The organism is Flavobacterium arsenatis (genome assembly GCF_031456785.1).
Taxonomy (GTDB): Bacteria; Bacteroidota; Bacteroidia; order Flavobacteriales; family Flavobacteriaceae; genus Flavobacterium; species Flavobacterium arsenatis.
Genome location: NZ_JAVDVI010000013.1, coordinates 57,672 through 114,363, shown reverse-complemented (window position 1 = coordinate 114,363; position 56,692 = coordinate 57,672). Strand labels below are relative to the sequence as shown.

At 36.0% G+C, this 56,692-nt stretch carries 61 protein-coding genes (2 of these 61 only partly in view); 18 read left to right on the top strand and 43 right to left on the bottom strand.

Features of this window, described 5'->3' with window-relative positions:
• On the bottom strand, window positions 1-97 hold the start of the coding sequence (gene pyrF / locus J2X31_RS14210) for an orotidine-5'-phosphate decarboxylase (RefSeq protein WP_310027528.1). The gene continues 722 nt to the left of window position 1, outside the view; the window shows 97 of its 819 coding nt (coding positions 1-97); its start codon is at window positions 95-97; its stop codon lies off the left edge, out of view.
• Window positions 98-262: 165 nt separating this feature from the next.
• Window positions 263-1,339, bottom strand: a complete 1,077-nt coding sequence (gene prfA, locus J2X31_RS14205; protein WP_310027527.1) for a peptide chain release factor 1 — start codon at window positions 1,337-1,339, stop codon at window positions 263-265.
• A 514-nt stretch (window positions 1,340-1,853) separates the two neighbouring features.
• Between prfA and J2X31_RS14200 the strand changes: the two genes are divergently transcribed.
• The 3 genes from J2X31_RS14200 (at window position 1,854) to J2X31_RS14190 (ending at window position 4,055) form a co-directional block, all read left to right on the top strand.
• Entirely contained in the window at window positions 1,854-2,393 is a 540-nt protein-coding gene (locus tag J2X31_RS14200) for an IS1096 element passenger TnpR family protein (protein ID WP_310027526.1), read from the top strand.
• A gap of 118 nt (window positions 2,394-2,511) precedes the next feature.
• The gene (locus J2X31_RS14195; protein ID WP_310027524.1) at window positions 2,512-3,570 is read left to right on the top strand and encodes a nucleoid-associated protein; all 1,059 of its coding nucleotides are present in this window, start codon (window positions 2,512-2,514) and stop codon (window positions 3,568-3,570) included.
• Between the two features lie 5 nt (window positions 3,571-3,575).
• Window positions 3,576-4,055, top strand: a complete 480-nt coding sequence (locus tag J2X31_RS14190) for a hypothetical protein (RefSeq protein WP_310027523.1) — start codon at window positions 3,576-3,578, stop codon at window positions 4,053-4,055.
• A 75-nt stretch (window positions 4,056-4,130) separates the two neighbouring features.
• Here the strand turns inward: J2X31_RS14190 and J2X31_RS14185 are convergent, their stop codons facing one another.
• The 8 genes from J2X31_RS14185 to recF form a co-directional block, all read right to left on the bottom strand.
• Complete coding sequence (locus J2X31_RS14185) at window positions 4,131-4,976, bottom strand: energy transducer TonB (RefSeq protein WP_310027521.1); 846 nt, start codon at window positions 4,974-4,976, stop codon at window positions 4,131-4,133.
• Window positions 4,977-5,377: 401 nt separating this feature from the next.
• Window positions 5,378-5,929 (bottom strand): RNA polymerase sigma factor, encoded by a 552-nt coding sequence (locus tag J2X31_RS14180; protein WP_310027519.1) that lies wholly within the window; start codon window positions 5,927-5,929, stop codon window positions 5,378-5,380.
• Window positions 5,920-7,026 carry a glycosyltransferase gene (locus J2X31_RS14175; protein WP_310027553.1) on the bottom strand — a complete coding sequence of 369 codons (1,107 nt, stop codon included), beginning with the start codon at window positions 7,024-7,026 and terminating at the stop codon, window positions 5,920-5,922. The genes J2X31_RS14180 and J2X31_RS14175 overlap by 10 nt, the downstream gene beginning before the upstream one ends.
• An 88-nt stretch (window positions 7,027-7,114) precedes the next feature.
• Window positions 7,115-7,729 carry an FMN-binding negative transcriptional regulator gene (locus J2X31_RS14170; protein ID WP_310027517.1) on the bottom strand — a complete coding sequence of 205 codons (615 nt, stop codon included), beginning with the start codon at window positions 7,727-7,729 and terminating at the stop codon, window positions 7,115-7,117.
• Between the two features lie 53 nt (window positions 7,730-7,782).
• Entirely contained in the window at window positions 7,783-8,796 is a 1,014-nt protein-coding gene (gene murB, locus J2X31_RS14165) for a UDP-N-acetylmuramate dehydrogenase (RefSeq protein ID WP_310027515.1), read from the bottom strand.
• A 62-nt stretch (window positions 8,797-8,858) separates the two neighbouring features.
• The gene (locus tag J2X31_RS14160; RefSeq protein WP_310027513.1) at window positions 8,859-9,530 is read right to left on the bottom strand and encodes a DUF2461 domain-containing protein; all 672 of its coding nucleotides are present in this window, start codon (window positions 9,528-9,530) and stop codon (window positions 8,859-8,861) included.
• 2 nt (window positions 9,531-9,532) lie between these two features.
• Window positions 9,533-10,225 carry a thioredoxin domain-containing protein gene (locus J2X31_RS14155; protein WP_310027511.1) on the bottom strand — a complete coding sequence of 231 codons (693 nt, stop codon included), beginning with the start codon at window positions 10,223-10,225 and terminating at the stop codon, window positions 9,533-9,535.
• Between the two features lie 176 nt (window positions 10,226-10,401).
• A complete protein-coding gene (recF, locus tag J2X31_RS14150; protein WP_310027510.1) occupies window positions 10,402-11,481 on the bottom strand; it encodes a DNA replication/repair protein RecF in 1,080 nt (359 codons plus the stop codon).
• Window positions 11,482-11,636: 155 nt separating this feature from the next.
• Here recF and J2X31_RS14145 point away from each other — a divergent pair, with 155 nt between their 5' ends.
• The 6 genes from J2X31_RS14145 (at window position 11,637) to J2X31_RS14120 (ending at window position 17,896) form a co-directional block, all read left to right on the top strand.
• Window positions 11,637-12,419, top strand: a complete 783-nt coding sequence (locus J2X31_RS14145) for a tetratricopeptide repeat protein (RefSeq protein ID WP_310027509.1) — start codon at window positions 11,637-11,639, stop codon at window positions 12,417-12,419.
• Between the two features lie 73 nt (window positions 12,420-12,492).
• On the top strand, window positions 12,493-13,065 hold the full coding sequence (gene ribH / locus J2X31_RS14140; protein ID WP_310027507.1) for a 6,7-dimethyl-8-ribityllumazine synthase: 573 nt from the start codon (window positions 12,493-12,495) through the stop codon (window positions 13,063-13,065).
• A gap of 157 nt (window positions 13,066-13,222) precedes the next feature.
• Window positions 13,223-15,088 (top strand): DNA mismatch repair endonuclease MutL, encoded by a 1,866-nt coding sequence (gene mutL, locus J2X31_RS14135; RefSeq protein ID WP_310027506.1) that lies wholly within the window; start codon window positions 13,223-13,225, stop codon window positions 15,086-15,088.
• A complete protein-coding gene (locus J2X31_RS14130) occupies window positions 15,085-15,903 on the top strand; it encodes a rhomboid family intramembrane serine protease (protein WP_310027505.1) in 819 nt (272 codons plus the stop codon). The genes mutL and J2X31_RS14130 overlap by 4 nt, the downstream gene beginning before the upstream one ends.
• Window positions 15,904-15,915: 12 nt before the next feature.
• Window positions 15,916-16,800, top strand: a complete 885-nt coding sequence (locus tag J2X31_RS14125; protein WP_310027503.1) for a rhomboid family intramembrane serine protease — start codon at window positions 15,916-15,918, stop codon at window positions 16,798-16,800.
• A gap of 34 nt (window positions 16,801-16,834) precedes the next feature.
• Entirely contained in the window at window positions 16,835-17,896 is a 1,062-nt protein-coding gene (locus J2X31_RS14120) for an endonuclease/exonuclease/phosphatase family protein (RefSeq protein WP_310027501.1), read from the top strand.
• Here the strand turns inward: J2X31_RS14120 and J2X31_RS14115 are convergent.
• From J2X31_RS14115 to J2X31_RS14080, 8 genes are all read right to left on the bottom strand, one after another.
• Window positions 17,891-18,502 (bottom strand): WbqC family protein, encoded by a 612-nt coding sequence (locus tag J2X31_RS14115; protein WP_310027499.1) that lies wholly within the window; start codon window positions 18,500-18,502, stop codon window positions 17,891-17,893. The genes J2X31_RS14120 and J2X31_RS14115 overlap by 6 nt on opposite strands.
• Window positions 18,503-18,578: 76 nt before the next feature.
• Window positions 18,579-20,165, bottom strand: a complete 1,587-nt coding sequence (gene lepB / locus J2X31_RS14110; protein ID WP_310027497.1) for a signal peptidase I — start codon at window positions 20,163-20,165, stop codon at window positions 18,579-18,581.
• A gap of 93 nt (window positions 20,166-20,258) precedes the next feature.
• The gene (gene dapB, locus J2X31_RS14105; RefSeq protein ID WP_310027496.1) at window positions 20,259-20,960 is read right to left on the bottom strand and encodes a 4-hydroxy-tetrahydrodipicolinate reductase; all 702 of its coding nucleotides are present in this window, start codon (window positions 20,958-20,960) and stop codon (window positions 20,259-20,261) included.
• A gap of 10 nt (window positions 20,961-20,970) precedes the next feature.
• On the bottom strand, window positions 20,971-21,531 hold the full coding sequence (locus J2X31_RS14100; protein WP_310027495.1) for a DUF5683 domain-containing protein: 561 nt from the start codon (window positions 21,529-21,531) through the stop codon (window positions 20,971-20,973).
• Window positions 21,531-22,430, bottom strand: coding sequence for a ParB/RepB/Spo0J family partition protein (locus J2X31_RS14095; protein WP_310027493.1), 900 nt, complete (start codon window positions 22,428-22,430; stop codon window positions 21,531-21,533). Before J2X31_RS14095 ends, J2X31_RS14100 begins: the two co-directional genes overlap by 1 nt.
• Window positions 22,431-22,436: 6 nt before the next feature.
• Entirely contained in the window at window positions 22,437-23,201 is a 765-nt protein-coding gene (locus J2X31_RS14090) for a ParA family protein (RefSeq protein ID WP_310027492.1), read from the bottom strand.
• Window positions 23,202-23,573: 372 nt separating this feature from the next.
• The gene (locus J2X31_RS14085) at window positions 23,574-24,383 is read right to left on the bottom strand and encodes a hypothetical protein (RefSeq protein ID WP_310027490.1); all 810 of its coding nucleotides are present in this window, start codon (window positions 24,381-24,383) and stop codon (window positions 23,574-23,576) included.
• A 75-nt stretch (window positions 24,384-24,458) separates the two neighbouring features.
• Window positions 24,459-25,340 (bottom strand): SDR family oxidoreductase, encoded by an 882-nt coding sequence (locus J2X31_RS14080; protein WP_310027489.1) that lies wholly within the window; start codon window positions 25,338-25,340, stop codon window positions 24,459-24,461.
• Between the two features lie 206 nt (window positions 25,341-25,546).
• Here J2X31_RS14080 and J2X31_RS14075 point away from each other — a divergent pair, with 206 nt between their 5' ends.
• Together J2X31_RS14075 and J2X31_RS14070 are read left to right on the top strand one after the other, a co-directional pair.
• Complete coding sequence (locus J2X31_RS14075; RefSeq protein ID WP_310027487.1) at window positions 25,547-27,646, top strand: ATP-binding protein; 2,100 nt, start codon at window positions 25,547-25,549, stop codon at window positions 27,644-27,646.
• Between the two features lie 101 nt (window positions 27,647-27,747).
• Window positions 27,748-29,793, top strand: coding sequence for a tetratricopeptide repeat-containing sensor histidine kinase (locus J2X31_RS14070; RefSeq protein ID WP_310027486.1), 2,046 nt, complete (start codon window positions 27,748-27,750; stop codon window positions 29,791-29,793).
• Between the two features lie 20 nt (window positions 29,794-29,813).
• On the opposite strand, the gene J2X31_RS14065 is transcribed toward J2X31_RS14070, so the two are convergent.
• From J2X31_RS14065 to J2X31_RS14030, 8 genes are all read right to left on the bottom strand, one after another.
• Complete coding sequence (locus tag J2X31_RS14065; protein ID WP_310027484.1) at window positions 29,814-30,203, bottom strand: DUF1801 domain-containing protein; 390 nt, start codon at window positions 30,201-30,203, stop codon at window positions 29,814-29,816.
• A gap of 53 nt (window positions 30,204-30,256) precedes the next feature.
• Complete coding sequence (locus tag J2X31_RS14060) at window positions 30,257-30,817, bottom strand: DinB family protein (RefSeq protein ID WP_310027483.1); 561 nt, start codon at window positions 30,815-30,817, stop codon at window positions 30,257-30,259.
• Between the two features lie 56 nt (window positions 30,818-30,873).
• Window positions 30,874-31,380, bottom strand: a complete 507-nt coding sequence (locus tag J2X31_RS14055) for a Crp/Fnr family transcriptional regulator (RefSeq protein WP_310027481.1) — start codon at window positions 31,378-31,380, stop codon at window positions 30,874-30,876.
• 20 nt (window positions 31,381-31,400) lie between these two features.
• Complete coding sequence (locus J2X31_RS14050) at window positions 31,401-31,967, bottom strand: DUF4256 domain-containing protein (protein ID WP_310027479.1); 567 nt, start codon at window positions 31,965-31,967, stop codon at window positions 31,401-31,403.
• A 141-nt stretch (window positions 31,968-32,108) separates the two neighbouring features.
• Window positions 32,109-32,486 carry a hypothetical protein gene (locus J2X31_RS14045; protein ID WP_310027477.1) on the bottom strand — a complete coding sequence of 126 codons (378 nt, stop codon included), beginning with the start codon at window positions 32,484-32,486 and terminating at the stop codon, window positions 32,109-32,111.
• Window positions 32,487-32,666: 180 nt separating this feature from the next.
• Window positions 32,667-32,888, bottom strand: a complete 222-nt coding sequence (locus tag J2X31_RS14040) for a hypothetical protein (RefSeq protein ID WP_310027476.1) — start codon at window positions 32,886-32,888, stop codon at window positions 32,667-32,669.
• A 158-nt stretch (window positions 32,889-33,046) separates the two neighbouring features.
• Entirely contained in the window at window positions 33,047-33,982 is a 936-nt protein-coding gene (locus J2X31_RS14035; protein WP_310027475.1) for a hypothetical protein, read from the bottom strand.
• 2 nt (window positions 33,983-33,984) lie between these two features.
• Window positions 33,985-34,485: an RNA polymerase sigma factor gene (locus tag J2X31_RS14030; RefSeq protein ID WP_310027551.1), complete on the bottom strand. Its 501-nt coding sequence runs from the start codon at window positions 34,483-34,485 to the stop codon at window positions 33,985-33,987.
• Between the two features lie 239 nt (window positions 34,486-34,724).
• Between J2X31_RS14030 and J2X31_RS14025 the strand changes: the two genes are divergently transcribed.
• On the top strand, window positions 34,725-36,440 hold the full coding sequence (locus tag J2X31_RS14025; protein WP_310027473.1) for a T9SS type A sorting domain-containing protein: 1,716 nt from the start codon (window positions 34,725-34,727) through the stop codon (window positions 36,438-36,440).
• Between the two features lie 78 nt (window positions 36,441-36,518).
• Here the strand turns inward: J2X31_RS14025 and J2X31_RS14020 are convergent, their stop codons facing one another.
• The 4 genes from J2X31_RS14020 to J2X31_RS14005 form a co-directional block, all read right to left on the bottom strand.
• The gene (locus J2X31_RS14020) at window positions 36,519-37,106 is read right to left on the bottom strand and encodes an LURP-one-related family protein (protein WP_310027471.1); all 588 of its coding nucleotides are present in this window, start codon (window positions 37,104-37,106) and stop codon (window positions 36,519-36,521) included.
• A 113-nt stretch (window positions 37,107-37,219) separates the two neighbouring features.
• A complete protein-coding gene (locus tag J2X31_RS14015) occupies window positions 37,220-37,963 on the bottom strand; it encodes an XAC2610-related protein (RefSeq protein ID WP_310027470.1) in 744 nt (247 codons plus the stop codon).
• Window positions 37,944-38,285, bottom strand: a complete 342-nt coding sequence (locus tag J2X31_RS14010) for a hypothetical protein (protein ID WP_310027469.1) — start codon at window positions 38,283-38,285, stop codon at window positions 37,944-37,946. The genes J2X31_RS14015 and J2X31_RS14010 overlap by 20 nt, the downstream gene beginning before the upstream one ends.
• Before the next feature lie 222 nt (window positions 38,286-38,507).
• The gene (locus J2X31_RS14005; RefSeq protein ID WP_310027468.1) at window positions 38,508-39,350 is read right to left on the bottom strand and encodes a DUF6929 family protein; all 843 of its coding nucleotides are present in this window, start codon (window positions 39,348-39,350) and stop codon (window positions 38,508-38,510) included.
• A 158-nt stretch (window positions 39,351-39,508) separates the two neighbouring features.
• Between J2X31_RS14005 and J2X31_RS14000 the strand changes: the two genes are divergently transcribed.
• Window positions 39,509-40,381, top strand: a complete 873-nt coding sequence (locus tag J2X31_RS14000; protein WP_310027467.1) for a PPK2 family polyphosphate kinase — start codon at window positions 39,509-39,511, stop codon at window positions 40,379-40,381.
• A 111-nt stretch (window positions 40,382-40,492) separates the two neighbouring features.
• On the opposite strand, the gene J2X31_RS13995 is transcribed toward J2X31_RS14000, so the two are convergent.
• Window positions 40,493-41,017 (bottom strand): hypothetical protein, encoded by a 525-nt coding sequence (locus J2X31_RS13995; RefSeq protein WP_374725227.1) that lies wholly within the window; start codon window positions 41,015-41,017, stop codon window positions 40,493-40,495.
• A 263-nt stretch (window positions 41,018-41,280) separates the two neighbouring features.
• Between J2X31_RS13995 and J2X31_RS13990 the strand changes: the two genes are divergently transcribed.
• Together J2X31_RS13990 and J2X31_RS13985 are read left to right on the top strand one after the other, a co-directional pair.
• Window positions 41,281-41,724, top strand: coding sequence for a GNAT family N-acetyltransferase (locus J2X31_RS13990; RefSeq protein WP_310027466.1), 444 nt, complete (start codon window positions 41,281-41,283; stop codon window positions 41,722-41,724).
• 2 nt (window positions 41,725-41,726) lie between these two features.
• Complete coding sequence (locus J2X31_RS13985; RefSeq protein ID WP_310027465.1) at window positions 41,727-42,800, top strand: alanine racemase; 1,074 nt, start codon at window positions 41,727-41,729, stop codon at window positions 42,798-42,800.
• A 322-nt stretch (window positions 42,801-43,122) separates the two neighbouring features.
• Here the strand turns inward: J2X31_RS13985 and J2X31_RS13980 are convergent, their stop codons facing one another.
• From J2X31_RS13980 to J2X31_RS13970, 3 genes are all read right to left on the bottom strand, one after another.
• Window positions 43,123-43,677, bottom strand: coding sequence for an REP-associated tyrosine transposase (locus J2X31_RS13980; RefSeq protein ID WP_310027464.1), 555 nt, complete (start codon window positions 43,675-43,677; stop codon window positions 43,123-43,125).
• A 429-nt stretch (window positions 43,678-44,106) separates the two neighbouring features.
• A complete protein-coding gene (locus J2X31_RS13975) occupies window positions 44,107-45,822 on the bottom strand; it encodes a DUF262 domain-containing protein (protein ID WP_310027462.1) in 1,716 nt (571 codons plus the stop codon).
• A 73-nt stretch (window positions 45,823-45,895) separates the two neighbouring features.
• Window positions 45,896-46,300, bottom strand: coding sequence for a hypothetical protein (locus tag J2X31_RS13970; protein ID WP_310027460.1), 405 nt, complete (start codon window positions 46,298-46,300; stop codon window positions 45,896-45,898).
• Between the two features lie 269 nt (window positions 46,301-46,569).
• Here J2X31_RS13970 and J2X31_RS13965 point away from each other — a divergent pair, with 269 nt between their 5' ends.
• Window positions 46,570-47,607: an endonuclease gene (locus tag J2X31_RS13965; protein WP_310027458.1), complete on the top strand. Its 1,038-nt coding sequence runs from the start codon at window positions 46,570-46,572 to the stop codon at window positions 47,605-47,607.
• 176 nt (window positions 47,608-47,783) lie between these two features.
• Here the strand turns inward: J2X31_RS13965 and J2X31_RS13960 are convergent, their stop codons facing one another.
• Window positions 47,784-50,321 (bottom strand): T9SS type A sorting domain-containing protein, encoded by a 2,538-nt coding sequence (locus J2X31_RS13960; protein ID WP_310027457.1) that lies wholly within the window; start codon window positions 50,319-50,321, stop codon window positions 47,784-47,786.
• Between the two features lie 201 nt (window positions 50,322-50,522).
• Here J2X31_RS13960 and J2X31_RS13955 point away from each other — a divergent pair, with 201 nt between their 5' ends.
• Window positions 50,523-50,912: a hypothetical protein gene (locus J2X31_RS13955; protein WP_310027456.1), complete on the top strand. Its 390-nt coding sequence runs from the start codon at window positions 50,523-50,525 to the stop codon at window positions 50,910-50,912.
• A 188-nt stretch (window positions 50,913-51,100) separates the two neighbouring features.
• Here the strand turns inward: J2X31_RS13955 and J2X31_RS13950 are convergent, their stop codons facing one another.
• The 4 genes from J2X31_RS13950 to J2X31_RS13935 form a co-directional block, all read right to left on the bottom strand.
• Window positions 51,101-51,775: a hypothetical protein gene (locus J2X31_RS13950; protein WP_310027455.1), complete on the bottom strand. Its 675-nt coding sequence runs from the start codon at window positions 51,773-51,775 to the stop codon at window positions 51,101-51,103.
• A gap of 69 nt (window positions 51,776-51,844) precedes the next feature.
• Window positions 51,845-52,051, bottom strand: a complete 207-nt coding sequence (locus J2X31_RS13945; protein WP_310027453.1) for a helix-turn-helix domain-containing protein — start codon at window positions 52,049-52,051, stop codon at window positions 51,845-51,847.
• 3 nt (window positions 52,052-52,054) lie between these two features.
• Window positions 52,055-52,591, bottom strand: a complete 537-nt coding sequence (locus tag J2X31_RS13940; protein ID WP_310027452.1) for a DUF2975 domain-containing protein — start codon at window positions 52,589-52,591, stop codon at window positions 52,055-52,057.
• An 83-nt stretch (window positions 52,592-52,674) separates the two neighbouring features.
• Window positions 52,675-53,583: an NAD(P)/FAD-dependent oxidoreductase gene (locus J2X31_RS13935; protein WP_310027547.1), complete on the bottom strand. Its 909-nt coding sequence runs from the start codon at window positions 53,581-53,583 to the stop codon at window positions 52,675-52,677.
• A 180-nt stretch (window positions 53,584-53,763) separates the two neighbouring features.
• On the opposite strand from J2X31_RS13935, the gene J2X31_RS13930 reads away from it, so the two are divergent.
• The gene (locus J2X31_RS13930) at window positions 53,764-54,141 is read left to right on the top strand and encodes a Fur family transcriptional regulator (RefSeq protein ID WP_310027450.1); all 378 of its coding nucleotides are present in this window, start codon (window positions 53,764-53,766) and stop codon (window positions 54,139-54,141) included.
• A gap of 1 nt (window position 54,142) precedes the next feature.
• On the opposite strand, the gene J2X31_RS13925 is transcribed toward J2X31_RS13930, so the two are convergent.
• From J2X31_RS13925 to J2X31_RS13910, 4 genes are all read right to left on the bottom strand, one after another.
• Window positions 54,143-54,592, bottom strand: coding sequence for a YciI family protein (locus J2X31_RS13925; protein WP_310027449.1), 450 nt, complete (start codon window positions 54,590-54,592; stop codon window positions 54,143-54,145).
• A gap of 64 nt (window positions 54,593-54,656) precedes the next feature.
• Complete coding sequence (locus tag J2X31_RS13920; protein WP_310027448.1) at window positions 54,657-55,421, bottom strand: helix-turn-helix domain-containing protein; 765 nt, start codon at window positions 55,419-55,421, stop codon at window positions 54,657-54,659.
• Between the two features lie 177 nt (window positions 55,422-55,598).
• A complete protein-coding gene (locus tag J2X31_RS13915) occupies window positions 55,599-56,384 on the bottom strand; it encodes an SDR family NAD(P)-dependent oxidoreductase (protein WP_310027446.1) in 786 nt (261 codons plus the stop codon).
• Window positions 56,385-56,460: 76 nt separating this feature from the next.
• Window positions 56,461-56,692 carry the 3' portion of a Crp/Fnr family transcriptional regulator gene (locus J2X31_RS13910; RefSeq protein WP_310027445.1) on the bottom strand. Its footprint extends 338 nt past the window's final position, so the window shows 232 of its 570 coding nt (coding positions 339-570); its start codon lies beyond the right edge, outside the window; the stop codon is at window positions 56,461-56,463.

The following is a 56,692-nucleotide window of genomic DNA, read 5'->3' as shown; positions in this document are numbered from 1 at the left end:
AAAGATGTTGTGGAATCTTGTTTAAATCTACATCGAGGCCGACGCTTAGGAATGATTTTTTTAGTTGGATTTGTTCTGTTAGTTGTTGAGTTGTCATTTGTTGTTGTGTTTGGGGCAAAGTTCGTAAAAAAATAAACCATTAAGAAATTAAGAGGTCTTAAGCATAAATAAAAAATGCCAAACTATTTTGTCTGGCATCTTTCACTTTAATTTAAATACTTTTATTTTCGTCTTAATACTTGATACTCAAATCTTAATACATTTAGAAAACTTCGCTTGCTTCTTTAAGTTTCTCCATATTGTTAACGAGTTGCAACTCATCAATCAATTTTTGGATTTTACCGTTCATGACACCATCCATATCGAAAATATCCATTCCGATTCTATGGTCGGTTACACGACCTTGAGAATAATTGTAGGTACGGATTTTTGCAGAACGGTCTCCAGAACTTACTTGGGATGTACGTTTTGTAGCATCTTCGGCTTGTTTTTTCGCCAATTCTTGTTCGTATAGACGAGAACGTAAAACGCCCAAAGCTTTGTCTTTATTTTTATGTTGCGATTTCTGGTCCTGACATTGAGCGACCAATCCTGTTGGAATGTGTGTTAAACGAACGGCAGATTTCGTAGTATTTACCGATTGTCCTCCAGGTCCTGATGAACAGAAAAAGTCAACACGAACGTCGTTCATGTCAATCTGAACGTCAAATTCTTCGGCTTCTGGTAAAACCATAACGGTTGCTGCAGAGGTGTGAACACGACCTTGCGTTTCGGTTTGTGGAACACGTTGAACACGGTGAACTCCGGCTTCAAACTTCAAAGTTCCGTAAACGTCTTCTCCAGTTACTTCAAAGATAACCTCTTTGAAACCTCCAGAAGTTCCTTCGTTCATATCTACAACAGAAGTTTTCCAGCCTTTGCTTTCGCAATATTTGGTGTACATCCTGAACAAATCACCTGCAAAGATACTGGCTTCGTCGCCACCGGTTCCGGCACGAACTTCGACCATCACGTTCTTGGCATCTTCGGCATCTTTTGGAATTAGCATGAATTTGATTTCTTCTTCCAATTCTGGCAAACGCTCTTTGGCTTCTTCCAATTGCATTTTGGCCATTTCGGTCATTTCTGGGTCGCTACCGTCGGCAATAATTTCGTTTGCTTCGTCAATGTTACCCATAATGGTAACGTATTCATCGCGCTTTTCAGCCAATGCTTTCAAGTCTTTGTATTCTTTATTTAGCTGAACATAACGCTTTTGGTCGGCAATGATATCAGGCTGGATAATCAAGTCTGAAATCTCGTCGAAACGCTGTTTTACTATTTGCAATCTATCTAACATCTTTTTCTTTCCTTTATTTGGAGTGCAAATTTACGAAAAATAGTTGTAAGTTAAAAGAGGTTGGTTGAAGGTTGTAGGTTCTGGGTTTTAGGTTGATGTGGATTGTGTTTTTGGAGGGTTTATTTTGGAGACCTGACAGTTTTTTTCCCGTTCCTAAATTTAGAGTTCGGTACTTTAAGATCTTGTAATCTTTGAATTTATTATACCTACAAGGTTTTGAAAACCTTGCAGGATGAAAACCGACAAATTATTAGGTCTTGGTTTGACGCAAACTTTGTCCCGAAAGTTTAAAAGAAGCCTAAAGTTATTAGTCTAGCCCCGATGGTGCCATTGTTTGAGCTCTTGCAACTGCCGTAAGAGCTGTTGCAAAGCGAGTGGCTCCAGCGGGAACATGGATTGATAAAATGCCAAAAGTGATGCTTCTGAAAATGCATACGCAAATTTTGTTGATTACTTTTTAGGGTAAAACAGAATATAAATTTTACCTTTGGCGTCTCAATATTATTTACAGATTATGGTTTATAAATTCAGAGTTATTCTTGATGCCGAGGAGGATGTTTTTCGGGATATTGCAATACTTGAAGACGATACGTTGGAGGATTTGCACAATGCAATTTTTAATGCTTTTGGTTTTGACGGGATGGAAGTGGCGTCGTTTTATACGTGTGACGAAACGTGGAACCAGGAGGATGAGATTTCGCTTTTTGACACGGGAGATGTTCCTGGTGAACAGCGAATCATGAGCGATTATGTGCTTTCGGATATTTTGGATGCCGAGAATACGAAGATTATCTATGTGTATGATTTTATCAATATGTGGACGTTCTTGGTAGAATTGGCTGCGATTGAGGACCAAGAAATTGGCTTGATTTATCCGAACTTGTTGTTTTCGCATGGAGAAATGCCGGATGAGGCGATGGAGAAAAGCTTTGAAGCCGATATGAATGATGATATCTATGGCGACTATGAAGATGATTTTGATGAGGATGACTTGGATAATCTTGATGGAGGCGATAACTTTGAGGATTATGGGTTTGAGGAGAATTGGAACTAGGGTCAGAAAATAGAATAAGAAGCAAGAAAAAAGACTTGCATAAACAATATATAATGAACCAAGAGGTTAAGGTTTTTGGATCTTTCTTCTTGGTTCTTTTATCTAATACAATCAAAAAATGATCAATTTATTCAACACTCATATTGAGTCGCTTTCTATCCACAGGGTAGGGAACAAGAGCCGTAACGAGGCTATTTTTTTATCGGAACAACCGTTTTCCTTGGGAGATGAGATTGTGCCTTTGATTAAGGAATACTTTTTTAAGCCATTCAGGGAAAAAGAGGAAAACTATTTCCAGTTTGCCCATGAGGTGGATTTGGATTATAATGATATGTTTAAATTGGCTTCTGAGATTTTTGCTGATCCTTCGAGTGTTCATGAAGTTTCAAAGAAAATTACGAAACATTTGTTTGAGCAATCGAATCATCCTCATATTAAGAACGGAGAAGTTTATGTAACGTATTTGACGAATGTGAGTATTGATAACAATGTTGTGGATGCCATCGGAATTTTTAAAAGTGAGTTGCAGGCTGATTTCTTGCAGTTTGAAGAAAAAGACACGCACTTGGAAATGATTCTGCAACAAGGAATCAATTTGAACAAGTTGGACAAAGGTTGCTTGATTTTTAATTACAAAAAAGAGGAAGGTTATAAGATTTTGACAGTTGACAGTAACCGTTATGATGCGAGATATTGGTTGGAGCATTTCCTTTCGGTTGATGCTTTTCAGGATGAAAATTTCATGACCAAAAAATACTTGAAGTTTGTTCAGGATTTTGCAAAAGATGTAGTGCTTCCAGCTGAAGACAAGAAAGAGGAAGTAATGTTCATGAACCGTTCAGTGAATTATTTTGCAAAGAACGACCAGTTTGAGGAAACAAATTTCTTGAACGAGGTTTTGGACAATCCAGATTTGATTCCAGAATTTAAAAATTACAAGGTTGATAAAGGAGAAAAATACAGCATCGAGGACATTACGAATTTCCCGATTGCAAACGCTGCCGTTTCGGACGCCAGAAAAAAGATGAAGAACGTGATTAATTTGGATACTAATATTCAAATTAAATTAGATTTCATCAATCCTGAAAGTGCTGAAAAATATGTAGAAAAAGGTTGGGACGAGGAGAAACAGATGTATTATTATTTGGTTTACTTTAATAAGGAGCAAAAATCGTAAAATATATGAGAAAGATTAGATTAGTTGCAAGTTTACTGTTTGGATTGGTATTGTTTAATTCATGTTCGAACGATGACGATACTGCCGATGTAGTTGCTGAAGTTCAACTTGAAGATGTAATGGTGCAAAATAGTCCTTGGACATTCAGTCATTATGAATTGATTAATGTTGTAAATGCAGGAACATCTGCCATGACACCAGCAGAAATTGAAAGTGATATGAATCTTCAATTAGCAGGATTTACTTTGATATTTAACCAAGACGGAACAGGAGAAACCGCTATTGAAGGTGAAGAAAGCGAAAGTTGGACTTGGGTGATTGAAAATGAGGATAATTTGAGGATTGTTTATGCAGGTAATTTTTCTGATGAATATTTTAACCTAAGCCTTTTGAATTCGCAACTTAAGATGGAAGCAGAATCTGTTACACATGACAGTGCCGCTAATTTAGAAGTGTTGCATTATGGAAGTCTTGTTTTTGAATAAAGATTAATAGTAAGAATCAAAAAAACCGCAAAGGAGTTCTCTTTTGCGGTTTTTTTGATTTAGGTGTTTTGCGGTTTATCTCAACTGGATGTTTATTGGAAGATTATAAGCTGTTCTTACAGGTTTACCTGCAATCATTCCTGGTTCCCATTTTACTTTCAGGGATTTTAAAACCCTGATGGCTTCCTTGTCCAATCCGTAGCCAGGATTTCTTGGCACTCGGATGTCGGTCATGGTGCCGTCTTTTTCAATAACAAAGGAAACATATACTTTTATTGCCTTTTCATTATCCATTTCGGGTGCCTTGAAATTTTTGGCGACATATTTATAGAAATTTTCAATCCCGCCAGGATAGGCTGGCATTTTGTCGAGGTGGGCGGTTCCGTAGGGACCTCGTGGACCTTCGCCACCACCACCACCATCATCTGGTTTGCCTTCGCCACCGATGATGCCACCTTCAACTCCTCCCGTAGATGGCGTGGTTCCAGTTCCTTCAGTAGAACCTTCGTTTGGATTGGTTTCAGCTTCCTCGTTTGTTGCGATATCGGTTTTGGCTTTTTCCTTTTCGACCACTGTTGGATCCACAAGATTTTCTTTGGTGATTTCTTTTTTAGGTTCTTCTTTTCTCGCTGGAGGTAGAGCTTTTGCTTTTTCAGGTTCTTTTTTTGGAGGGAAAACCACATCTGTGATGGTCAATATATCACCTATGATAGGTTCTGAACTTGCAATTGGTTTTTGACCAAATTGGTTGAGGATCATTGGGATTGTAATGAGCAAGCAAAACAATGTGGTTGCTACTAACAATGCCTTTACAGTTGTTTTTGGATTTTCCTGACGCAGTTGATATGCACCATATTCCTTGTTTTTGCCTTCAAAAACAAGGTCAATCCATCGGGTTTCGAAAATACTTACATTAGACATAATTTATGATTTTTGTTAAGGTTAAGTATTACTGATGCATAGGCGAAGTATTTTTTATTTCTATTCTCTATTTTTTATTGTTGGATGATTTATCTCTTATTCTAAAGAGCTATATTTTCTTTAAACGTAAGTATTAAGAAAAATAGTATAGGATTGTTAATAATTTTAGAAAATATTTTGAATAAGGAGGGAAGTTGTATGTTTTAAGCAGGAAGATGTATGGTAAATAGTAAGCGTGTTTGGAAGGTTTTTGATTGGCCTTTTAGCCCTGACTGGAGGGGAAATCCTTTTGTTTTTTTTCTTTAAAAAAAATAAAAGACCTGTCTGCCGACAGGCAGGTTTGGAAGGAAAGGCAGGAATATGGTTTTATTGTTTGCCGAACGTTTCGCTCCTAAAAAAATTTAGCGTTTGTTTTGGATGATTTCGGCCAGCAGTTTCTTGGCACGAAGAATCTTGATTTTTACATTGTTAAGCGGTTCTTCAATCTTGTCGGCGATTTCCTGATAGCTTAATTCTTGGAAATAGCGAAGTTGGATGACTTCTTGATAGTGCGGTTTCAATTCCTTGATGTATTGAAGAAGCTGTGAAAGGTTTTGTTCGGTGATAAGCTCGTCTTCGGCAGATGGTGTTGTATCGGCGACATTGTAAGCCTGTTGGTCTTCCTCATCTGTGATTTCGATGAAAAGGGAAGATTTTTTCTTGCGTAAAAGGTCGATGTGGACGTTTTTTGCAATGGCAATCAGCCAGGTGTTGAATTGAAATTCGGGGTTGTAAGTGGCGATTTTGTCGAATGCTTTTGCAAAAGTTTCGATGGTGATGTCCTCGGCATCGGTTTCATTTTCAGTACGTTTGAGCATAAAGCCATAGACTTCATTCCAATAAAAATCCAATAGGGAAGTGAAGGCGATTTGGTCGCCAGCTTTCGCTTTTTCTATCAGTGGTTTTATTTCCAATGTACGGGTTTTGAGAAAATATTGGTGATGAACACGTTTAATTGCGTGAATATAAGGATTATTTCGATGATTGGAAACCAATATATGGCATCTTTTTCTTTTAATTTTCCTGCTGAAAGACCCATAATGATCCAGGCAAAAAGGTAACGGAAACCGATTAGGGAAAGAACGATTATCCATTGGAATTGAAACGCTAGCAAGACAATTGGCAACAAAACAAACAGCAATTGCGAGCTGTAGAAAAGTGCGAGTTGCATTCTGTCAAAAGGTTTGTAGAAGGTTGCCGTTGCAATGTGACGTCTTTTTTGGGTGAACCAATCCGTGAATGAGGTTTTTGGTTTTGAATAGGTAAAGCTTTCGGGCGAAAAGCAAATGGTCGTGTTTTTCTTTGTGGAGGCTTGGTTAACGAACAAATCGTCGTCGCCTGAACGGATTTTCATATGATCGATAAAACCGTTTACGTTGAAGAATTCTTCCTTTTTGTAGGCCATATTTCGACCTACACCCATATAAGGCATTCCCATTTTTGCCCAAGAAAAATATTGAACAGCAGTGAGTAATGTTTCGAAACGGATGATTTTATTCAGGAACGAATTCGGAATTTTTTCATAAGCTCCATAACCCAGAATAATGGTTTTTTGGAGGGTGAAATTGGAGGTCATTTCGGCAATCCAGTTTTCAGATGTTGGATAGCAATCGGCATCGGTAAACAACAAATATTCTTTCGAAGCAGCTTTAATACCAAGGGTTAAGGCAAATTTTTTGTTTCCCCAAAAGGCCTCATTGTTTGCCACTTTTACTAATCGGATATTGGAATATTCCTTTTCAAAAGCTTCGAAAATATCGAGTGTGGCATCGCTTGAAGCGTCATCGATTAGGATGATTTCGAAATCAGGATAGTTTTGAGTGGCAAGAATCGGGATGAACTTTGCCACGTTTTCTGCTTCGTTTTTAGCACAAACGATTACTGAAACAGGAATGCGTTTCAGGTTGTTTTTTTTAGGTTTTGCAAAAGCAAATTTTCCAAAAACCACGATATAGTAGAGGAATTGGATGAAAACAATGCCAATAAAAACGTAAAAAAGTAATGGTAGCAACATGATTTCGTTTTCTTTTTAAAATGTGTGCAAAAGTAATCAAATCAATCCTTACTAGATGAAAATTGTGAGAGGAAATTTATCGATTTTATCGTGGACATTTTTTCATTTCTTCTGCAATAGCTTTCGCCTCATTGTTTCCTGTTTTTTCGAGTTCTACAATAATGGTATCGTAGTTTTTCTGGTCGCGGTTCTGGGATAATTTATGTTTGGCTTGGATTTCTTCGATTTCAATTTCAAAGGCAACAATTCCGCGGGTCATCATCATTGTTTTCTTCGAGAGATTCTCAATTCTTACAGGATTTTCTGAATTGGCTTCGTATTTGTCTACTAGTTTTTTCAAGGAAGATAAAAGCGCTTCGCCTTCGATGATTTTCACGGTTCCGTAAACGTGAACGGCAATGTAATTCCAAGTGGGAACGCCTTCGAAATCATACCATGATGAAGAAATATAACTGTGTGGACCAGAGAAAATAGCCAATACTTTATCAGAAGATTCAAAACCTTTCCATTGCGGGTTTTCTTTGGAAATATGTCCAAACAATACATCCTTTCCATCTTCGTTTTTATCAAGTTCGAGAGGAATATGAGTTGCAGTTAATTTTCCTTCAGATTGATTTACTAGAATGCCAAAGCTGTTCTTTTGGATGAAATCCTTGATTTCTTCGAGGTTGTGGTTTTTATAGTCTTCGGGGATGTGCATTCTGATTGTAGATTTTAGAGTTTAGATTTCAGATTTGTTCTGAAAATAAAAAATTAAATCACATTAACTTCTGCCTCAATATGAATACCAAAAGTAGTAAAAATGGTTTCTTGGATATCTTTCGAAACATTTAAAATTTCTCGTCCGGTTGCATTGCCATAATTCACTAAAACCAAGGCTTGATTTTTATGAATTCCAGCATCGCCAAAACGTTTTCCCTTGAAACCGGCTTGCTCAATAAGCCAACCAGCCGGAACTTTTACTTCGGAATCGGAAACTTCAAAAAAACGAATGTCTGGAAATTTTTGCTGTACTTTTTCGAAATCAGATTTTGAAATTATTGGATTTTTAAAGAAACTTCCGCTATTTCCAAGTTCTTTCGGGTCGGGCAATTTGCTTTGTCGGATAGCAATCACAGCATTACTTACGTCTTTTAAAGTAGGAGTTGTGACACCTTGTTTGGCCAATTCAGCCGTAATATCTCCGTAGGAAGTATTGATTTTATGGTTGCGTTTTGTGAGTTTGAAAACCACAGAGGTAATGATGTATTGGTCTTTTACATCATTTTTAAAGATGCTTTCACGGTAACCGAAATTGCATTCCTCTTTAGTGAAAGTTCTGGTTTCTTGATTGTCAATTTTAACAGCATCACACGAAACAAAAGTATCCTTGATTTCGGTTCCGTAAGCTCCGATGTTTTGAACTGGTGTCGTTCCTACATTTCCTGGAATCAGCGACATGTTTTCGAGTCCGCCGAAATTTTGGTTGATGGTATAAAGTACAAATTCGTGCCAATTTTCGCCCGCCTGACTTTCTACCCAAACGAAATCATTATCCTCACGGATTATTTTTTTTCCTTTCAAATCGATATGGATGACCAAAGCATCGATGTCTTGCGTAAGGAGCATGTTGCTTCCGCCACCCAAGATGAATTTCTTTTTCGATTGATTTTTGGCTAAAACAGTTTTCAATTCGTCAACTGAATGAACGGCTGTAAATTCTTTCGCCTTGGCTTCAATTCCAAATGTATTGTATTTTTTTAAGGAGAAATTCTCGATGATTTCCATAAGATGTAAGTCAATAATTAACGCTTCAAAAGTAAGCGAATTTAATCTTTCGCGAGGAATTTTTATTCAGAAGTCAAAGCCCGATTTATAAAATCATTCAAAGGTTTCAAGGCAATTAATTTTTTAGACATTTTAGCTACAAAATCTTTTTGCGAAACTTCCTTGATGTCAAATTTTTGAGAAGCTGTGAAACTTTTCAGCTTCAGGTGTTCAATTGCAGGATGGTCTTTTTCGTAATCTTTCGGAGCGTTTTTTAAGCTGTTGGTTTCGGTTCTGTCCAAACTTCCAAACTCTTTCTTGAAGGTTACATCGTTTAGAATTTCTTCCAAATCATCATAAAAGAAAGCGATTTCCTTACGGACTTTTTTTAGCTCTTCCGCTTCTGGCGAATAAAATCCTCCGGCAATAAAACTTCCGCCTTTTTCAATATGAACATAATACCCCGAACGATTCGCACCTTTTGCACCAGCCGACATCCAAATGCCTAGATGTGCTTTGTAAGGCGATTTGTCTTTCGAAAAACGAATGTCACGATTGATTCTGAACGTGCAATTTTTGACTTCCAATAACTCCAACGAAGGGTCGAGTGGTTTCATTACATCCAAAAAATCCGAAACCAATTGATGGTAGTCTTTTTTGAAGATTTCGTAACGTTTTTTATTGTCCTGAAACCAATCACGGTTGTTATTGGCTTTTAAATCTTCCAGAAATTGTAATGATTCGTTGGTCAGCATCTTTATAATTTTTTAGTTAAATCGTCTTCGCTTATAAATCCCGAATGTTTCCATTTTACTTCTTTATTTTCATATAATAATAAGGTAGGAAGTTCTTCGATTTTCAGTTCGGTCAGCAGTGTTTTGTTTGCATCGGCATCCAAGCGAATGATGGTTACATCCTTTAAACTCTTTTGCATTTTAGTGATGTAAGGCTTCATTTTTACGCAAGGAGCACACCAATCTGCATAAAAATTTATCAAGACTTTTTTATCGGAAATTAACAGTTTTTCATATTCCGCCAAAGTCATTCCGATGGTTTCGTTGCTTTTTTTGGCAAGTCCGGAAGCATTCCATTTCACGATTCCGCCATCCATTTCATAAATTTCCTTGAAGCCAAGTTCTGCCAATTTTCCAGATGCCTTACTGCTTCTTCCGCCACTCAAACAATAGACAAAAACGGGTTTAGATCTATCCAATTCGGCTACTTTTTTGTCAAAGTCATTGCCGTTCCAATTGATGTTTACCGCATTGTCCAAATGCTGGTCACTGAATTCTTTTGGCGTTCTCACATCTAAAATTTGGGGTTGTGAGGTAGATTTTATCTTTTGGGCAAATTCTTCAGGCTTGATGCTTTTGACTTCTTTTTTCGATTGTCCATTGCAGGAAATAAAAAGGAGACATAATAAAAAAGGGATTATTTTATACAATTTCATTTTTTAAGGGTTTATTTGATGAAGCTTTGCTTCTTTTTTTGCCACAGATTCACAGATTAAAATAAAAAATAAAAAATAAAAAATCTGTGAATCTGTGAATCTGTGGCTACTATTTTTTAGAACAGCTAAAGTAAGTAATATTCATATTGGATGCAATTTCGCGAGCCTTAATAAAATTACAAATTGAACATTTTGTAGCTCTGATGGGTCGATTTGATGATGGCTTCGGTTCGTTCCGGATGCGTGTCCGAAATAAACAATTGTCCAAACGTTTCATTATTGACCATTTCAACGATTTTTTCAACCCGACTTTCGTCTAATTTGTCAAAAATATCATCAAAAAGCAGGATTGGATTTTCACCACTTTGTTTTTTTACAAATTCAAATTGGGCCAATTTCAAGGCAATCAAAAAAGATTTCTGTTGGCCTTGTGATCCAAATTTCTTGATCGAAAAATGGTCGATTTCAAAAGATAAATCATCTTTATGGATTCCGACACTGGTATAATGCAGAATCCTGTCTTTATTGATGTTTTCTTGCAAAAGCGTCAGTAAATCTTTCTCATGAAGATTGCTTTCATAAACCAACTGAACGGTTTCATTTGAATCTGTAATTGTTTGATGGTGCTTGTTGAAAATCGGAATAAAATCAGCAATAAAACTTTTCCTTTTTTCAAAGATCGATTGCCCTAAACTGTTTAGTTGTTCGTTGTATATGTTTAAGGTATCGGTTTCAAAAACATGATTCAAGGCAAAATATTTCAACAAGGCATTCCGCTGGCTGATGATTTTTTGGTATTGTATGAGCTGTTGGAGATAATTTGAATCCAATTGCGAAATCACGCTGTCCATGAATTTTCTTCTCGTTTCGCTTCCTTCCACAATTAAATCGCGGTCGGCTGGAGAAATAATTACCAATGGGACAAATCCAATATGATCCGAAAATTTCTCATATTGCTTGCTGTTGCGTTTCAGGATTTTCTTCTGTCCTTTTTTCAAACTGCAAACAATTTGTTCCACACGTTCGCTTTTTTCAAATTCACCATCAATCACAAAAAACTCTTCGCCATGCTTAATATTCTGAACGGCAAGCGGATTAAAATAACTCTTCCCATACGACAAATGATAAATCGCATCGAGCACATTGGTTTTTCCAACGCCATTTTTCCCAACAAAACAGTTGATTTTGGTATCAAAATCGAAATTTGCTTCGGAAAAATTTTTATAATTAAAGAGGGAAATTTTTTTTAAATACATCTGAAAATGCCTGCTGTTATTGAGAATTTTGCTTCAAAAAAGAACTATTGTAGAAGTGTTTTTTTGACGTGTGCAAATTATTGAAAAATAACCACAAAAACATCTTTTAAATATGAATAAAAATTTTATTTTTGCACCTCACTAAATTAAAATAGATGGCAACATATAATAAAAGAGGATATAAAGTACCTAAGGCAAAAGAAGATAAAGTTGATGGAGATTTTATCGAAGATGTAAATGTTGATGTAAGCGACAGTACAACTGCAGAGGTTTTTAATTCACTTGATGAAACAGCATCTAAAACCGAAGATTTTATCGCCAGAAACCAAAAAATAATTCTTGGTGTGGTTGGAGTTGTGGCAATTGCTGCAATCGGCTATTTATTGTATACCAAATTTGTTGTTGAACCTAAAGAAGTAGATGCTGCAGATCAGATGTTTCTTGCTCAAAAGAATTTCCAATTGGCAACGGACGGAACTTCAAGCGATTCATTGTATACTTTGGCATTGAACGGATCTGAAGGAAAGTGGGGATTTGTAAAAATCGCTGATGAATTTTCAGGTACAAATGCAGGAAATCTAGCAAATTATTATGCTGGTATGGCTTATTTGCATACAGGGAAATATGATAACGCGATTTCTTATTTAGAGAAATTTAGTTCAGATGATGCTATTTTGAAAGCCAATGCAATTGGAGGAATTGGAGATGCTCATTCTCAAAAAGGAAACCAAAAAGAAGCTTTGGATTTTTATAAAAAGGCTGCTGAATCTAACAAAAATGATTTTACAACGCCACGTTTCTTGTTGAAAGCTGGTAAAACCGCTTTGGCTTTAGGAAACAAAGAAGAGGCTTTGAAATATTTTACAGATATTAAAGACAATTACGAAACTGCTCAAGAAGCACAAGGAATTGATGCTTTGATTGGCTTGTCTCAATAATACATTTAGTTTTCAGTTATCTGTTATATTTAAGTTACTGATAACTGAATACCGTAAACTGAACACTATTACTATGGCAACTGCAAATAAAAATTTATCAAATTACGATAAAAACTCAATCCCAAACGCGAAAGATTTTCGGTTTGGGATTGTTGTTTCAGAATGGAACGATCATATAACCGAAGGGCTTTTCTCTGGAGCAATTGCGGCTCTTTTAGACTGTGGAGCCTTGCAGGAAAACATCATCCGATGGAATGTTCCTGGAAGTTTTGAATTGGTTTACGGAGCAAAAAAAATGATTGAAACCCAAAAACCAGACGTGGTCATCACGATTGGAAGTGTCATCAAAGGCGAAACAAAGCATTTCGATTTTGTTTGCGAAGGTGTGACGCAAGGTATCAAGGATTTGAATGTGCTTTCGGATATTCCTGTGATTTTTTGTGTCCTGACGGATAATACAGAACAACAATCTATCGAAAGAAGCGGTGGAGTTCATGGCAATAAAGGAACCGAAGCTGGAATAGCGGCTATAAAAATGGCTTATCTTCGTCAGCAATCGAACTTTAATTATCAGTTTCATAATCAAAAACTATTAAACGAACATCAAATTCTAATTGATGAAACACGTCAGAGATTAGAAGAATAACAAGCTATTTTTGCAAAAAAATATCGAAACCTGTAATCTAATAAAATTACAGGTTTTTTGTTTTTATTATGATTTTCTAAACTCAAAAACCAGATTTAAATTCGTTAAATTTGTAACTCATTTTTTAAATCATTTCCAACCACCTGAACTTTTTTTAATGTCAAGCATAATTCAATTACTTCCAGATCACGTAGCCAATCAAATTGCAGCAGGAGAAGTCGTTCAGCGACCTGCTTCGGTAGTGAAAGAACTTCTTGAAAATGCTGTCGATGCAAAGGCAACTGATATCAAACTGATTATAAAAGATGCTGGAAAATCATTGGTTCAAGTCATTGATAATGGCCTTGGAATGAGTGTTACAGATGCCCGTTTATGTTTTGAACGACATGCGACTTCAAAAATCCGTCAAGCGGAAGATTTATTTTCCTTGCATACAAAAGGTTTCCGTGGAGAAGCATTGGCCTCTATTGCAGCAATCGCACATGTGGAAATGAAAACCAAGCAGGATCAGGAAGAATTGGGCCATAATATCGTAATTGAAGGAAGCAAATTTGTTTCTCAGGAATTGGCCGTTTTGCCAAAAGGCACTTCGTTTGCTATCAAGAATTTGTTCTTCAACATTCCAGCAAGGCGAAATTTCTTGAAATCGGATATTGTAGAACACCGTCACATTGTGGATGAATTCCAACGAGTGGCTTTGGCCCATCCTAATATTTATTTTACGTTTTACCACAACGGAAGCGAACTTTTCAATCTTCCACCATCCAATTCTAGACAGCGAATTGTCAATATTTTTTCGGGTAAGACCAATGAAAAACTGGTTCCCGTTCAGGAAATAACCGAAATTGTTTCGATTCAAGGATTTGTTTCCAAACCAGAATTTGCCAAGAAGAGCAGAGGCGAACAGTTTTTCTTTGTCAACAATCGTTACATCAAAAGTGGTTATTTGCACCATGCGATTATGGCGGCTTATGAAGGTTTGTTGAAAGATGGTTGCCAACCGAGTTATTTTTTGTACCTCGATGTTCCGCCTCATACCATCGACATCAACATTCACCCGACCAAGACGGAAATCAAGTTTGATGATGAACACGCCTTATATGCCATCTTGAGATCGTCGATAAAACACAGCTTGGGACAATTTAATGTGGCTCCTGTCTTGGATTTTGATCGTGATGCAAATCTTGATACGCCTTATGAATATAAAAATAAGGATGCCTCTTTTCCTACGATTCAAGTAGACGGAAACTACAATCCTTTTTCAGATGAAAAACCGTCAAAGCCTTCCTATTCTTCTTCGGATAATTTTAGAACCAAAAGAAGTGAAACAGCAAGTTGGGAAAGCTTGTATGTTGGTTTGAAAAACGATACGGAAACCCTTGTCGAAAATACCGAAATTCATTTTGAAAGTGAAGAAGTAACGGCTTCCTTATTTGATGATAGTGATATTGAAAAAGTAGTTAATAAAACTTATCAGATTCACAAGAAATACATTGTAAATCCCATAAAATCAGGAATGGTAATTGTCGATCAGCAACGGGCTCATCAGCGTGTCTTATACGAACAGTTCCTAGCCAACATGACGATTCAACAAGCGGCAAGTCAGCAATTGTTGTTTCCTCTGAATTTGTTTTTCTCCAAAAATGAATTGGAATTGATTTCCGAATTGAAAATTGCCTTGGCGAATACAGGATTCGTGTTTGAAGCCGAAGCCGAAGACCATATCGTGATTTCAGGAATACCTGTCAATGTTACCGAAAGCGAGGTTTCATTGGTGTTGGAACAATTGTTGAGCGATTTGCAGGAAGGCATTCCAGAGAACAGCTTTAGCCAGAACGACAGTATTGCAAAGTCGATGGCAAAAAGTTTGGCAGTAAAAACCGGAACTTATTTAACTGAAAAAGAACAGGAAAACTTGGTAAACGGACTTTTTGCTTGCAAGGATCCAAATGTTTCACCTTTTCAAAAACCAACTTTCATCACAATGCGTGTGGAAGATTTAGATAAAAAATTCTCAATATGATGAACATCACACCAACTGTAAAGCAGTTATTGATTATAAATATAATATTTTTTATAGGTTGCCAATTGGCACCTCAAGTCGAAAGCTTTTTTGCACTTTACCCTTTTCAAAATGACAATTTCAAAGTTTGGCAAATCATAACTCACATGTTTATGCATGCCAATATTATGCATATCTTCTTCAATATGTTTGCCTTGTTTTCCTTTGGAAGTGCTTTGGAACATTTTTGGGGTGGTAAGAAATTTTTGTTTTTTTATATTTCATGTGGATTAGGAGCCGCTCTGTTGCATGCTGGTATTAATTATATTGAGATTCAGAATTTACTTGACGGTGTTTCAAATATGAGTTTGCCTAATGAAACTTTGCATAAAATACTTAATGTCAATTATACTGATGGAACGCATTATAGACGCGATCTTTTTTTGAAAGGAATTACACCTATATTGGAAAATGCAGGTAAAATTGATCTACTGAATAACGCTAATTTTGAGTCTTTGTATGAAGCTGCAATTTCCAATCAAGTTCCAGCAGTTGGAGCTTCTGGAGCAATTTACGGTCTTTTAGTTGCTTTTGCTTTTATGTTTCCAACAGCTGAATTAGCATTGATGTTTATTCCAATTCCTATAAAAGCTAAATATTTTGTTCCTGGAGTTCTTGTTTTAGATTTAGTTTTAGGTCTACGAGGAAGTTCTATTTTTGGAGCTGCTTCTGGTGGTGGAGTAGCACATTTCGCCCATTTAGGTGGTGCTTTGACAGGATTTATAATGATGTGGTATTGGAAGAAAAATCAATTCAATAAAAACCGCTGGAATTAAATTTTATAGTCTATGAGCATTATTGAGGATTTAAAATTGCAATATAGAATTGGTGGTGTAGCCAATAGGTTAATCTACTGGAATGTGGGATTATTCGCCATTCCCTATATTGTTTTTGGTATTTTATCATTGTTTGAAATTCGGATTGATTTTCTTTCTTACGTAAGTTTATCTTCGAATCCTTCCGATTTGTTGTGGAAACCTTGGTCTTTGATCAGCTATGCTTTTTTTCATGGTGGAATCCTGCATATTCTCTTCAATATGATCATGTTGAATTTTTCAAGCCGATTGTTTACGACCTATTTTACACAGAAACAATTGTTCGGATTGTATATTCTAGGAAGTATTTTTGCAGGTTTGATTTACATTGTAAGTTATTTTATTTTTCCAGCTTTAGCCAATTCAAACACTACTTTAGTGGGTGCTTCTGGAGCTGTAATGGCGATTCTTTTTGCAACAGTAACTTATAATCCTTTGATGGAATTACGATTGTTATTGATTGGAAATGTAAAACTTTGGCACATTGCACTTTTCATTCTTATAATCGATTTGATACAATTGCCATTGGAAAACACTGGTGGTCATCTTGCCCATTTGGGTGGTGCTTTCTTTGGATTTCTGTTTATAAAATCCTTACAGAATGGAACTGATTTAAGCAAAATCGTTTCAGTTGTTATTGATTTTTTTGTCAATTTATTCAAACCCAAAAAGGCGACACCTTTCAAGAAAGTGCATAAAAACTACAAGCCAGAACCTAAAAAAGAACCTGCTTCTAGGATTGTAACCAAAGACAAAACACAGCAGCAAATTGATGAAATCTTAGACAAGATAAGCCAATCGGGCTATGACAGCCTTACCAAGGATGAAAAGGAATTTTTGTTCAAGGCTGGAAAATAATTCGTAGATTTCACTCATAAACTCAATCGGCAAGATGAAAAACCTCTCATGGTTTAACAAGACAATGTTTTTCTTTAATATAGTGCTAGCTGTATTGACGTTCGTTGCCTATGTTTTGCCTTTTCTAGCTCCAAAAATCTTCCCTTTTTTATCGGTTTTGACTTTATTTCTGCCGATGATGCTGATCTTGAATGTCATTTATTTTATCTATTGGGGAATACAATTCAAGCGTCAGGTACTTTTATCAGCTCTGGTTTTGCTCTTGGGAATTACATTCATTAATAAATTTTATAAATTTTCTGAAAAAAATCTGCCAGAGGAAGTTTCGGATTTCACGGTTTTGAGTTACAATGTTCGTTTGTTTAATAAATTTGAATGGTCGGATAAAGAAACCGTTCCTGTTGAGATTTCAGATTTTGTAAAGGAAAACAATCCGGATATCCTTTGTATTCAAGAGTTTTCGAATGCAAAAGAGTTTGATTATGCTCGATATCAACACAAATACATCCTTTCAAAAGGGGATAAGATTAAAACAGGCCAAGCCATACTTTCCAAGTTTAAGATTATTAATGAAGGAGAAGTTGTGTTTCCAAATTCGAATAACAATGTGATTTTTGCCGATATAAAAAAGGGTAAAGACACCATTAGGGTTTATAGCATCCATTTGCAATCGATTAAGATAACGCCAGACGTCAATGAAATAAGCGATGATATAAACGGTATCGATCAGCAAAAATCACAAAGAATGTTCAAGCGGATGAGTACAGCTTTTAAGGAACAACAGCTTCAGGCAGAGATTATTATGGAGCATAAAAAAGACTGTAAATATCCCATCATTATCTGTGGAGATATGAACAACAGTGCTTTTTCGTATGTGTATCGAGTGATCCGAGGCGATATGCAGGACAGTTTCGAAGAGGCGGGAAGTGGTTTCGGAAAAACCTATGATTTCAAATATTATCCAGCCCGAATTGATTATATTTTTGCCGATAAGCGAATGCAGGTCAAAAATTTCAAAAACTTCATCGAGATTGTCGATTCCGACCATTTTCCAATAATGGCACGACTTTCTATGGTTGAAGACAAAAAATTATAATTGCTGTTTTTTCAGATAATCCAAAGCATATCTTCCTTCGTTGAATAGCAAATCCAGAATACTCAAATTGTTGATGTAGCCGTGTTTTTCTTCAAAAACTTGGGTGTAAGGTTCAAATTGGTAAGTATCTTTTTTTCCATTTGCCAAACTTCTGAAATCGCTAAAATCAACTTCTCTGAAATATTCCTCTGTTTTACCGTACGATAATTTCAATCCCAAACATTTCGAGACTATCTCGATGGTTTCAAGGTTCAAATCCATCAAAAAAGTATGTTTCTTTTCAAAAATAGGCATAATATTATCTTCAAAATATTCAAAGAAAGGCGAACTTCTGTAAGCCGCTTCTAATGATTTGAAATGCTGTTTTTGCCAGTCGAATGCGGTTTCAATCTTGATGTCTTTTGTTTTTTGATGGCTGTTTTCGGCTGAATGCTTTACCGGAATATTCAATAACTGAATACCATTCGGACTATAAATATACATCCTGTTTCTATTGGTCTGTTTCTGGAAATTGTCTTCCATTTCAAACGTAACCGTTTCGGCTTGAGCTATTGCTGCAAATTGACTGATGGATGGAAAGTAGGTTGGATGTAATAAGATGTTCATTTGTGTCAAGATTTAAATCAAAAAAGTCATAAAGCCGATTGACATTATGACTTTTAAAAAGTTTTATTTTTCAAATTTAGCTTTTCGCTCTTTTCTTCTTCATGAAATAACTGATTCCGAAATAAGCAACCAATGCGATCAAGAAAAACTTAAAGTAGGAATAAGGTTCGCCATCTCCGCCAACAGTTGTAAACATCCTATCCCAACGGATTTTGTCGATTGCTTTGTTCCAACCGATGTTCTGGTCCAAACTCATCCAGATGAAGACAGGTTTTCCAACGATATGATCTGCAGGAACAAAGCCCCAAAAACGTGAATCTAGCGAGTTGTGACGATTGTCTCCCATCATATAATAGTAATCCTGTTTGAAAGTGTAAGATTTGGCTATCTGTCCATTAATTCTGATTTCATCACCATTAATTTTCAAATCATTTCCTTCGTATTCCCCAATTACTTTTTTGTAAAAAGCAATTGATTCTCTGTTTAAAGTTACTGTTTTTCCAGCTTCTGGGATATATATTGGTCCAAGATTGTCAAGATTCCATTTTTTTGTAAAAGGAAAAATGCTAGGATCCTCTTGTTCAGAGATATTTCGCTTGATAGATTTAATGGAAGGATTATTTTTTAACCGTTGCATATTTTCCTCTGTTAAGGCAAAAAATCTAACGCTATCCGCTTTAATATATCCGAAACCATCAGTGATATTTAATTCTTTGAGCAAGTAGGTTCGGTCTAATTCTGTCCCATCTGTTTTAGCATCGTAAGAATATTGAGGCTTGGCTCTATCTGATAAAATAAGCTCTTTCCCATCAATAAAAACAACACCATTTCTAACAGATAAGCTATCGCCCGGAGTTCCAACACATCTCTTTACGTAATTTGTTCGCTTGTCAACGGGTTTGCAATATCTTCTGTCAGCAGGTTTGTACATATTGTATAGGGTATCAGCTGGCCAGTTGAAAACCACAATATCGTTTTTTTCTATTTTTTCAAAACCTGGAAATCGAAAGTAAGGTAATTGCAACTTGTTTTTCCAAGAAGTCTTTGCCGTTTCTTCATTGTCATCATACAAATACGATTTTATGTTGATGATAGGAATTGTATCGTGAACCATTGGTGCCGCAACTGTCGTCATTGGTGTTCTGGCTCCATAATGAAATTTACTTACGAAAAGGAAATCGCCAATGAGAAGTGTTTTTTCCAAAGAAGAGGATGGGATTGTAAACGGTTGCATCACATAAGTATGTACCAAGGTCGCTACTATAATGGCAAAAAGAAATGAACTAATCGTGTCGCCTGTTTTGGTTGGCGAAACCAAGCTTCTGTCTTTAATATGGGTAACATCTTGTGTGTAATTGATATAGTAGATATAAAGTCCTAAAGTAAATAACACCAAAACAGTATCGAGAGTGGTTTTCTTTCCAAAACTTCTGATGGTTTCTACCCAAACTACCGGAAACATAATCAGGTTGATAACAGGTACAAAAAGCAAAATCGTCCACCAGCTTGGTCGGTTGATGATTTTCATCAAAACGATGGCATTGTAAACTGGAATTGCCGCTTCCCAAGATTTCCTTCCAGCTTTTTCATATAATTTCCAAGTTCCGATGAAGTGAACAATTTGAATGATCAGGAAAAATATAAACCATTGATAGAGTGTCATATATTTTGTATTTGTTTGATAATTTTAAGTATTAGCTTTTTATGCTAAACGATAAGTGTTTAAATGTTTGAAAAAGTTACATTTTGTTTCCGATTAATTCAGTTCAAGAACATCTTTCATCGTGAAAACGCCTTGTTTTCCAATAATCCATTCGGCTGCGATAACTGATCCTAATGCAAATCCGTCACGATTGTGGGCGGTGTGTTTTATTTCGATTGTATCAACTTCGGAATTGTAAAAAACAGAATGCGTTCCCGGAACATTTTCAATCCTTTTTACATTGATTAGAAGCTCATCATTTTTAGCATTTTCCAAAGCCCAGCTTGAATAATCGGAATTTTCGATGATTCTGTTGGCCAAAGTTATAGCCGTTCCACTTGGAGCATCCAATTTTTGAGTATGATGAATTTCTTCCATCTCCACCTTATATTGGTTGAATTTCGACATCATTTTAGCCAAATGATCGTTCAATTCGAAGAAGATGTTTACACCAAGGCTAAAATTGGATCCATAGATGAAAGCCCCCTTTTTTTCTTCGCATAATTTCACCATTTCGTGGTAGTTTTCAAGCCAACCTGTAGTTCCTGAAATAACAGGAATTCCTTGTTCAAGACAAGCTGAAATATTGGCAACGGCTGCATCTGGAATACTGAAATCAATGGCGACATCAGCTTTATGAAGGTCTTCAAAAGTGTCAGAACTGCTTTTTCTCAATACAATTTCGTGTCCTCTTTGCAAAGCTATCCTTTCGATAACCTTTCCCATTTTTCCGTAACCTAAAAGTGCAATCTTCATCAATATTTTTTTAAAAGCTGTAGTTTAAAGTGACCCCAACATTTTGCTTGTAGTTGATTTCGTTCGGGTAAATTTCGGGTCTAAACGATAAGTTGTTGTTTACGTTGAACTGCATCAAATGTGCATCAACATTGGCATCGATGATGTTTAAGGCATAAAGTCCGAAACTTATCAATAAGGATAAATCCCTATTTCTTTGAAAAGTTCTTTGTGCATTAATCAAGGTAGCATCGCTGTATTGTCCTTTGAATTCATCGTCTTGACCGGAAAGCCTCATTTTGTAGGCATCACGGAATTGATGGTATTTTTTATTATTGTCAAAATAGAAATAAACACTGGTTCCGATTGCTCCATAAACAATTGGAATCTTCCAGTATTTTTTGTTGTAGGCCTGACCCAATCCCGGAACAATAGCCGACAAAAAAGCGGCTCTTGCTGGAGCAAGCGGATTGATTTCCTTGCCTTTTACGGTATCTGCCAAGACAAGAAACTCGTCTTTTTTTACCTGGGCAAAAACCGAAATGTTTCCTGTAATGAAAAGCAAGAACAGTATGGAAATATATTTAGTCACTAACCTTTTATTAGTTTGATAATTCTCTTGAAATCTTCTTCCGAATGAAATGGGATGGTGATTTTTCCTTTACCGTTTCCGGCAACTTTCACATCCACTTTTGCTCCAAAATAACCTGTGATGGCTTTCTTTTCTTCTTCGTTGATATCGAATGATGAAGCTTTGGCTTTTGCTGTGGTTTTTGGTTTAAGGCTTTCCTGGTAGTTTTTTACCAAAGTTTCCGTTTCTCTAACCGATAGATTTTGGCTTACTATTTTTTGGTAGATGTCTGTCTGTGCATCCAAATCTTCAATATTGATGATGGCACGGCCATGACCCATGGAGATAAATCCGTCACGTATTCCCGTTTGGATAATCGGATCAAGTTTTAATAAACGAAGGTAATTGGCAATCGTAGAACGTTTTTTTCCCACACGTTCGCTCATTTGCTCTTGTGTCAATTGAATTTCATCAATCAATCTTTGATAAGATAAGGCAACCTCAATAGGGTCTAAATCATGACGTTGGATGTTTTCCACCAAGGCCATAACAAGCGATTCATTGTCGTTTGCAATCCTGATATAAGCCGGAACAACCGTTAATCCGGCGATTTTAGAAGCACGAAGTCTTCGTTCTCCCGAAATCAACTGGAACTTGTTGAATTCCATTTTTCTAACCGTAATGGGTTGAATTACACCTAATTCACGAATAGAAGTGGCCAATTCCTGAAGCGATTCTTCATTGAAATTACTTCTTGGCTGAAATGGATTTATTTCGATAGCATCAATCTCAAGCTCAATGATATTACCAACAACTTTATCTGCATTTTTGTCCTCAACCGACTTGATGTCGTTTTCAGGATCTTTCAATAATGCCGATAAACCTCTACCTAATGCTTGTTTTTTTACCGCTTTTGTCATTCTATGCTAGCTGTTTTTCTTTATAATTTCTTGAGCAAGGCTCAAATAATTTGTTGCTCCTTTGCTTGTTGCATCAAAATTGATGATGCTTTCGCCGAAACTTGGTGCTTCACTCAATTTCACATTTCTTTGAATGATGGTCTTGAAAACCATATCGTTGAAATGCTTCTGAACTTCCTCAACCACTTGATTGGAGAGGCGAAGTCTTGAGTCGAACATCGTCAACAACAAACCTTCGATGTCCAATTCTGGATTGTGTATTTTTTGAACACTCTTGATGGTATTCAATAATTTCCCTAAACCTTCCAAGGCAAAATATTCGCACTGGATTGGAATGATAACAGAATCTGCCGCCGTTAAAGCATTCAATGTCAGTAATCCTAAAGAAGGAGCACAGTCAATCAATATATAATCATATTTGTCTTTCACGCTTTCCAATGCCTGTTTGAGCATGTATTCTCTATTTTCCTTGTCCACCAATTCGATTTCGATGGCAACAAGGTCGATATGAGCCGGGATTACATCCACATTTGGAGCCGAACAAGCAATAATTGCCTCTTCTGGCGTGTGGCTGTGTTCCACAATTTGGTAGGTTCCTATTTCTATACTTTCAATGTCAATTCCCAAACCCGAACTTGCATTCGCTTGAGGATCGGCATCAATAAGTAATACTTTCTTTTCTAATACACCAAGTGACGCGGCTAAATTTACCGAAGTAGTTGTTTTTCCTACACCACCTTTTTGGTTGGCGATTGCAATGATTTTGCCCATTTATTTTCTTCAAAAATTGAGTCGTAAAAGTACGATTTATTATGGTTTATGAAAATGTTATTTGTTAACAATCTTGTAATTTTTAATGTACTGATTGTAAAGGTGATAATTTTGCTTTCTTGTTAATTTATTGATAGAGACTTCAAGTTAAAGCAAGGTAATATAGCAATCTAGCACTGTAGTTTATCCAAACAAAAAAAACATAAAAATTAACGAAATTTATATTCTGAAAATAAGGATTTAATTTAACTTAAGTTATTTATTCTATTGAAATTCAAAAGGATGCAATTGTGTTTGGATGGTGTTTTTTAGTAATAATTACCTTTTTAAAGCTGCAAGATATAGATGAAATTAAAATAGATTCAAAAAAAATTAAAATCCAGCCACTAAAAGACCTTTTGCTGCTTTTAAGCTGCATTTTTGAAATTTAGAATAGGCTTTTGCCGCTCGTTCCCTAATTTGATTTGCATTTTCATTTAGAACATATCCAGAAATTGCATCATGGATCGTGTAGGCTTCGGGTGCCATAAATTGAGTTGTCCAAACCAGAGGATTTGAATTTGCATTTGTGATATAAGCTGAAAAATAGCTTTTACTTTTACAAGCCAAAATAATACAATCACGCTTTTTTCCGTCGGTATTTGTGTAGGATTTATTGAGTTTAAAATCCATTAATCCGTTGTGTCCAATATAAGCAACCAATGCGGAATTTCCATAAATACCAAGCGTTTTATCGTTTATTTTAATGGTGTTTTTCAAGTCGCCCGAATTGCTGTTTAAAAAATCTTCTGTACATTTTTTAATTTCTTTTCCATCATAGGCATCAGCAATCAGATACACATCTTTGGTTGTATGTTTAAAAATAACTCTTTCCAAAACGGTGCCTTTCATTTTTTCTGATTTCAAGAATTTCCATTCAGAACTTTTCTTGAAATAGGTTCTAATTCCAAATCCACAACCCCAATACAAATTATTATCGGCATCTTGGCCATCGCCAATTTTTGCTGGAACCGGAACAATTCCTTGGTATTTATTGTCACACAAGGCCACAAAAACATGAATCACTTTTGATGTGTTTTCATAATTATTTGTAGTTGTGATGTCTAATTTTGGATCGTTTTTAGAAAAGCAATTCGTTGCAAAGGATAGAAGTGCTAACAAAAAAGTAAAGTTTGATTTCATAATATTATGTATACTTTTCAAACGCAAACCTTACTTTGAATATTTTGTTTGTTGTAAAATTGTTTCAACTTCAAACTATCGATCCTTTTTTGCTTTAATCATCGCTTCCAACATGTCCCACATTTCTTCGGGAATGGCTTCCAAAAGATTGAATTGTCCGGCACCTTTTAGCCATTCTCCACCATCAATTGTAATCACTTCGCCGTTTACATAGGCAGAAAAATCAGAAACCAAATAAGCCGCAAGATTTGCCAATTCCTGATGGTCGCCAACTCTTTTCAAAGGCACTTTTTTTGCCATATCAAATTTTTCGGCTAAATCACCTGGAAGCAATCGGTCCCAAGCTCCTTTTGTAGGGAAAGGTCCTGGAGCAATTGCATTCGAACGGATTCCGTATTTTGCCCATTCAACAGCCAAACTCCTTGTCATGGCCAAAACGCCTGCTTTTGCAGTAGCACTTGGAACAACATAGGCCGAACCTGTCCAAGCATAAGTGGTAACAATATTTAAAATAGTTGAGCTTTCTTGTTTGCTATCAATCCAATGTTTTCCAAAAGCCAAGGTACAGTTTTTTGAGCCTTTCAGAACAATATCTATTACAGTATCAAAAGCATTTGCAGATAATCTTTCGGTTGGAGAAATAAAATTTCCGGCAGCATTGTTCAACAAAACGTCCACTTTTCCGAAAGCTTTCAAGGTTTCCTCAAGCATGTTTTCGACTTGATCGTAATGACGGACATCACATTGCAATGGCAAACATTTTCCGCCTGTTTCGGTTTCAAGTTCGCTTGCTGTTTTCTTGAGTTTTTCTAAATCGCGGGAAGTGATGGCAACATTGGCTCCCAGTTCCAGGAAATATTTTGTCATTGCTTTTCCAAGGCCACTTCCGCCACCTGTAACCACAATTACTTTGCCTTGCAAGGCATCATCACGTAACATTTTTTTAGTAAAATCCATATTTTTGTTTTTTGCTAAAGATAGTAAATTTGAATAATTGGATATTGGCATGGTTTTAAATATTCTATAATTAATGCTATTTTAATGATGTTTGATAATTTCTTGTTGCGAAGAAGTGAAAATTTTTATAAAAGTTTAGTATCTTTAGCTCGTTAGAGAAATACCTTAATTCTCTACCTTCAAGTTTAACCCCTAAAACAAGCAAAATGCTAAAAGCAACCTCTTACAACCAACTGAAATGGCTGTTTAGTTGTGTCCTTTTTTTGCCTTTTTGCTTATCGGCTTTAGCCCAAACTACAAAAGTTGAAGCTCTTTTAAAAGAAATAAAACCCAATCAGCCTGATACAGCCCGTATGAGGATTTACCGACAACTTACCACGGCTTATGGCTCTGTGGATCAGGACAAAAAATACTATTATGCAGTTGAGTATAAAAAAATCGCCGAAAGGCTAAAGGTGGATACCCTTGTAGTGGAAGCTTATATTGACATGGGTGGAACTCACGCCATCAAAACCGTGATGGACAGTGCTCTTTTTTATTTTTCAAAAGGATATGAGACGGCCAAAAAAATAAAGTACGATCGCGGAATGGCAAGAGCTTTGGCAAGCATGGGATATGTTTATGAAAAGATAGACAACGAAAGAGAAGCAATTGACAAATACAAGGAAGCGTTGCGGTTGTATAAAAAGGTCAATTATGCAAAGGGAATTAACCAATGCTACATCAATATTGGTGGGATCTATCACGATCTTGGAGAATATGAAGTTTCACAAACCTATGATCTTTTGGCTCTTGAAAGCTATAAAAAAATTGGTCATGAGCCGGGAATTGCATCTGCATTATTTTCTCTGGGAGGAGGTTGTCTGGAACTTGGCGAATTTGAAAAAGCCAAGAACTATTTTCAGCAAAGTCTTGAAATAAGAGAAAGGATTGGCGACATCAACGGTATTGCTCTTGCCAGATGGGGACTTGCCCGAGTGGACATAAAGGAAGAACGTTTTAAGGAAGCCTTGCCTAATTTGGAAATCGCCTTAAAGCATGACATCGAATTAAAGAATACTTTTCATGAAAGTGCCGTTTTAATTTCTTTTGCAAGGGCACACCTAGGCTTGAAAGACTATAAGAAAGCAAAGGAATATGCCAAAAGAGCCGAAGTAAACAGCAGGATAATGAAATCGTTATCGATGCGATCTAAGGCGGTTTGGCTTTATACGAAAATAGAGGAAGCCCAAGGCAATTATAAGGAAGCTTATGATTATCAGAACGATTTTATTGAATTGACCGATAGCATCAAGGCAGAAGAAAAGTTAAAACATTTGGTTCTGACGGAATTCAGCAGGGTTAGTTCGGAAAATGAGGGTCTTATGAAGGACAATCAAATCATTGCAACCAAAAATATCAGTTATGTAAAGACCATTTTCATAACCTCAATCATTTTATTGTTTGTCGTAATCTTGTTGGTACTTTATTACAAGAGAAATCAGGAAAAGAAAGCGACCAATCTTTTGCTCCAAAGGCAAAGGGATGAGATTTCAGAGATCAACAAGGAACTCGAAATGTTGAACGAGGAGCTTATTACCCAGATGGAAATCATTGCCGTTCAAAACACAGAATTGGAGCAGTTGAATATGGTCAAGAATAAGTTTTTCTCGATTGTTTCGCACGATTTAAGAAGTCCGCTTGCTACTTTGAAAATGCTTTTCGGACTTTACAGGGAAGGTCAACTCAATGAAAATGAGCTAAATGAATTGCTTGCAAAACTGGAAGACACAATCTATACAACGTCGGTTTTTCTAGACAATTTGCTCGAATGGTCCAAAAGCCAACTGGATGGAATTGTGGTTAATCCGGCAAATTTTGAAGTTGGCAAATTGATTAACGAAAACATCCAACTAACTGAAACGGCGGTGCGATTGAAAGGTTTGAAAATAGAGAGTAGCATAGAAAGAAACACAATGGCTTTTGCCGATGCCAATATGATCAATGTAGTGGTTCGTAATTTAATTTCGAATGCTGTTAAGTTTTGTAATCCGGGAGATATAATTTCCATTGAAGCCTATAATAGCAACGATAAAATGTATCTCACCATAAAAGATACAGGTCCGGGAATCAGCGAAAAAGAACTTCAGAAACTTTTTAATCTCGAACACACCATCACCACAAGTGCAAGTGGAGACAAAGGCCATCAAATAGGACTGGTGCTTTGCAAGGATATGGTTGAGCAAAATAAAGGTAAAATAAAAGTAGAAAGCGAATTGGGAAAAGGAACTGTGTTTTTTGTGGAAATACCTGAAAAACAGATGTAAACGATTTTTTTGAAGCAATTTTTATTTATTTTAGCAAAAAATGTTCCGACTGTTAAGAAACACCCTAATCTAACATTCAAGCCATGTTGCATAGAAAAAAAATGAAACACTTTTCCATCTCCGTTTTGCTGCTATTGTGCTTTTTTTTCGGATATGCCCAAGATAAAAATGTGAATCAGCTTCTGGAAGAATTAAAAAAAAGTACTTCGGATACTTCCCGCCTTAGAATATATACCAAATTATCAACGACCTATACCTTCACTGATGCCGAGAAAAAATTCTATTATGCCAATAAGAGCAGACTTCTTGCCGATAAATTAGGTATAGATACTTTGGTTGTTCATGGTTTTGTTGATATGGGAATTTCGCACGGACTTCGCAATAACACCGATAGTGCACTTTTTTACTTTTCGACGGCCTATGTCAAAGCAAAGCAAATCAACCATAAAAACGGAATGGCACGTGCCTTGGGAAGCATCGGTTATGCCTACGACAGATTAGATAATAAGGAAGAAGCTATCAAAAACATACTTCAAGCACTGGAATTATATAAGGAAATCAAATTTAAGAAAGGCATCAATCAGAGTTATGTAAACCTTGGATCGCTTTATTATGATATAGAACAATATAAGGTTGCCGAAAGCTATTTCAAACTTGCACTTCAAACTGCTATCGAGGGTAAAGAGCAGAAAGGAATTGCTCATGGTTATTTTACACTTGGAAATACCTACAAGGAACTCAAAGACAACAAAAAGGCAAGAGAACATTATAGCAAAGGTCTTGAAATTGCCATTAAGATAGAAAACCCGAGCGAAATTGCATTAGCCAGATGGGGTTTGGGACAGGTTGATGCCATCGAGAAAAATTACAACGAAGCTTTGAAACAGTTTCAAATTGCATTAAAAATCAACCGGGAAATTAAAAATGAATACCACAAAGATGCGGTTCTTATTTCTATAGCCGAAGCTTATATTCAATTGAAGGACTATAAAAAGGCCGAGCCTTATGCAATGGAAGTATATAATAATGCACTTCGGACTAATTTTTTGGTGGTTTTGTCCAAAGCCCTGCCTCTTGTAATTGAAATCAATAAGGAACAACGAAAATTTGAAGTAGCATTAGAATATCAAACCAAATTAATGACCGTGATTGATAGTTTGAATTCTGAAAAAACGACCAAAAATGTTGTTCTTGCAGATTTTGAACGTATCCGTTCGGAAAATGATAATTTGGTTAAAGACAATTCCCAAATAGCGGCCAAGAATACCAATTATGTAAAGACCATTTTCATAACCTCTGTACTATTGTTGTTTGTGGTGATGTTGCTGATTCTTTATTATATTCGAAATAAGGAAAAGAAAGCGATAAATGAACTTTTGCAGTCTCAAAAAGAGGAAATTGCCAGTGTCAACATTGAGCTCGAAACCCTCAACAAGGAAATTATTGTCCAAAATGATGAATTGGAACAACTCAACAAAGTCAAGAACAAGTTTTTCTCTATTGTTTCCCACGATTTGCGAAGTCCGTTGGCAACTTTAAAAATGCTTTTCGGATTATACAGAAGAGGCGATTTGAGCGAGGCTGAACTAACGGAGCTCCTGTCGCAATTGGAAGATACGATTTACAACACGGCAGTCTTTCTGGACAACCTTCTTGAATGGTCTAAAAGTCAGCTTGATGGGATTGTTGTAAAACCGACTTCATTTGATGTAAAGGAACAAGTTGATGCCAATATTAGGCTTCTTGAAACCCAAATCAACATAAAACAATTGAGGATAGAAAACACCATCGAGAAACCTGTTATTGCTTTCGCAGATAAGAATATGATCAATGTCGTTATTCGAAATTTAATCTCAAATGCTGTAAAATTCTGCAACCCGAATGATTCAATTATCGTTAAGGCCGAAACCAAGAATGATAAAATTGTAATCTGCATCCGCGATACAGGACCTGGAATTGCCGAAAAAGACCTTGATAAACTGTTCAATCTGGAACACACCATTACAACCAGCAACACTGGCGAAAAAGGCCATCAGATAGGTTTGGTGCTTTGCAAGGATATGGTTGAGCAGAACAATGGAGCCATCCGAGTGGAAAGTAAAATAGGAGAGGGGACGGTTTTTTGTATCGATCTTCCTAAAATTTAATGAATTCGTAAAGGGAGTAATTACTTCAATCGTTCTAAAACGCCTTTCCGTTTCACGATATTCTTATAATCCCATTGAATGTTAATTCCTTTTTGGAGCCAACGTTTCAAATCATCCACATTAATTTCCTTTACGGAAGTATATCGGGCATCGGCCGATTTGAAATTGCCCACTTTTTTTAGCCCTTCTTCCTTAAACGATTCGCCACTCCAAAACAATAATCTCACGGCATCTTTGAGTTTGCTGTAGCCAACAATTGGATTTCCGTCAAGAAACCAAACCGGATGAGCATGCCAAATTTTGTTCTCGGCTTCTGGAAGATTTTGGCTGATGACTTCATAAAGTTTGTTGCAAATAGCAGTATCTTCTGGGAGTTGCTTTTCGTTATATGCTTGAATGTCTTTGTTCATAATTGTATAATGAATTAGCTTGAACGAATTTATGAAAAAACATTCAGTTTTATTTATCTAATAGTATTTTCTGAATCCGCTATTCTTTCGATCTGTTTTAAATGCCTGATGTTATGGTTGATGACAAACCTGAAGGTGTCGCCAATTTTCAATCGAATCCATATAGTTATAGATATTTGGGTTTTTTCTTTGTTCAGGCTAATGCTTTTGGAGCGTTCTAGTAATTCCAACATCTTTTTTTGCTGGTTGATGAATCGGTCTATCGTATTTCGGCTCAAATTACTGTTCAAAGGATTCTTATCCTTAAAGGTTTTCATCTTGTTGAGTTTCTCTTTGGGTAACATGCTTTCTGCAAAGTAATTTCCTAGAAAGCCACTTTTAAAAAAAGGATCATTTTTGCTGGTTGCTTTTTGGATTACCCTTTCTATTTCAGGAAGATAGAAATCACCATATAAATTTAGGTGTTCCAAACATTCAAGGATACTCCAAGAAGTAGAAGTTGCCCTCCAATTGAGTTCGTTGTCGGATTTTGCTTTTAAGACTTCAGCGAAATTGATGTTTTCTTGAGATATTTGCACTAATTCAGATAACAATATTTCTGATTTTACTTTCATGTTTTTGATTTTTAGGCAAAGTTCAAGCAATAAAAACATTTAAATCTTGACGCAAATCAAGATTTTTTCAACCGTGATAAGGTTTCTGCACTCATTCGCAAATAGTTGGCAATATGCTTGTTGGGAATTTCTTGAAACAATCGTGGGCTTCTCGCCAAAACTCTATTGTAACGTTCTTTTGGCGAACTTGTTAGGATGTCTTTTTCACGTTCCATTTGTTGGAGGATCAGGTCTTCAAGCATCTTGATGAATACTTTTTTGTTTTCTTCAGATTGTTCTACAAATTCATAAAAAACAGATTTAGGAATCACTTTCACAATTGTTTTTTTAAGAGCCTGAATGTAAAATTCAGATGGTTTTTCCAAAAAGAAAGAATCAAGAGCTACAATAATGTTATCGGGATAGCCGAACCGAATGACTTGTTCTTCGGAACCATCCAAAATAAAAATCCTTAAACTTCCGCTTTCAACAAAATAGATGTTGGTGTCTGTAGTATTAGCCGCTTTCAAATATTCGTTTCTTTGAAGTGTTAGGGTTGATGTATATAATTTTTGTAGGTTCATATCGTTAATTTATATGAATCTTAAACCCTCAATACTCCACGAAAAGCCCTTGCTCCATAATAGGAATCGGCTCCGTTATGGTACACAAATACTTGATCATAACGACAATCACAAAAAAGAGCTCCGCCTAATTTCCGGATGGCTTCGGGGGTTTTAATCCAGCTCGACGTCTTCAAATCAAATTTTCCGAGTTGTTGCAACTGGCGGTATTCTTCTTCGGTCAAGATTTCGATACCCATTTCTTTTGCCACATCAACAACACTATTGGCGGGTTTGTTGGCTTTTCTTTTGTCAAGAGCTTCTCGATCATAGCAAAAGCTTCTTCTATTTGCTGGAGTTTCTGTTGAACAATCATAGAAAAAATATTCATCCGTTTTCGTATCATAACCCACAACATCAGGCTCTCCACCGGTTCGTTCCATCTCATTCAGCGACCATAATTTTGCAGGATTGCTTTCTAATTTTGTTTGTATTTTTTGCCAATCCAGGCCTTTGTGGCGGGAGCTGTTTTGTTCAAATCGGGATTTTAAAATAGCAATCAATTCTTTTTGTTGTTCTTCTTTTAATGATTTCTTGTGGTCGCTCATCGGGAATTATATTTTGTGTTTTACTATTTGTCTCTGTCACGAATTTATGAAAAATATAAACTTGAACATAAAAATTAAGTTTGCTGATAAAAAAAAAGACCCTAAACTTTCGTTTAAGGTCATAATAACTATAAAATTTTTCTAGTTGAAATGCTTTGTGATGAAACCCGAAAGCGTATCGCCGCTCATTCTGTTTGAGGTACTTTCGGTAGAAACAGCATCTTTGTATTGTGGTGTTTCGGCCAAGAATTTTATAAATTGCCCTTGAATTTGTCCGGTTCCTGTAACATGAACTTCATCAATATTGGGCATCTTGCTGACAATTTCCTTGAAGAATTTTTGCGTCAACGCTATTTCCTGATTGTTCGAAGCATTTTCATTCGAGTTATTGTCTGGTCCAGAATTTTTCACATTACCCAAGATAATAAATTCCCCATTTTCAATTTCTTCCTTCCCTACGATTGTTGCACTGTGCGAATCCATCCAAACCCCAAACTGTTTTTTGTTTTTTCCTGACATGACTTTTTTTTTTCTTAAAGGTAGCCCATCCGTTGCGGAAAAGATTTTAATTGGGTTAAGATTGTGATTGTTGCATTCCAAGTTCTGAATATAAGATACGGATGTTTAGTGTCCCAAAGCTTCGTGATTGCGTAAAGCCTTTGTTTTACGGTTAAATTAAACCACTAACAAAGAGTTGGCTCACTTCTTTACAGGTTTTCCATCCTTGGTCTCAATAACCACAACACCGCTTTGTCCTTTCATTTGACCATACAATTTAATGGCGTTTTTTGCCTGGATAATATTTATGGAAGTAATTTCTTGTTCGATCAATGGATAATAAGGGCTTGTTGGCTTCGGACCAAAAAGCTCCTGCTCGGTATATTCCACACCGTTGATGATGTAGAGCGGATTCCCTAACATGGAAAGCGATTCAATTTCATCGGCATCAATTCCGTCAAAAAATATAGTTTACGACTTTGCCATCAACAACTGCTAGGTCACGGTTTGGATAAACAATTTCCGTTGCTTTTTTTTGCGCAAAAACTGTCGTGCTTAAAAAAACAAGTAGATTAATGTTCTCATTTCTTCAAAGGTTTTCCATTTTTCGTCACGACAACAACAACGCCTTTTTTTCCCTTCTCTCCATACAAGTTCGTGGCACTTTCTCCCTGCAAAATCGTTGTAGAAATAATTTCCTGTTTGTCAAGAGGATAATAAGGACTAGTTGGATTTTTGCCAAAAAGTTCTTCCTCTGTATATTCCACTCCGTTGATGATGTATAAGGGCTCTTTCAAGTATTCAAAGGTTTCAACCTCTTCATTTCGAGTATTCGATTTTTTCAAAAGCTTATCTAATGGGTCATCATTTCGGTTCACAACTGACTTTCCATCTACAACTAAAAGTGGGTTTGGTTTGGCTATAATTTGTTCTCCAGATATACTATCCTTTTTCTTTTCCACATAATTGCTTTTCACACTTATAGCATCATAGATTGGAGTATTAAAAAATCCAGCACTTTTTTCTTTTTTTCTATTTTGGCTAACTGCAACATTGTCGGTTTCAAAATTCTTGGCAACAGGTTCTTCAAAAATTTGGTCTGCAGTTTCTTGAATTTCATTTTCTACAACGGCAACAGTTTCCTGTGTTACAATCTTATCTTGAATGATTTGTTTGGCTTTCGCCGAATTGACTATGGATTGTGAACCTTCGAGCTTGTCCGTCTCGATAATTGGAGTATCTGTTTTTATTGTTTCAATTTCTTCGTTTACCACTGAATTTTCAGGTGTAATAATTTCCGAGTCGTCTTTAAAAACCTGATAGCCTAAAGTGAAAAGAAGTAGAAATGAAGCGGCGACGGCTATTTTTTTCCAGAGTTTATTTTCATTTTTGAGTACTTTATGGTCCAGTTTGTCCTCGACCCTTGCCCAGACTTTGTCCATTCCGGGAAAGTCCTTGCCTTCAGCTTTTAGGGAAGCCTGCTGAAATTGCTCGTATAATTTATCTTGATTTTCCATCACTATTTTGCTTTTTGATAATACAAATTGTTCACTAATTCTTTCAATTTCGTTCTTGAAACATTCAATTGTGATTTAGATGTTCCTTCCGAAATGCCGAGCATGTTGGCAATTTCCTTGTGGGAATAGCCTTCAATCGCAAAAAGATTGAAAACCGTTTTGCATCCTTCGGGAATATGATTGAGCAGTTGAAGCAAATCTTCTTCATCCAAAACGGTTTCTTCTGGGGTTTCCAGTTTTGGTTCAAGCTTCATATCATCCAGATAGATGTTAAAGTTGACGTTTTTCTTGAGTGTCAGGAGGCATTGGTTGACCGTTATTTTTCGGGCCCAAGCTTCAAAAGCTAGAACTTCCTTTAATTGGTCTAATTTGGTGAAAATAGTATAGAAAGCATCGGCCATGACTTCTTCAATTTCCTCTTCCTTTTTCAAATACCGCTTGCAAGTTCGGTAGAGCTTTGGCGACAAAAGCTCATACATCTGTCGTTGTGAACCACGATGCATTTTTTTGCACTCTGTTATTAATCTTTCGTCTATCACAATTGTTGTTTTTTATATAGAGTGGTTTTTAGAGGAAAAGGTTGGGAAGGCACAAAAAAAAATAAAAGTTTTTCATTGAGCAAGATTTTATTTTATAAACATAATACTAAATTTCATAAAAAAGAAAAGGTAAGAAAAAAAATTATACATTTGGTAGATAGCTTATTATTAATGTTTTATAAAAAATCTAAAACCTACATTTTATGAAAAAAATTACTAATTTGATTACTCTTTGTGTTTTGTTTTCCTTTAACGGGCATTCTCAAAATTGGGCAATGGCAGAAAAAATACCAGGCTCCCTGTATTCATCGAACAGTTCATTTGTTGATGCTGATAAGAATTTCTATGTTGTTGGCTCTTTTAATTCAGACATTTTAAGTATTGGTGATGTAGAATTACCAAATTCTAGTGAAGATAGCCCAAACCCAGAATGGAAATATTACGACAGTTATCTTGCAAAGTTTGATGCTGATGGAAATTTTCTATACGCAAAAACCTTTAGTGGCTCAAAGAATGAAGCTCTGACCTCTGTTACATACGATGGCAATGCTTTTATGTATGTTACCGGCTATTACTCGGGAACCACAACCATAGGAACCGATACCTATGAGACAACAAGTGGTGATAAGGCCTTTATTGCAAAACTTGATTTGGAGGGTAATGTAATATGGAGCAAATCATTCAATTTTTTCGGTGGTCCTATTTTAAAATTTAAAAACGATTATCTGTATCTGGCAGCTGCCTATGGCGGAAACAGTTATACGCTTGATAACCTTACAGCTCCGTCAATAGATTATGTAGCCGTGGTTAGTTTTATGGATAAAACCTTTGTAGCCAAGTTGGACACGAGCGGAAATCCACTTTGGATAAAATCTTCCACCTACAATGGAACTTCCAGTATATCTGACCCTCATAGAATTGGAACACAGCCACGAGGAATGGCTGTTGACAATGACGGAAATGTTTTTGTTTCAGGTGTTTTTCATTGTCCTTCTACTACTTTTGGAACACAAACGATAGCAAAGAATGCTTCCTTGTATAATTCCAATCTCTTTTTGGCAAAGTATGATTCAGAAGGAAATTTTGGTTGGGCTTCCACAGCTGTTACTTCTTCGGCAGCACATTCAAGAATTTTCGATCTTGTTACAGACAATTTGAATAATGTATATCTTACGGGTAATATTTATAATTCAATGGCAAATTTTAGTGGCACGTCGGTAAATTTATTGGCTTCAGGTAGTTTTTTAGCAAAGTACAATACCTCAGGAGCGGTTGGCTGGGTAAAAATTGGTAGAACCTCTACTGATGCTTCACCAAATGTCAGCAATGGTATGAATAGTTTTGATAAGTTGTATATTGACAGTGCAAATAACATCCATGTGTCGGGTACTTATGCAAAACGCATCACCTTTGGTGATGGTCTTACTTTTGAGAATGAAGATTTTAGCAATAGAATGTTTTCCATACAATACGACGGCAACGGAATTGCATCCAATTTTTATCAACTTAGTGATACACAAATTCCACAATATTCTACCGTACAGATACTTGATGTGTCTGATGGGGCCTACTCTTATTCGGGATTGTTTACTACACCATCATTGACTTTGGGAAGTTTTGTCCTGGAGCAAACAGGTACTGGAGGACAACACTTTATAGGAAAAAGGCAAAATGACCTAGGCATAGCGAATTTTTCAAATACAGGGTTTATCTATCCTAACCCAACAGAAAACATCGTAAATATTTCCAATTTTGAAGAAAATACGACCTGTAGCATCATCGATATTACAGGAAAAAAAATAAAGGAACTTGTATTGACGGAACCATTTTTTTCTGTTGAAGATATTCAAAGTGGTATTTATATATTGCAATTACAAAATCAGAACACTACAAAAACAATTAAGCTGATAAAGAAATAGTTAGATTATGTTTTTGAGTCGCAGTTTACAGTCCCAGTTTTCAGTAAGTACAATTGCAAACTGCGACTGAAAACTATATTACTCCTTAAAAACCATATCAATACACATCACGGCGGCAAGAATAAGCTGGCGAACGGTGTCGTCTGGTTTTACGTTGTCTTGGATTTGCAGGATATAATTATCGGCTGATGTGAACAGTTCGCGGCCCATTCCGGCCCATTTTTTACTCACGTGAGCCAACTCTAAATTATCTTTCATGAATTTGAAATCCCAACCGGTCCATTTTCCTTGAAGCGTACAGATGGGTCTTCCGTCTTTGTCTTCGATGTTGAATTTTCCACCGAAGGAGAAGAATTGCTGTTTGAACAAGCCAATCAAGCGGTCTTTTTCATCGAAGATTTCTACATCCGAACGGAAAATGGTGAAACCTCTTTTGACGCTGATAATTTTTTCGCCCGATGTGGTTTTGATTTCCAAATGAAACGGTGTCATTCGTTTATAATCCGTAAAGCGGAACAATTTGGTAAAGAACCCCAGGTTGTCCTCACGGGTGGTCATGATCATCTGGTTGGTTTCCGGGTCAAAGATGTCAAAATTGTTGGCCGCCTTGAACATCCCGATGTGTTCTTTTACTAGGAATAGATTTTTGTTTAAGATTGGATGCATTGGTGTTATATGTTAAAAAAATATTTGTTATTTGTTTTTAGGTTATTCGTTAAGGGTTGTAGGTTTTGTTTTCCACCAAATGAATAATTTATAATGGCGGTCTGTGCTGTTTTTTATTCTATTATTGTTTCCGTTCTTTGTTCTATAATTTTACCATCTATTATTTTTTTGTAATACACAATTGCCGTATCGTTTGGATAAGTAAAAGCTTCTGTAAAATTTATTTTTCCTTTACTGTCAAAATGATGTTTTTTCTCAAATTGATATTCCATATTCCAGCTAGTTGTTTTTAATATTCGTTTTATAGAATCTCTTTCTTCAATTGTATTATCTGATAACTCCTCTGAAAAATCAAAAGTTTTAGTTTTTTTATTAAACAAGTATATTGATGTTCCGCTTGTCATTGGCATACTACCATAACTATAAATAGAAAAATCTTTAAAGCCATCAAAGTTGAAATCTTTAAAATAATGTTTGTTTATACTGTCAAAATAAGTTTCTGAATTATAGTCGTAGTAATATTCAGGATATTTTGGGCTTTCTTCATATTCTAAAATAATTTTTTTTGTTTTGTAATCGTATAATTTTGCTTCTATATCAAGGCCGTAATTATTGTAAATCAAAAAAGAATGTTTCCAATTGCATAACAAGTTATTTAGCAGAAAAGGCTTGCTTTTTATGGTGAGTGTATCGACTTTCATTCCGTTTTCTTCTGCTAATAGAGGTGCAACTGTATCAGTAACTATACTATTTTGCGTATGAGGTTTACTTTGCACAATGTTTTTGCAACTTACAATAGATAGAGTGATTAGTATGTAAAATATTTTCTTCAATTTTTTATATTCCGTAACTTTCATTATTACATTTTTTTATTTTTTCCGGCTTAACTTTTTCAAATTTTTCACTTTCACGATTGGCTCGCCAAGCTTTTAGTATTTTAGTGTAAAATTCGTTGTGGCTATTTGAGGATTCTACAATAGCTATTAATTCAGAATCAGCTCCATTTTTAGAGTAACAATATTCTATTAGTTTATTTCCATTTAAATCTTTATTATCAATTTTTAAAATATCGATTATGATTTTTTTTGTGTTTTCAATTTTGAAAAATAAAAGAAAACTGTGAGTTTCAGAATAAGAAAAGGCAATACCAAAATCAGTATCAAAATTGCCTTTATCCAATAAAAAACCACCTTAATATTTTATTTCTTGTCCAATCTGATATTTTTTGTCGTTTTTTTGTGAATAGCAAGAAGAAAAAATAATCATAAATATGTAAACAAAAATCTTCATAAAGTTATTGGTAAAAGTTGAAATAAACATGATTGGTCACAAAAAAAGCACACAACTTATAACTTTCTCAACCTTCACTCCTGAAGCCTCTGGATGAAAACTGATCACTCATCATTTCTTCAAAGTAAGCTTGTAAATATCAGATTGTTGCACGTCAGAATCTTTGTCTTCACACAAAAGGAATTCGAGAGAATCTTGATTGTTTTTATAAAGCGTGAGTCCTTCAAATTTATGTTTGTTGCTGATGGTTTGCTTTGATTTGAGCTTCATGGTTTTGGTATCGATGCTTCCGATGATGCTTCCCAGGACTTCGCCATCTTCATAGGTTGATTTTGAATTTTCGGCTGTAGCCAAAAAATAAAGGGTTTCGTCTAGGAGGATTGCATCGGTAAAGGAGGTTCGGACACCTTTTATTTTGGGCAATTTATAACTGTTGTAAACGATTGAAAATTCGTTTTCGAGATTTTCTCCCGAAACGGTGAAAACACCATTCTGACCGTTTTCTCCGTTCCCTCTTTGGAAGAAATACCAGTTTTGACCATCAAAAACACTTCCTTCGATATTGAAATCTTCGGGTTTGATTTCGGCGAAATATTGCATCGAAAGATAAAGATCGGTGAGGTCTAAAGTCTTGATTGCTTTTTTATTGTAGGTATTGAACTGCACCATTTGGTTTCGGTTTTCGGTGGAGCCTGAACCAAAAACACAAAGGTCTTCGCCAAATGGAGTAATGGATTCGAAATCGGGTTTTAGTTTTTTCGGGATGTTTTCTTGTGGCAATTCTGGATTTTCAAGGAGAATATGGCTGTCGAGCTTTTTGTCGGTCAAATGGTATTCGTAGAGTGCCTTGCTGTTGTCGGAAATCAGGAAAAGCGACTCGTTCTTGAAGAATAATCCGGAAGCCGAACCAATGCCGATGATTTGGAACAAGAGTTCAAGTTGAAATTTTTGCATGATGGTGTTCTATTTTTAGCCCCGATAGTAGTGGAAATCCTTTTCTTTTTTTTCTTTAAAAAAAGAAAAGATTGCAACGGATAGCGGGATTAGCTTCTTAAAAAATATATTTTATTTTTGAGTTTAAATATATACATTTATGTAAAATAAAATGCGTTATGAAAAATTTAAATTTAGAGTATTTCAGAGTAGTGGAGCCTATTGACCTCATGAAAATGCCTACGAAAGTTGAGGTTGATATTGATGATGAGAAAAAGGAGAAAAAACTGAACAAGGTTCGGAACAAGATGAGTGAGTTGCAGGACACGATGTATGCCCATAATCGCTATGGTGTTTTGATTTGCCTCCAGGGGATGGATACTTCGGGGAAGGACAGCTTGATTCGGGAAGTCTTTAAGGAAATGAATCCGAGAGGAGTGGTGGTGCATAGTTTTAAAACGCCAAATTCGACAGAACTGGAGCATGATTATCTCTGGCGGCATTATATTGCCTTGCCGGAAAGAGGTAAGTTCTCGGTTTTTAATCGGACCCATTATGAAAATGTGTTGGTGACAAGGGTGCATCCCGAATATATTTTGAATGAAAATCTTCCAGGAATTGAAAAGGTGGAGGATATCAAGGAAGAATTCTGGGAAAAGCGATTTGATCAAATGAATAATTTTGAAAAACATATCACGGAAAACGGAACGATTGTCTTGAAATTTTTCCTGCATTTGAGCAAAGAGGAACAAAGGGAACGCCTTTTGAGACGCTTGGAAGAGGGAAAACACAACTGGAAATTTTCGCCTGGCGACTTGAAAGAACGGGACGAATGGGACGATTATCAAAAGTTTTATCAGGAAGCCATCAACAAATCTTCTAAAGCACATGCTCCGTGGTTTGTAGTTCCTGCTGATGATAAAGAATTGGCCCGTTATATTGTGGGGAAGATTATCCTGAACGAAATGGAAAAATATACGGACATCAAGAATCCTGAATTGGAGGAGGAAATCAAGGCGAATATTAAGCTTTATATTGATAAATTGAGCTGAATTCCAATTAAAAATTAGGAATTAAAAATTTAGTTGGAGCGTAAATAAAAAAACCTGATTGCGAGATTCACAATCAGGTTTTACTTTTTATAGCAATTTTTTATTTTTTACTTACAGTCTGAAACCGTAGGCAAGACGCAAAGCAAGTTGACCAACACCTTCGCCACCGTTTGCTTTTGGGAAATCTCCATAATATTCATAACGCAAACTCAAATCGATGTATTTGTTGGCATAACCAATTCCTGGAGCTAGGATCAATGTCGTTTGGTCATAATCGTTTGTCACGGCAAAACCAGCACCAACTTCTCCCAAAAGATAAAATTGATCTTCCCAGATGAATCCTTTGAAACCTGCTTTTACCGGGATGAATCCTAAATCTTTAACATCGTCTCCAATAAAAAGATTCGTGAAACCTGTTGTCAGGGTCAGGGAAGTTCTTTTTGATAGATCGTATTGAAGTCTTGCATCTGCTCCAAGTGCAAAATCATAAGGGTCATCAAATACATATCCTGCATTGATACCAAATCCTAAACGGAAGCCTTGGTCATAATTTTCTGTCGTTGTGTCTTGAGCGTTTACATTTCCTGCAAATAGCATTGCGATTGCAAAGGCTACTAATTTAAATTTTGTTTTCATTGTTTTAGTTTTTAATGTTAATCTATTTTCTACTTTACTAGTATATTTCCTAACAAAGCACAGGGCAAAGATAGTTTTGGGATTTTTAGAATGAGTTACGGAATTTAAGAATAGTGTTATATTATTTTGATAATCGAAACATGGCTCAAAATCTTAATTTTCGTTTTAAAAGCCTGTAAGCCAGTTTTAACAAAGTTTAACGGCTGATTTTTGGATAAAAGCTTCAAAAAATTATATTGGGGGTAAATTAAAAATACAATAAAATGATAGTAATCGAAAAATTCAATCCAACCACAAAAATTGACAGCCATTTGCAAGAAGAAATTTTAGATTTTCTTTTTCATAATTTAGAAGAATATGGCGATCCTAAAAACGACATTGAAGAAGCCATAAAATATGCCTTGAGTGACGAACCCAATAAAGGAGGTTTTCTGATCTCGGCCAAAATGGATTCGGAAATCGTTGGTGCCGTAGTGGTAAACGAAACAGGAATGAAAAAGTATATTCCCGAAAATATCCTGGTTTATATTGCAACAGATTGCAACCAACGCGGAAAAGGAATCGGAAAACAACTGATGATTGAGGCGATGGAAACCGCAACGGGAAGTATTGCCTTGCACGTTGAAGCAGATAATCCTGCAAAGAAGCTGTATGAAAAGCTTGGTTTTACAAACAAATATCTTGAAATGAGGTATTCAAAAAATTAAAGATGGCCTTTATAACACTCGAAACAGAAAAACTCAAGAAGAATTATCATTATCTGAATACCTTTTTTTCCAAGCACGACATCGAATGGTCGATTGTCACGAAAATGCTCTGTGGCAATAAGAAATATTTGAAGGAACTGCTCGATTTGGGCATCAACCAATATTCAGATTCAAGGATCACTAATCTGAAAATGATCAAGTTGTTGAAAGAGGAAGCCCAAACCATCTATATAAAACCACCTGCAAAAGGGGTGATTGAAGAAGTGGTTACCTATGCAGATATCAGCATGAACACTGATTTTGACACCATCAGAATGTTATCTGAAGAAGCTTTGAAACAGGGTAAAATCCATAAAATCATTATTATGATCGATCTTGGCGAACTTCGCGAAGGCGTGATGCGGGACGATTTTGTAGATTTCTATTCCACGGTTTTCCAGATGAAAAATATAGAAGTGGTGGGAATCGGAACCAATCTTTCCTGTCTTTATGGGATTTTGCCCAACAACGACAAACTGATTCAACTTTGCCTTTACAAGCAATTGATTGAACTGAAATTCAATGTGGATATTCCGTTTATTTCCGGAGGTTCGTCGGTTACGATTCCGCTCATAGAACAGAAACTCCTGCCAAAGGATGTGAATCATTTTAGGGTAGGGGAAACCCTCTTTATGGGAACCGATGTCTATAACAACAGGAAATATGAGGAATTGGAAAACGATATTTTCAAGCTCTATGCCGAAATCATCGAGTTGTATGAAAAGCCCTTGATTCCGTCGGGAGAAATGGGGCTCAACCTTGAAGGTGACACGGTTACTTTTGATCAGGAAAATGTTGGAAAGACCACCTATCGTGCCATTATTGATGTGGGCTTGCTCGACATCGACATCAAGCATTTTGATCCTGTTGATTTTGCCATCAAATATGCCGGAGCCACCTCAGACATGGTGGTGCTCGATTTGGGCGAAAACCCAAAAGGCTACAAAGTAGGCGACCAGATAGAATTTACGATGGATTATATGGGAATCGTACGGATTATGAATTCCAAATATATTGAGAAGAGGGTATTGAATTAAGGTTCTTTACTTTTTTAAAGAGAAAATCCCTTTCAGTTTTGAGAGGGATTTTTTTTGTCGAATGGAAGGAAGTTGAAATCCCTCTTTTTGCTACCGCGAGCTCAATGTCATTAAGTTAAGCTCAATCTTGTCCTCCCGACGAAGGAGGGAACTCACAAGTAGCTCTATAAAGTGAATTTGACAATGCGATTCCTCCTACGTCGGAAGGACAAAACGGACTGTTTATTTACTTAACTAAAATTGCATTGAGGGCATGGTTGTAGGTTATCAGGATAAATTAAACAGTTAGCGGTTTTGCAAACCGTGCCCACAAAGTATAAACTCAATACAAATCCAGCAACACAATTTCTAAATCATTATCCAAACCGGCATAGTTCCTGGCCGAACTAAAATAATAGTCTTCTGGCTGGGTAACTATTTTTTCCTTTACAGGATTGTTATGAATATAATCCGTTTTTTGCCGAATAAATTTATTGCTGAAAATAGCTTCAGCATGATAGCCATCTTGCCAGACCTTATATTGTCGTTCTTTTTTTAAATGTTCGCATGCTTTTTTAAAATAATCAAGCATCCATTCCCTCCTGCTTTCTGGTTCATCCAAAATAAGTTGAATTATTTTCTTTGAAGTAAATTTCTTAAAATCCCGCATTACATCTGAGAGTATAAAACCATTGGTTGCCTTGCAAAGCAAATGAATGTGACTGTGCATCAGGCAATAGGCATAAACCTCCAACCCTTTATGAGTTTGACAATATTTTAGTGATTCAATTAGGGCTTGCTTTTGGTTGAACCGAGTAAAAACATCTATCCAGCCTACTGTGGTTATAGTAATAAAATAGGCTTCATCTGTAGTAGTGGCTTTGTATTTGGTTGACATTTTTTATTTAAAAGTACGAAAAGCTTTGAATAATTAGGAGACGTTTTTTTGATTTTGTTTGTGGTCACGGTTTGCACCCGAGGCTTTAAATGACCGCTTGCTATCCACAACAGTTAGCGCGGTTTTGCAAACCGTGCCCACAAAGTTTGGAGTCTAAAAAAAAAACTAATAAAAAAAACTCAATTTAATCCGAGCGTTCGGATTCTTTTTATTTTTTTGATTTTGTTTGTGGGCACGGTTTGCAAAACCGCGCTAACTGTTGCGTATAATAACTATGTGTATATATCCGAGCAATCGGGTTAACTGTTGTGTATAATAACTATTGTATATATCCGAGCGATCGGGTATTTCTGCTCTCATTTCTTATTTTTCTCTATTTCCTAATCTATTTCCGTTTTCGTCGTGGTAGCGGGGTGGCACATTATTCTTTCAACACCACCATTTTTTTACTAAATAATCAGCTATTAATTCGGTTCTCTCTTCAATATCTTTTTTCTTAAATTCTCGGTTAATTGAAATTTGAGATGATATATTTTTGGTCATTTTAAAAATGCTCTTGTCATAAACTGTTACTTTCTCAAAAGTACTTTTATTTTGGGCACCACTGTTTAAGTTTTTCTCTAAAACACATAGATTACCCAGACTGTCTTCATATTCTAAATACTCCTCCGTACTTTTAAATCCGTGGCTTTTTAAAGTGAATTTTGGTTTTTGCGATAAAATATGTTCAATTGTTGGATTAAATCTTCTATCGTTGGCTATTTTCTTTAATTCTTCCATTGTGAATTCAGTTCCACTCAAATGCTCTGAATAATCAATGAAGATATGTGGTAAGGCTCGGTTTCCATAGATGTAACCGTTTAGATAATTTACAAAATTTGGTTTACTCATCCATTGCTTATTATACCATAGCAGCCAATTTTGAATTTGTTCATCAGTAGTTTTTTCATTGAGCCCACACGCAAATCTTGATATTTCTGCTCTTGGATCAGTATTTCTTGTTTTGTATATTCTTACATCAATAAGTTCAATTAAATCAAGGAAAGTGAATTTTTTATATTCAGGACTTGGTAATTTATTTTCTAATCTTCCAAGCATTTCTAATTTTACTATTAATGGATAGACTGTTGCTGAAAGATTTAAGATTGCGAATAATTTAAAATATTGCCTTTTTTTATCTGCTCTTTTAATTAGATTATTTAGACTTTCAAAGAAAAGCCGTAAACTTTCCATATAATCATTTATAAAATCTTCAACCTTTTGGTAACCAATGTTTTTTCCTACTTTTCTGTAACTGTTTAATCTTTTTTTGAGAAAATTTAAAACATAACCAGCTGTTGCATCGTAGTCTTCGTCATTATATGCGACAAAATGGTAACGCATAACAGTATCTTCGCTAAATTTATCACTTCCGATTAATGTGATTCCCAACTCTTCTCCTTTGAATTTAATTTCATCATACATTTGAAAAATCTCACCAAAGGCATCATTTATTTTATCATCCAACTTTTTTTCTAAATAGCGATTTGAAAAATAAACTAACAAACTTTTAGCTTTTTCCATATTTGACAAAGGCTTTCCTCGGTCATTTACTGTTTGAAAAATCCTAATAGCATCTCCTTCGCTTTCTTCAATAAATTCAAGGATTTCCAAACTCTCAATCATATTTAAAAAACTCAAAGGGTCTTTAATTTGTTCAATTTGTTCTTCAATTTCTTCATAAGCTTCAATCAAAAGTCTCTGACTTTTGTTTTTTGGCTCTAAAGATTTTTCATTGAGTAATTTTTCAAAAAATTCTTTTTCTTTTCCAAGTGGTTTTAATCGGTGTACATCATTTTCGGTTATGTAAAATCTTTTATAGAATGCTGCATCATCTTTCGATAGTTTTTTGATTAATGCGTTAATTATCATTGTTATGGTTGTAGTTCTCTGTTGTCCATCAACTATGAAAAAAACTCTATCGCTTTTTTTAGATTTAGACAATACCACAGTTCCGATGTAGTGAGAGGATTTTACTTCTTCAGCCTCTCGAATATCATTAAAAAGGTCTCTTACGTTTTCTTTATTCCAAGCGTAACCTCTTTGATATTTTGGTATTTCAAAAAACTTTCGGTTAAAGAAATCTTGAATTTTACTATTTGCCATTATTTTTTTGGTTGTATTGTTAATGTTTACTTAGGATTTTTTTTATGTGCCAAACGCCTGTTAGGTGAAGTTTTTATTTTTCTGTTATTACTCTACATTTTTTATTTGCAGGCTCTTTGACGATGTCAATACCATTAATTGATTCTATTTTTTCTACTCTTTCGCAACATTGTTCTCCCATATAAAATTTTCCCTTTATGTGTTCACATTCTTGCATATCTTGTCTGCAAATTGTACAAGAACTTTTGGAAATTATTGTTCGATCACTAAAAAAAAGTTGTGGAGGAAAAATTAATTTTTCAATAAGTAATAATCGATTGTTGTATTTCTCTAAATGACCATTAATATTGTGTGCTTGCATTGAGCGAATAGCAGAATCTTGTGCGTCAATTAAATAATCCCATGCCTCATTAAATAATCCGTTTTTTAATGATACCCCCGCTACCGCGCGAATCCCTTCGCGTGGCCATGTTGTCAAATCCTCCCAAAAATACCAAAAAAATCTCCCCCACAACTAGGGAAAACCCTATTTCTTTAACACAAAGCTAAAGAAGTTTGCAAAGCAGAAAGTACGGTTTTCCGTAAAAGCGGAAAATAAATTAAAAATGAAGCATTAAAAATTAGAAAATGCTCTAAAATACTGAATGTCTTTACCTTAAAATAACCAATATTTAATGGTGATGCGTTTTTTGCAAGGTAAATTATAGTATTTTTGAAGACTATACATACCCCAGAATACCCCATTTGATGAAAAAAATATTTTTAGGGCTCTTTTTGATGCCTCTTTTTTGCATTGCACAAATTCCCGTGTATTATGCTTCTATTGATTTTTCCCAAAGTGGAGAAAGTCTCCGATCAGATTTAACGAATTTGGTTTCGACTACACATGTCTATGATTTGGTATATACTCCAGAAGTGTGGAATGCACTGAAACAAACCGATTTGGATCCTACTGATAACACAAAAGTCCTTTTGGTTTATGGCTATGAAGACGGTTCGGATGATGTGTACTTCAATGATAGAAGACGGGATAAGGACCTGAGTTGCCACACTTCAAGTTGCACAGGCCTTTGGGTTAGAGAGCATACTTTTCCACGTTCGTTAGGAAATCCCAATTTAGGCTATGTGTTTGCCGGTTCGGATGCTCATCATCTTAGAGCTATTGATTCTCAATTTAATAACACCCGCAGCAACCGAATTTTTGACGAAGGTAGTGGCAATGCCACAGTGCTCGAAAACGGAAATTTTTATCCAGGCGACGAATGGAAAGGGGATGTGGCCCGAATGATGATGTATATGTATTTGCGTTATACAAGCCAATGTCCGGCAACTGTTGTTGGAGCGGGAACAGCAAGCAATCCCTTTTCGGATATGCCAGATATTTTTTTGAATTGGAATGCTCAAGATCCCGTTTCGGATTTTGAAATCAACCGAAACAATATTCTACAAACACTGCAAGGCAATCGAAACCCATTTATAGACAATCCCTATCTGGCTACAATGATTTGGGGCGGAATGACTGCGACTGACTCTTGGAACGTGCTGTCTAATCCTAAAAATGAAGTGGAAACGATATTGCTTTATCCAACGGTTACAAGCGGAACATTACACTTGAAAAATCTGGAAGGAACTATAGGATATAGCATTTACAATTCTATTGGACAGTTGGTACAGTCAGGAAAAACAGAACGTCAAATAGATTTTCAAAGCAAATCTACAGGCATCTATTTTGTAACTTTAAGCAACGAAAGTTTTTCCAAAACGTTTAAAGTACTACTACAATAAAACGTTTTGGTTTGTATTCTAAAAACATCCGAAGGTTGGAATTTCAAAACCTTGCAGGTGATTAACAACGAACAAATGAACATTTTCCAAGGGACAAATTAAGTTTTACAAGGAAGCTTTTTTGCATCATTTTGAAAGTATTAAGAATCAAGTATTAAGACTTGAAAACTCCCAACTTACTTAACCAATAATTTTTTAGTAACCAAATGATGTTCTGAAATCAATTGAATGATGTAGTTACCAGTGCTGATTTGCGAAACATCAATTTTAGTTTCCAAAGAAATTTTATCTAATTGTTTTTGAAAAATTTTTCGACCATTCATATCAAAAACATTCACCGTTACAGCTTCATTGATTGCACTATTGAATTGAACATAGCCATTTTGTACTGGATTGGGATAGAAAAAAAGAGAAGCTTCCTTTTTTTCAAAACCATCAACACTCAAGCTATTAGGCGATACAGATGTTCTCCAAATACCACGACCATAAGTCGATACCAAAACATGATTCTCAACGGCATTTACTTCCAAATCTGTGATGGTAGTGTTTGGAAGTCCATTGCTGAGTAAACTCCATGTAGTACTAGAATCATCAAAATAATAAACTGCTCTTGACAAGGCCACATAGATCGTATTGTTGTCACTGCTTGATTGATGCACAATATCTACTTTTCTGCTATTGGGTAAATTATAGGTAATATTTTCCCAAGTCGCTCCACCATTCAACGACCTTAAAACATTATCGGATTTGGTGGCATATAAAATCTGTGGATTTTGATGATTGAAAGCAAAATTGGTAATGTCGCCCCATCCAGGAAGATACAATTCCGTGAAAGCCATAGGATTCAATCCATTTGAAATGAACAATCGGTTATCCGAAGAAAACATCACGCGTTGGTCATTGTTGGGGTCCACTTTGATTTGGTCGATGTTTTGATTCGTAAACGAAGAAGCAGTTTCTCCCACCCATTGAAAGGTGTTTGGATTTAGTGAAAACAGTTTGTCAAATCCAGCATATAGTTTTCCTCCAGCACCCACTTCAAGTGGTGTAATCCAATTACCTTCAACTTCATTAGGAGAAGATGCTACATAGTCACTTTGTGTAGGAACTTGATTATTCAAAGTGGCAAAAAGCCCTGAACCAAATTGGATAAAACCTAAACTATAGTTCAGTGTTGGATGAACAACAGCATCCATTCCGTCTGCACCATGATAGTTATACCATTGATTGTTCACCAATTGATAGCCACCATTGTCCTGCAAACCACCTGCTATGTTAGTTCCTGTAGCTTGTTTGACATCAATTCTATAAATCTGTCCGATGGCTACACCATTTTTAGTTTTATCTGAAAAAGAAGTTCCATTATCATCTGAAACGTAAATTCCTCCATCAGTTCCTGCATATAATTTTCCGTTAAAGAATTTCAAATCATGAATATCCGCATGAGAATAAGAAGGGGTTTCTGGAGCAGACCATTCATTGACTTGGTAAAAACTTAGTCCACCATTGTTAGAAGACCAAATATTCAAACAACCTGTAAAAATTTTATTTGGATCCACATCTGAAACAGTCAAAGCTAAATCAAACCAAGCTTGGTCCGCTTGATAAATATCAGTTGTGGTATTTCGTGGGACAAAAGTTAAACCGCTATTGGCCGAACGGTATAATCCCTTGAAAGACGAGTTAGCATTTGAAACCAAAACATATAAATAATTTTCATTAGCTGGCGTTACGGCAATGGCAGTTCTTTCAGCGTCATTATAGGTGGTTTGAGTTGTAAACGTTTCGCCACCATTAATAGATTTTTTGATGTAAACTTGACCGGAATCATAATTATTCTCTACCAAATATATCACGTTAGGGTCATTGGGTTTTAATCTCATTTCTTTGCAAATACCACCGTTTTTCAAAGTCCAAGTTTGTCCTGCATCAGTAGATTTATAAAAACCTTGACTACTCACCACCCAAAGAATATTGGAATTGGTTGGGTGGATGTAAATTTCGCCTGTTGTCGAATAATCCCATATTGGAAATCCAGTGCCACTCCAAGTCAAACCGCCGTCTGTTGATTTAAATATGCCCGATGAATAACTGTCCGAAGCATCTTCATCTCCTGTGGAAATATAAACGATATTGGAATTTGCATAATCAACTGCAATACCCGAAACACCAATCGTAGGTAGAAAATCCGTTAAATTAGCCCAAGTGGTTCCATGATCAGTACTTTTCCATAAACCCCCATTAGGTGTTCCGATGTAAATAGTATTGGGATTATTTGGATCAACCAAAGTGACATTCACCCTGCCTTGACCAGAACTCCAGGAACCTGAATTGGTATGTGAAAAGGGTCCTAATGGAATCCAATTGCCGATCTCGTTATTGATCTCATTATTATTGTTGTTCTGCCCCATACTCTGTGACGGAGTCAAATTTCTTGCTTCCCAATACAAATTTTGGACTTCCTTTTGCGTAAAAAGCGTTCCATCTTCATGATGTAAGGATTTCCAAAGCTCTTTCCATCGTTGATAGACTTTGAAACCGCTTCCTTTTTTGTTTCTGTTTGGATGGGATGCCCAATAATTGTCTAATTGTCTGGTAATCTCAAAATAATTATCAGAATCTACAGGCTTCCCTGCAACGATGATGGGATTTCGCTGAGCAAAACTCAACTGAGAAACTAAAAGAATAACAATGAAGTAAATAATTTTTTGCATGTGTTTAATTTTCTTTTTTTAGGGGTAACATTATGTTATCACTTTTGAACATGAGTGTTGATTTTCAACAAACTCTTTGTTCATGACGATTTCATATAAATTGCTAGATTTTTTTTTGGGTTTGAAATCCTATATCAATTTCAACTTTTAATTGGGTAAAAATAATACAAAAACATCTACTTTTAACTAAAATTTTAAGTCATGAAAAAACTTTTAGTATTATTATCCATCATTTTGTTAATCCAATGTAAAACTGCCGGTCAGCAACCTCAATCGGAAATTCCACAAGTTACAGTTGCAAGGTATCATAGGGAAATTGCGGGTTTGAAAAATGCAAGTCAACAAATGGTGTATGAACTACTATTTTCAGAACCATTGAGCGAATATTTTCAGGTGGCAAATTTCTATATCAATGAAAAGGAGAAAAAAATAGTGTCTGATCCATCAGGAAAAATCAGCTTACACGAAAGTGATTCTTCTTTTGCTGAAAATGATGCTATAATGAAATACAAAGTTCGCATCAGGTACAACAGTAAATTTTATGAATTAGAAGGTACTTTTCAAAAAAAGAATACAATGCATAGGCCATAAGTTTGGAATTGTTCTGGTTCATTAAGTTAAGATTATAAAGAGTCAGTTTTGTCATTTCGAGGAACGAGGAATCTCTATTTGTTGCTCTCGTTGTTGAGATTCCTCGTTCCTCGGAATGACAACTAAACCGCTTAACTTAATGACATTGATTACACGAATCCCTTTCGGTTTTGAAAGGGTTTTTTTGTTTAAGGGTTTTTTGTGATGGAAGTATTTTTCCGCGATTCATTATATTTTTGAGCCAACATGGTGAGATAAAAAGTAGTCAGCATCTTGTTTTTTCCTTTTGCAACCGCTATAAACCATTCATGGTCGGTGGCATAAAAAAGAAAACCTTTGGACATTCCTTTTTCGATTTTTAGTTTTTCTTCCAAAAAGGCAACATCATAAATCGATTCGAGTTTTTCAATGGCCGAAAGTTTTGCTTCAAATTCTTCGGCACGTTTTTCTGAACTGTATTTTCCCCTTTCGGCAGGAGTCAATAATTTTATGGGTTTTTGGATGATGCCTAAATCATAAGCATTTATATGAGCATAATTAACGACAACAACTTCATCTAGTTCTTCTATCTTCGAAGTCATTTCTATGGTTATGACTTTGCTGTTATAGGCTTCGTCGTCTATCAATTTCCGCATCTTGTCCAGATGAGGAGCATAAAAAATCAATAAGTCATCGACTTTTGCAAGAATCTCAAAATGGCCCAAACTGTCGGTATGGGTTTCCTTTTCGGTGGTCATGTTCAACACCAGGATGTTGCTGACTTTGGCATCAGCCACTATTATTTTTCCTGCCACGAGTTTTTCGCCTTGAGCAAAAGCCAGGTTGCAGATTCCGAACAAGAAAAGGAAAAGAATATTTTTCATTGCTTCAAATATATCCAATTCCCTTTTTGCTTTGAAAATGATTTAGTTAATGATTGTTTAAAGTTTTTCCTACTCTTGCTTATACTCCAAAATATCCGAAGGCTGGCAATCCAAAACCTTGCAGATCATTTCAAGCGTACTGAACCGAATGGCTTTTGCCTTGCCAGTTTTAAGGATGGAAAGGTTGGATAACGTGAGACCCACTTTTTCGGAAAGTTCATTAAGCGACATCTTTCGTTTGGCCATCATTACATCGAGGTTTACAATTATTGGCATAGCTTATACGGTTAGTTCGTTTTCGTTTTGAATATCCACTCCTTTTTTGAAAATAATGGCAATGATATAGATCACAGCTCCCATTAAAATAAAGGCTTCACTGTCGGCCCAAAATTGGTCCAAGTTGTCGGGAACAAAACCGTGGTGCCTTAAACTTTCAACCAAGTGTCTGGCAATGTAGCTCAACAGTCCGATTGAAAGCGTAAAATAACTCATTCGCGAAATTTGTGTCGCAACAAAATCGTTGAAAGGTTTTGACAAATCCATTTTGTGCATGAGATGGATAACGGTGTAAAATAGGATGGCTTTTAAAATTGAAATGATTAGGATAAAACTATAGACACCGAAAAAAGCCAATTTACTTTCGTTATACATTTCAATCAAGTCCAACTTTTGATAAAGATTTGGGACAAATTCAGGGTTATAGAACGTGAAAAAGAAATTTACGAGTAAACCTCCTGCTTCAATAGACAAGCCGACAAAAATGAGCCAAGCGATAATATATAGGCCCCAAAATACGAAGTTGTTTGTTTTTGACATAATAATTAGGTTTTAAATTATGGTCAAAAATAATAAATAATTATTGATAAACAATAAATAAAATTCTTTTTTCAATAAATATTTTAAAATTCTTTCTCTACCAATTCCTTATTGACCATCGCTCCAACCATATTTCCGGTATAAACCGCATTGGCTACCGATCGCATCATCGAGCTGTTGTCGCCACAGGCATATATACCGCTAATGGATGTTTTTTGAAATGTGTCAACTTTGATATAGCCTTGTTCCGTCAGTTCGCATCCTAATCCAACCGGAATGTCAGTATGCTGTTCAAAAGGTATTCCTGCATAAACAGCATCGAGGTCGATTTTCTTACCATCTTTAAAAACTATATGCTGGATTTTTCCGTTCTGATGTTCCATTTCGGCAATTTCAGTTTCAATAATTTCAATGCCATTTTGGTGGAGTTTTGCTAGTTGTGTGTCGTCAAAATTAGCTTTACCTGTAGTCAAGATTACGAGTTTCTTGGTTAGATTGTGAACCAGTGAAGCCAAATGGAAAGCCCTTTCGCCATTGGCCATGATAGCGGTTTTTTGATTTTTAAATTCATAGCCGTGACAATAAGGACAATGAATTACCGAAATTCCCCAGCATGCAGCAAAGCCTTTTATGTCGGGCATAATATCCTTGATGCCTGTTGCAAAAATCAGTTTCTTGCTCGAATATGCAGCTCCCGATTGTGTTTGAATCGTAAAGCCTTTTTCAGATTTTTCTCCATTGATTGCTTTGTCATTAATAAACTGAACCGTGTCGTATTTCAAAACTTGTTCTTTGGCTTTTACAGCAATAACATTTGGTTTTTCGCCATCTTGTGTAACAAAATTATGCGAATGCGGTGTTTGTTTATTGCAAGGATCTCCAGCATCAATAATAAGTACTTTTCGCAACGAACGTCCCAACGCCATAGCGGCCGAAAGTCCTGAATAACTGCCACCAATGATAATGGCATCGTAATTTGTTGTGTTTTTCATATTCTTGTGGTTTATAAAAGTGGTTAACGAAGTAGGCAAGGCCAAAGCCGTCAATAGAAGTCCTCCCTTTTTTATTACGTCTCTTCTTGTCATTTTGTTCTTGATTGTTTGGCAAAGTTATAATTTCTTTTTACTATTGCAACACAATCGCATTAATAATTACAACAAAGTCGCAATAAGATGATGAAAAGAAGGACCACACCCACAAAAGAGGCCGTTATGGCAGTTTTGAATGCTACGCCAAAGGCGTTAAGTCAGGATGCTATCGTGCAGAAAATTGAAATTGGAATTGACAGGGCCACGATATACAGGGTCTTAAATCAGTTTTGTGATGACGGCATTGTCCACAAGATTGTAGCCGATGACGGAAAGCAATATTTTGCGGTTTGTAAAAAATGTGATCAGCAGCAATTGCCAGATAACCATTTTCACTTTCGCTGTACAAGTTGTCAAACGATTGAATGTCTTCCCGCGGTTGTTAATTTTTCACTTCCCGAACACTATAAAGTTGAGAAGGTAAATTGTGTTTTGATTGGAGTTTGCAAGGATTGTGCTTAGTTTATTTGCTTGTAAGATTGAGGGGTTTTGGAATTTCCCTCACTTCAACCATTCCTCCATATAAAAGAATCGGACAAGATTTAGCAAGTTCCAAAGCTTGCCCTATAGTTTCAGTTTGAAGAACTATGTGGCTCACAACTTTAAGATTGCCCGACAGGACCGTTTCTTTCCGTATCTTTTTTTCTACTCCCGATAAGGTATAGCTTTCCCCGGGAAAAGCAAAACTCAAGATATAAACGCCTTCTTTTTTCCAGTGCTCGAGTAATTTATCCCATTCAGGATTTGCCTTTTTTGCCTCTAGTGTACCATAATTTTCGGGCACTCTTACCAATAAACTAAACTGTTTCATCTCATTTTGTTTTGATTGTACTAAGCTACTATTGGTTTGTGCATAGGCTGTGTCACCTATGAATAGGGAGCAAATAATAATTGAAAATAAACCTGATTGCATTTGTTGTATTTTTTATACAAAGATCAATCTCTAGGTTTTCCAATCATTGTAAAAAATCATTGATTTACCAATGTAAATCCGATTTGAAAAAGTCAGTTGGTGTTTGCCCTGTAAAAAGTTTAAAGTCTTTATTGAAATGAGCTTGGTCAAAATATCCATTTTCAAAGGCCATGTCAAGAAAAGATGCAGGTGTTTTTTGACGGATGATGGAATTCATTTTCACTATATGGGAAAACTGTTTGGGAGTGGCTCCTGTAGTTTTTCTAAATCTTTTTTCAAAAGCATCCAGACTTATGTATAACTCATTTGCTAAATCGCCCATCCTAATGATTCCCTTGTTTGAATATATTTTTGTAATAGCATCCTGAACAAGTTTGTCGGGCTTGTTGAAGGTAAGTTTTGAGCATAAATATTCCTCCACAAGTGCTATTCTTGTAGGATTGTTGGTGGCTTCGGCCAAACGTTCTTCCATTATTGAAATTTCCGATTGGGGAAAGAAATGATCCAATGAAACACTTTCTTCGAATAGTTCTTGAAGCGGGTGCTTTAAAAATGCCGTCGCCCCGGTTTCTTTAAACAGCACGATCAAGGCGGATGTTTTAGCCTCGTAGCTGATGAGCCGAACTGTTTTCCGTAAACCTGAAAATGTTGCAACAGGTAAATTGGTTTTGCCTGTATTGTTGATGTATGAAATTTGTCCACCAAAACGGAACGCTAGGGCAAGCGAAGTGTTGGGCAAAACCCTATTGACCAATTCTTCTTGGCTTTCAATAATTCTATAGGCCTTGATGAAAGGGAATAGCTTTGCAGTAGGTGTATAGTGTGTCATTTCCATTGTAGGTGAACTATTTATACGATATACATTTGTATTCAATCAAACCCTAAAGTTTTCGAACAAATGGCAATAAAACGAAGTTATAAAAAAAACTACTTCATTTCTCTCAATAAGTAAAAAATCCCTTTCGGTTAAAAAAGGGATTTTTGTTTAGTAGTGATCAATTTCTAGTTACCAAGGACTAATTTCTGTTCCGTCCTCAATATCATTGCTGAAAAATTGTCCTGTAGGAGCATTTTTGTCTGTTAGCGTATGTTTGATGATAAAATCAACTGCACTTTCCACAGTTCCAGGTCCACTGTAGTGGTTGAAATCAGTTGCGGTATAGCCTGGGTCAATCACATTTACCTTGAATGGTAGGTCTTTCAAATCATAAGCCAATACAATAGAGTAGGCATTTAAGGCTGCTTTTGAAGTTCCGTAGCTTGCCGATTTAAAATCATAATATTTCCAGCTCGGATCATTGTGTAAAGTCAAAGAGCCAAGTCCTGAAGTAATATTGCTGATTCTTGGGCTATCTGATTTTTTAAGCAATCCTAAAAATGCTTGGGTAACACTGATCACACCAAAAAAGTTGGTGTCAAATACTTCCTGAATAGCAGTTATTGAGGTATCGGAAGCATTTTGCGGAAATGCACCGCTTATTCCGGCATTGTTGATTAGAATATCCAATTTCCCTTGTTCCTTCTCAACAATGTTTTGGGCAGCCAAGATGGTTTCCGGCTTCGTGACATCAATCGCTATGGCTTTGATATTTTGAAATCCATTTTCGTTTAATGCTTTTACTACTGCTTCTCCTTTTTCAAGGTCGCGTGTTCCCAAGTAAACAAATAATCCTTTTTTTGAAAGCTCTTTTGCGGTTTCCAAACCTATGCTTCTGTTGGCTCCTGTAATTAATACTGATTTACTCACTCCTGTGATGCTGTTTTTTTGGTGTTCGTGATTCTTCGAAGTCATTTTTTTTCTTTTTAAATTATAAAGCAAAGGTGCTCTGTTTAGAAAAGAAATCATTTGCCATTTGACAAAAAGCAATTTAGCTTATGTTTTTTCTGATTCTGCTCAAAGAAGATTGTGTAACACCAAGATAGGAGGCAACGTACGAAAGCGGAATGCGATTAACAACATTAGGATAGATTTCCAGAAACTTCAAATAACGTGTTGTGGCATCTTCCGAAACCAACGGACTTCTTCTTTCTACTTTCTGCCTTAACGCTTTTGAAGTAATTTTATGCACGATAGTTTCCCATCCTAAAATTGTGTCCAGC

Bases quoted from the DNA above. Each gene is read 5' to 3' on its own strand.
- J2X31_RS13935 (WP_310027547.1), bottom strand. From the start codon at position 53,583: ATGAAAAACACAACAAATTACGATGCCATTATCATTGGTGGCAGTTAT.
- J2X31_RS13930 (WP_310027450.1), top strand. From the start codon at position 53,764: ATGATGAAAAGAAGGACCACACCCACAAAAGAGGCCGTTATGGCAGTT.
- J2X31_RS14080 (WP_310027489.1), bottom strand. From the start codon at position 25,340: ATGGATTTTACTAAAAAAATGTTACGTGATGATGCCTTGCAAGGCAAA.
- lepB (WP_310027497.1), bottom strand. From the start codon at position 20,165: ATGACACTCTATCAATGGTTTATATTTTTCCTGATCATTCAAATTGTT.
- J2X31_RS14160 (WP_310027513.1), bottom strand. From the start codon at position 9,530: ATGCTGACCAACGAATCATTACAATTTCTGGAAGATTTAAAAGCCAAT.
- J2X31_RS14045 (WP_310027477.1), bottom strand. From the start codon at position 32,486: ATGTCAGGAAAAAACAAAAAACAGTTTGGGGTTTGGATGGATTCGCAC.
- ribH (WP_310027507.1), top strand. From the start codon at position 12,493: ATGGCAACTGCAAATAAAAATTTATCAAATTACGATAAAAACTCAATC.
- J2X31_RS13975 (WP_310027462.1), bottom strand. From the start codon at position 45,822: ATGGCAAATAGTAAAATTCAAGATTTCTTTAACCGAAAGTTTTTTGAA.
- murB (WP_310027515.1), bottom strand. From the start codon at position 8,796: ATGGAAATCATCGAGAATTTCTCCTTAAAAAAATACAATACATTTGGA.
- J2X31_RS14085 (WP_310027490.1), bottom strand. From the start codon at position 24,383: ATGAAATCAAACTTTACTTTTTTGTTAGCACTTCTATCCTTTGCAACG.
- J2X31_RS14060 (WP_310027483.1), bottom strand. From the start codon at position 30,817: ATGAAAGTAAAATCAGAAATATTGTTATCTGAATTAGTGCAAATATCT.
- J2X31_RS14185 (WP_310027521.1), bottom strand. From the start codon at position 4,976: ATGTCTAATGTAAGTATTTTCGAAACCCGATGGATTGACCTTGTTTTT.
- J2X31_RS13960 (WP_310027457.1), bottom strand. From the start codon at position 50,321: ATGCAAAAAATTATTTACTTCATTGTTATTCTTTTAGTTTCTCAGTTG.
- J2X31_RS14015 (WP_310027470.1), bottom strand. From the start codon at position 37,963: ATGAAAGTTACGGAATATAAAAAATTGAAGAAAATATTTTACATACTA.
- J2X31_RS14075 (WP_310027487.1), top strand. From the start codon at position 25,547: ATGCTAAAAGCAACCTCTTACAACCAACTGAAATGGCTGTTTAGTTGT.
- J2X31_RS14090 (WP_310027492.1), bottom strand. From the start codon at position 23,201: ATGGGCAAAATCATTGCAATCGCCAACCAAAAAGGTGGTGTAGGAAAA.
- mutL (WP_310027506.1), top strand. From the start codon at position 13,223: ATGTCAAGCATAATTCAATTACTTCCAGATCACGTAGCCAATCAAATT.
- J2X31_RS13925 (WP_310027449.1), bottom strand. From the start codon at position 54,592: ATGCAATCAGGTTTATTTTCAATTATTATTTGCTCCCTATTCATAGGT.
- J2X31_RS14095 (WP_310027493.1), bottom strand. From the start codon at position 22,430: ATGACAAAAGCGGTAAAAAAACAAGCATTAGGTAGAGGTTTATCGGCA.
- J2X31_RS13980 (WP_310027464.1), bottom strand. From the start codon at position 43,677: ATGTCAACCAAATACAAAGCCACTACTACAGATGAAGCCTATTTTATT.
- J2X31_RS13985 (WP_310027465.1), top strand. From the start codon at position 41,727: ATGGCCTTTATAACACTCGAAACAGAAAAACTCAAGAAGAATTATCAT.
- J2X31_RS14145 (WP_310027509.1), top strand. From the start codon at position 11,637: ATGGCAACATATAATAAAAGAGGATATAAAGTACCTAAGGCAAAAGAA.
- J2X31_RS13945 (WP_310027453.1), bottom strand. From the start codon at position 52,051: ATGCCAATAATTGTAAACCTCGATGTAATGATGGCCAAACGAAAGATG.
- J2X31_RS14035 (WP_310027475.1), bottom strand. From the start codon at position 33,982: ATGGAAAATCAAGATAAATTATACGAGCAATTTCAGCAGGCTTCCCTA.
- J2X31_RS14125 (WP_310027503.1), top strand. From the start codon at position 15,916: ATGAGCATTATTGAGGATTTAAAATTGCAATATAGAATTGGTGGTGTA.
- J2X31_RS14050 (WP_310027479.1), bottom strand. From the start codon at position 31,967: ATGAGCGACCACAAGAAATCATTAAAAGAAGAACAACAAAAAGAATTG.
- J2X31_RS13950 (WP_310027455.1), bottom strand. From the start codon at position 51,775: ATGAAAAATATTCTTTTCCTTTTCTTGTTCGGAATCTGCAACCTGGCT.
- J2X31_RS14130 (WP_310027505.1), top strand. From the start codon at position 15,085: ATGATGAACATCACACCAACTGTAAAGCAGTTATTGATTATAAATATA.
- J2X31_RS13965 (WP_310027458.1), top strand. From the start codon at position 46,570: ATGAAAAAAATATTTTTAGGGCTCTTTTTGATGCCTCTTTTTTGCATT.
- J2X31_RS14120 (WP_310027501.1), top strand. From the start codon at position 16,835: ATGAAAAACCTCTCATGGTTTAACAAGACAATGTTTTTCTTTAATATA.
- J2X31_RS14195 (WP_310027524.1), top strand. From the start codon at position 2,512: ATGATCAATTTATTCAACACTCATATTGAGTCGCTTTCTATCCACAGG.
- J2X31_RS13915 (WP_310027446.1), bottom strand. From the start codon at position 56,384: ATGACTTCGAAGAATCACGAACACCAAAAAAACAGCATCACAGGAGTG.
- J2X31_RS14000 (WP_310027467.1), top strand. From the start codon at position 39,509: ATGAAAAATTTAAATTTAGAGTATTTCAGAGTAGTGGAGCCTATTGAC.
- J2X31_RS13955 (WP_310027456.1), top strand. From the start codon at position 50,523: ATGAAAAAACTTTTAGTATTATTATCCATCATTTTGTTAATCCAATGT.
- J2X31_RS14020 (WP_310027471.1), bottom strand. From the start codon at position 37,106: ATGCATCCAATCTTAAACAAAAATCTATTCCTAGTAAAAGAACACATC.
- J2X31_RS14190 (WP_310027523.1), top strand. From the start codon at position 3,576: ATGAGAAAGATTAGATTAGTTGCAAGTTTACTGTTTGGATTGGTATTG.
- J2X31_RS14070 (WP_310027486.1), top strand. From the start codon at position 27,748: ATGAAACACTTTTCCATCTCCGTTTTGCTGCTATTGTGCTTTTTTTTC.
- J2X31_RS14030 (WP_310027551.1), bottom strand. From the start codon at position 34,485: ATGCATCGTGGTTCACAACGACAGATGTATGAGCTTTTGTCGCCAAAG.
- J2X31_RS14055 (WP_310027481.1), bottom strand. From the start codon at position 31,380: ATGAACCTACAAAAATTATATACATCAACCCTAACACTTCAAAGAAAC.
- J2X31_RS14200 (WP_310027526.1), top strand. From the start codon at position 1,854: ATGGTTTATAAATTCAGAGTTATTCTTGATGCCGAGGAGGATGTTTTT.
- J2X31_RS14065 (WP_310027484.1), bottom strand. From the start codon at position 30,203: ATGAACAAAGACATTCAAGCATATAACGAAAAGCAACTCCCAGAAGAT.
- J2X31_RS14005 (WP_310027468.1), bottom strand. From the start codon at position 39,350: ATGCAAAAATTTCAACTTGAACTCTTGTTCCAAATCATCGGCATTGGT.
- J2X31_RS14170 (WP_310027517.1), bottom strand. From the start codon at position 7,729: ATGCACATCCCCGAAGACTATAAAAACCACAACCTCGAAGAAATCAAG.
- recF (WP_310027510.1), bottom strand. From the start codon at position 11,481: ATGTATTTAAAAAAAATTTCCCTCTTTAATTATAAAAATTTTTCCGAA.
- J2X31_RS13995 (WP_374725227.1), bottom strand. From the start codon at position 41,017: ATGAAAACAAAATTTAAATTAGTAGCCTTTGCAATCGCAATGCTATTT.
- prfA (WP_310027527.1), bottom strand. From the start codon at position 1,339: ATGTTAGATAGATTGCAAATAGTAAAACAGCGTTTCGACGAGATTTCA.
- J2X31_RS13990 (WP_310027466.1), top strand. From the start codon at position 41,281: ATGATAGTAATCGAAAAATTCAATCCAACCACAAAAATTGACAGCCAT.
- J2X31_RS14115 (WP_310027499.1), bottom strand. From the start codon at position 18,502: ATGAACATCTTATTACATCCAACCTACTTTCCATCCATCAGTCAATTT.
- J2X31_RS13940 (WP_310027452.1), bottom strand. From the start codon at position 52,591: ATGTCAAAAACAAACAACTTCGTATTTTGGGGCCTATATATTATCGCT.
- dapB (WP_310027496.1), bottom strand. From the start codon at position 20,960: ATGAAGATTGCACTTTTAGGTTACGGAAAAATGGGAAAGGTTATCGAA.
- J2X31_RS14155 (WP_310027511.1), bottom strand. From the start codon at position 10,225: ATGAAATTGTATAAAATAATCCCTTTTTTATTATGTCTCCTTTTTATT.
- J2X31_RS14040 (WP_310027476.1), bottom strand. From the start codon at position 32,888: ATGTTAGGGAATCCGCTCTACATCATCAACGGTGTGGAATATACCGAG.
- J2X31_RS13920 (WP_310027448.1), bottom strand. From the start codon at position 55,421: ATGACACACTATACACCTACTGCAAAGCTATTCCCTTTCATCAAGGCC.
- J2X31_RS14025 (WP_310027473.1), top strand. From the start codon at position 34,725: ATGAAAAAAATTACTAATTTGATTACTCTTTGTGTTTTGTTTTCCTTT.